The organism is Mesorhizobium sp. M0019, assembly GCF_040323975.1.
Taxonomy (GTDB): Bacteria; Pseudomonadota; Alphaproteobacteria; order Rhizobiales; family Rhizobiaceae; genus Mesorhizobium.
In genome coordinates this window covers 1-57,671 of the sequence record NZ_JAMYVK010000027.1, presented here as the reverse complement: position 1 = coordinate 57,671, position 57,671 = coordinate 1, and the positions used below count along the sequence as shown (strand labels likewise).

The following is a 57,671-nucleotide window of genomic DNA, read 5'->3' as shown; positions in this document are numbered from 1 at the left end:
GGCGCTGACACATGGTACAGCGTCCTCGCGGGCATCCTGCCCGAGGTCTGCACAAAGATCGTCACAGCGGCGCAGCAGGGCGATGCGGCCGAAGCGCGACGGATCGATGCCGCGCTAGCCCCGCTCTGGAGCCTCTTCAAGGAGTTCTCGAGCCTTCGCGTCGTCTATGCACTTGCCGAATTGCTCGACATTTGCCGTGCCGACCCCCCGCGTCCCATCCTGCCTCTGCCCTCAGCAGCGAAGGGCCAGATCGCCGCCGCGTTGGAACGCTTGCCATCAGATGCCGGCCGGTAAACACCAACCCAGCGGCCCGTGAAAGGAATTGTCATATATGTACCCGCGCATTTCGATAAACCGAGCCGAGAAGTCCTTTACGAACTGATCGAGAACAGCGCACTTGGCATGTTGATAACCCATGGCCGGAGCGGTCTCGACGCCAATCACATCCCCTTCGAACTCGGCACGTCACAGGGAGAAAACGGTACCCTTTACTCCTGCGCGATTAGTACACGTGCCGAAGGAAGTGCACATTCTCGCTCGAGTGACGTTTTCAAAGGATGTGATCGCGTTTTGGCACATTCACAGGCCGACATGCGGCAGCCGGTAACTCACCACATGGTGAGCAACCAGGAAACCCTCAGGCCTACACTTTCTTCCGGAGCGCACGTGCTGCAGCGACCATGTTCATGAGGGCAGGGCGGACCTCCTCCCATTTGCGTGTTTTGAGGCCACAGTCCGGGTTTACCCACAGTTGGGCATCCGACAGTCGGTCGCGGGCAAGCATGACGAGGTCCGAAATCTCGCCGACTTCCGGGACGCGTGGTGAGTGAATGTCGTAGACTCCGGGACCGATTTCGTTCGGATATTTGGAGCTCGTGAAGGCGTCCAGCAGTTCCATCTTCGAGCGCGACGTCTCAATCGAAATGACATCCGCATCCATTTCAGCGATCGCGTCGATGATCTCGTTGAACTCCGAGTAGCACATGTGGGTATGGATTTGAGTCGCGTCCTTTACACCCGTTGAAGCGATCCGGAAGCATTCGACAGCCCAGTCGAGATAGTCTTTCCAGTCAGACTGGCGCAGTGGCAATCCTTCGCGAAACGCGGCCTCATCGATCTGGATCATCCTTGCGCCGGACCATTCGAGATCCGTCACCTCGTCGCGGATGGCGAGCGCGATCTGGCGGCATGCTTCGGAGCGGGGTACGTCGTCGCGAACAAAAGACCAGTTGAGAATGGTCACCGGGCCTGTGAGCATTCCCTTCACAGGGTTTTCCGTAAGCGACTGGGCGAATTGCCACCAGCGCAGCGTCATCGGCTTGGGCCTCGATACGTCGCCGAAGATGATGGGGGGGCGCACGTAACGCGACCCATAGCTCTGCACCCAGGCATGCTGGGTGAAGGCGAAGCCGGACAGCTGCTCGCCGAAATGCTGTACCATGTCGTTTCGTTCGAACTCACCGTGCACCAGCACGTCCAGCCCGATCTCTTCCTGCCAGCGAATTGCAGCCTCGATCTCCTTCTTCAGGAAGGTCTCGTAGTCGACATAGCTCAGCTGGCCCTTCGCATGAGCGGCCCGCGCCCTGCGTACCTGCGGCGTCTGCGGGAAGGACCCGATGGTCGTCGTCGGGAACGGCGGCAGTCCGAGCGTGCCGGCCTGGACTCTGGAGCGCTCGGCAAAAGCGCTCTCTCGTCGCTTCATGCTGTCGTCAATGCTGGCGATCCGCCCCTCAACCAGCGGGTCATGGATCTTCGTGGATGTCACGCGAGTGGCGGCAGCCTCGGCAGACGCTTTCAACGCGCCTGCCACCGCATCCCTGCCTTGGGACAGGGCCCGGGCAAGCAACACCAACTCGTCGGTCTTCTGGGCCGCGAAGGCGAGCCACGACCTGATGTCCGCGTCGAGTTCCGTCTCCATGCGCAGGTCGATCGGCACATGCAGCATCGAGCAAGAAGGCGCGATCTCGACGCGGTCCAAGGGCCAGCCGGCGACGATCGGTTTGATGCGGTCGAGAATGGCGGGCAGGTTCGCACGCCAGACGTTGCGGCCATCGATCAAGCCAAGCGAGAGCACCAGATCCTTCGGTGCGAGCCGACCCACCGTTTCCAGCTGCTCGGGAGCGCGCACGAGATCAATATGCAGCCCGGCCAGGGGCAGAGAAACCGCGGTTTCGAGATTGTCTCCCAGCGGCCCGAAATACGTAGCCAGCATGATTTTCAACTCGGGCGCGGCTTTTGACAGCTGGCCATAGGCGAATTCGAACGCAGCTCGTTCGTTCGGGTTCAGATCGAGGACAAGCGCTGGCTCATCGATCTGCACCCAGTCGGCTCCCGACAGCTTCAGCCTCTGCAGGAGTTGCTCGTAGACGGGCAGCAGCCTCGGCAGGAGCGCGATGGGATCGAAGCCTTCGGCAGGCGATTTCGCCAGCTTGAGGAAGGTGATCGGTCCAAGGATGACTGGGCGTGTGTGAATGCCGAGAGCTTTAGCCTCGAGGAAGTAGTCGACCGGTTTCGTCGACGAGAGGGCGAACGTCTGATTATCGTCGAGTTCCGGCACAATGTAGTGATAGTTGGTGTCAAACCACTTGGTCATTTCCATCGCGGTTACATCAGACCGATGAGCCGCCTGCTGGTGACCAGCGTGTCGACAATCCTCCGTCTGACCCTGGTTGCCCCGCGCCATTGCGAAGTAGATGTCAAGTGGAACCTCGCCGCTATTCCAGCCGTAACGGGATGGAACGGCGCCGACCATGGCTGCGGTGTCGAGCACATGGTCGTAGATCGAGAAGTCGTTCGACGGGATTTTCGACACGCCGCGGTCGTGCTGCTCCTCCCAGCTAGCGGCACGGAGCGCCTTCGCGGTCGTGAGAAGGTCGGCAGCGGACGATTTTCCGGACCAGTAGCTTTCAAGCGCGAATTTCAGTTCTCGCCGACGACCGAAGCGGGGCACGCCGAGCGTTGCTACAGGAATTTGCTGAGAGACAGTCATGCCAGACCCCGATGGTTGGGCGTCGGTGACAAGGAAGGCGCTAGCAGGCCGGCACGAACGCCAGGCTGCAGCGGCCACCGAGACACCCCGCCCGTGGACGTAATTCGCCGTGGCAGGTCTCCTGGCTCGCGGGGTCATAGCCTCTACCCGTCTTCCCAAGGCTATTCGCCTCAGTGACATGAGTGGGGTTGGCTCGCCGCTAACAGTTGCGGGGGCAGCGCCGGCATCGCACCGGCTTCCCTCTTAGCTCCGCTGCGGCAGCGCCGTACGGAGAACCACGACGCGGGAGACAATTACAGCAGTTCGCTTCTTTGTCAACGCCGCATAAAGAAATGTTTATGTCGTTATGTTAAATTTCCGTTGGCATGTTCCAAAGGTCGCCTCGAAAGCGAAAACTGTGGAAGCCTTGAGCGGCCGGTAAATCAAAGCAATGACGCACGGCGCCCTTGTCCAGAGGATAGGAGTTCGTCGGCTGCCGGCAGCAAACATACCGGCAAGCGCCGTGGTGCTGCTTAGCGCATCATGCGAACCACCTCGGCGTCGAACTTCGGCTCCGAGGTTCCGCCCGCTTCGTTGGTGATCTGCTCGCGACCATATTCGGCTCAATGGCGAGGCTGTTGCCCATGTGGAAGCTGTTGGCCGTGATGCCCTCGGTGATATGACACAACGATTTCGGGGGGAGCACACCGAGGCCAGGCGCGCGGCGTGTTGCGAAGTGATCGAGGCCAATGTCTCGAACTGCTTGTTCGCAGCCCACCGGCTCAAGGTAACCCGGCTCAAACCACCGGGCCAGCTCAAGTCCTGTCCAAATGAGGCCTGAGCGGCAAATCGTCGTGCACGCGCACGGTTTGGCGTTCGATCTTGTGATGCGTCTTGGGCGGACAATCGCCACGGTGCAGCGCGCAGAAGCGGTCCCCAATTGGGAAACCGAGGGCGGTGAGGGCAAGCCAGCGCCACAGGCGGAAGGGGACTTGGACCTGTTTGCCCTGCTGGACCACAAGTTCGCGACACAGGGCCTCAAGGAGAAGACCAAGAGTGATTATGCGCGGGACCTCGCCAAATTCATCAAAAGCAGCGGGCAGTCAAAGTTCGGCGCCGACTGACATGGAGATAGCCATCGCGGCGGACCGCCCAGGCGGACCGCAAGCCGGAATACAACCGGGTGCAGGCGGCCAACCTCGTCCACAAGATGGCGTCGGGCACACACCGGCGATGGGAGAGCGGACCGTGGAGTGCAGGAACTTCACGCCTATCCACGCTCCCGTGGACGTGTCCTGCGGCACATCGGCAGCGATATTGAGGAGGCAGTTGAGCTTCTGGTCGAGCACTCTTACCTGCCACTACCTACGCTTAACGTCATCTCGTACTGAAAACGCACCACGCAAGGTCGAGATGTAACATGCGCCCTTCGTGGATGGTTCTAAGCTTCCTCGGGCGCGGTCAATCTGTGATAACGGTCGCTTGGAACCTCCATCACCGCGACGCGATCAAGGTTGGCGTATCGCGCTCGGTAGTAACCTTCTTCCTCCACTTCGGCGAAACTACACTGGGGAACGTCAAAGGTCGCAGCTTCCAATCCGAAGAAAGTCGTAGCGGTTTCTTCATCCAAGAAGTTCCACTCATCTTCTCCGTCGTCATATGTGACGCGAACATAGGAGGCCATGCGCACGGCTTCCTGATCACCCATCTCTGCGATGATGGCATCGCATTCTTTCTTCAGCTTTCCTGAAACCTCACCCTTATCCCAGTCATCCAAAGCCCGATAGATTTCTGGATGATAATACTCTGGCATCTCCTCTACATCGTCACCGATAAGCTCAATGGTGCGGACATATTGCGGATTTATCAAGAGTATTTTGTTGTCAAGGCTCCAACAATACAGCCATGGCCTGCTTGTGTTATTTCTACGCAGATTATGAAGTTCCTTCAACTGACGTAAAATCGATTCACGCGCCTTTTCATCGATAGGATATTGGCGGCTGCCAAGAGTCGTCTTGATTCTGAGCGTGCCGTATCGCGTTTCGGCATCGGCAATTGCAAACGGGCTCGTGCGCCACTCCTCGACATCAATCTTCCAGCCTAGCAGCTCCTCGACCGTGCATTTCAACGTGAGACAAAGGTCCTTGATCTGCTCGACGTTCAACTGCGTTTTGCCTGTTTCCCAACGGGCCACAGTCTGTTGCGTCGTTGCCATCTGCTCTGCCAAATCTTTTTGAGTCATGCCCAGTCGAACCCTAAGCTCTTTCATGTTCATAACTCACCTCGCGTGTTCAACACACGCATTGTGGATGAATTAATCTAACACGTCAAGCGTGTTCAAAAATCGCAGCATGTGTTTTTAGGGCGTCTTCGAGGCTCCGGCAGCCGTTCGTGACCACTTGCGCAAGACACAGGGCTGGTACACAGCACGAATGGGCGATCAAAAATTACTGCTGCGATGCTCGTCATCAGCCAAGCTGCCGCCGCACCTTCCACTAGGGTGCCAAGGTTCGAAATGAGTGCAGCCGACCATAGCGAACGGAAGGTCTTGTGCTCAAAAGGAACGAGTGAAGATGTTCTCTTCGCCATTGTGGGAAGCCTCGGGATTGACCGCGGGGCTGGATTTGTTTCGCCTCACTCAACCATGGCCTCGCCGTACAAGCCAAGCTGCCACAGTGCGCGCCTGCTAACCCAGAAAACTTGGCGGCCTTACAGGCATGCGCAGGACGCGCGAAGCCGCTCAAATCTCCCCAGATGGGTCAGCCATCGAAGACCGGCATCACTTGCCCGTTGAGCGGCTATACGATAATGCTCCGCGCTAAGCAGGAAGCGCCAAAAATTCGAGCGGCGACTTCATTCTCCTATTCAGGAAGGAACTATGAGGCGGCAGACGCGACCATTCACCGTGGAAGTCAAACAAAAGCGCAATTATGAAAAATCCGCACGTTCCATCTGGGGCAATTTCGACATCGCCGCGGCGATGGCCGAAACAACAAACGAAGTCGAGCCGTTAAATCGTCAGCTTGTTGACTCTACTGTAGTGGCCCTTGATGCTGAACCTTTGCACAAACCTCGAGTGGAGCATTTCATGGCCAATCCCCTGGAAACCGAGTCAGCAGTAGTTCATAGCGAACCGGCAGACAAAGCGGAAACGCCAAAACCGAAGACGAGAGCGCGGCGGTCGAGGAAGCCAGAAGCTGAGGCGAGCGCGCCTGCCCGCAAGGAGGGCGCCAACCCGATATCCGCGACCACTGAAGCACCGCCGTCAGCGCGAACAGGCCGAAAGAGCTACTCCGCGAAGGATCGTGCCCAGAAGCTGGCGCAGATCGAGACCTCGATCGGCGGCGGCGCTACTCTCAAGAGCGCGGTGAAGCAAGCCGGCATCTCGGAACAGACATATTATCTTTGGAAGAAGGCGGCGGCGCCGGCGGCGGACAGTGACGGGCTGAAGGATCTCGTCGCGCTCGAGGAAGAAAACAAGCGGCTAAAGAGCCTGCTTGCCGATCGTCTCCGCAAGGAGAATGCGGAACTGAAGAAAAGGCTCGGGCTGGATTAAGGAGGGTGGGCAGCTGGTTCTTGGCTCGCCACCTACAGCAATCCCGCCTGCTCCGCCTCTCTGCGCAAATTCTGGCGTGGCCTTGGGCCGATCTGCTGGATGACCAGCCCGGCTGCCAGCGAGCCGAGATCGCCGCAATCCTTGAGGCTGCGGCCTTGCGTGTAGCCGTAGAGGAAGCCGGCGGCGTAGAGGTCGCCGGCGCCGGTGGTGTCGACCAGCTCGCGGATCCTGGTCGCATTGATGGTCACGGTCTCGTCGCCGCGCACGATGACCGAGCCCTTTTCCGAGCGGGTGACGGCGGCGATCTTGCAATCCTTGCGGATCCGGGCCAGCGCCTCGTCGAAGGACGCGGTCTGGTAGAGCGACTTGATCTCGTGGCTGTTGGCAAAGACGATGTCGACGGTGCCGGAGCGCATCAGGTCGAGGAACTCGTCGCGGTAGCGGTCGACGCAGAACGAATCCGACAATGTCATCGACACTTCGCGCCCCGCCGCATGGGCGAGCTTCGCCGTCTGCCGGATCGCTTCCTTGGCGCGCGGCGGGTCCCACAGATAGCCCTCGAAATAGGTGACGGCCGCGCCCGACGCCTTGTCGGCCTCGACGTCCTCCGGGCCGAGCTCGACGCAGGCGCCGAGATAGGTGTTCATCGAGCGCTCGCCGTCCGGCGTGACGAAGATCATCGAGCGCGCCGTCGGTGGTTCGCCGTCGAGCGGTTTTGTGTCGAAGGCGACGCCCTGCGCGTGGATGTCGTGCGCGTAAATCTCGCCGAGCGCGTCGTTGGAGACCTTGCCGAAGAAGGCGGCGCGACCGCCGAAGGAGGCGACGCCCGCCGCCGTGTTGCCGGCGCTGCCGCCCGAGGCTTCGATCGCCGGGCCCATGCGGCTGTAGAGCAGTTCGGCGCGCCTTGTGTCGATCAAATTCATCGCGCCCTTGATGATGCCGTTGGTCTCCAGGAACGCCTCGTCGCACTGGGCGATGATGTCGACGATGGCATTTCCGATACAAAGCACGTCATAGTCCGGCATCAATTCATGTCTCCGCCAAAAACCCACCGGCTTTCTGGCATGCCGGCCGCGGGCGGGTCTGGCCAGTGGGAATGGGCTTTCCGATTGCCAATCCGTTCGGCGCCGGCCTTCACGGGGCGGCAAGTCCTGCCTCGCGACGCAGTTCGTCGGCCCTGTCTGTCTTCTCCCAGGTGAAATCAGGCTCTTCACGGCCGAAATGGCCATAGGTCGCGGTCTTGCGGTATATAGGGCGTAAGAGATCAAGCATCTTGATAATGCCCTTCGGTCTGAGATCGAACAACTCAAGAATGAGGCGCTCGATCCTTCTTTCCTCAACCCTCGCTGTTCCGAACGTGTTGACCATGACAGAAACCGGACTTGCCACGCCGATTGCGTAAGCAAGCTGCACCTCGCAGACGTCCGCAAGTCCGCTAGCGACGATATTCTTGGCGACATACCGGGCCGAATAGGCAGCTGAGCGGTCAACCTTGGACGGGTCCTTGCCCGAAAAGGCGCCGCCGCCGTGACGACCCATCCCACCATAGGAATCGACGATGATCTTGCGTCCAGTGAGACCGCAGTCGCCGCGCGGCCCGCCGACTACGAACCTCCCCGTCGGGTTGACCAGAATTCTGATGCCTTCCGTCTCCAGATGGGTCGGCAGGACAGGCTTTATGATTTCCTCAATGACGCCCTCGCGGACCGTCTCTTGCGAGACCTGCTCGTCATGTTGGGTCGATACGACAATGGTATCCAGGGCGACCGGGCGCAACCCCTCATAGCGCACTGAGACTTGGGATTTCATGTCAGGACGCAACCAGCCAAGCTGTCCTGCTTTCCGGACATCTGCCTGTCGTTTCGTCAAGCGATGAGCGAGCTGGATCGGCAAAGGCATCAGAGTATCGGTTTCGCGGCATGCGTAGCCGAACATGAGGCCCTGATCTCCCGCTCCCTGTTGGAGGTCCTGCCCTCGTCCCTCGTCAACGCCCTGGCTAATGTCGGGCGATTGCTCGGTGAGTGCATGAATGACGGAGCAACGCCGGCCGTCAAAGCCGACGGCCTCATCGTCGTATCCAATATCGAGAATCGTATCGCGCGCAACTTGGCTATAATCCACCTGCGCATCGCTGGTAATCTCGCCAGCCAGAACGACCATCCCTGATTTTACCAACGCTTCACAGGCGACGCGCGCCTTGGGATCGGTGCAGAGGATGGCATCGAGGATGGCATCCGAGATGTTGTCGGCCAACTTATCCGGGTGTCCCGCGCCAACCGATTCGGAAGAGAACACGAACTGCCTAGCCATGAAATGTCTCGCTTCGGGTGTTGGAGTTGTATGGGGCATTTTGCTTAGCCCACCTTATCTGTCGGCGATGCCCGGGACCTCGAACGCAGCACAAGTCGGCAACGTCTCTTCGCACGCAGGCATGGAGATCTTCGTCGTCTGGCTCGCCGGAGGACGGAGTCAATGAAGCCAGCAATTTGCACCGTTTCCACATCGCGCATGCCCATTGATGTCACTGCTGGCGCCCCCAGGCGAATTCCGCTTGTGACCGCAGGATGGCGCGGCTCGCCCGGCACCATATTAAAGTTCGTAACGATGCCTGCCTTCACTAACCGCTCGGCATAGGCCTTGCCTGATAGTGGTGGATCGCGAAGATCAAGGATCAGCATGTGATTGTCAGTGCCCCGGGTGACCAGGTCATAACCTCGGTCCAGAAGCGCCTGGGCCAGAGCCTTGGCATTTTTGACAATCTGTCGGCCGTAACTGCGGAAGGACGGGTCCGCGGCTTCCCGCAAAGCGACAGCTAACGCCGCGATAACATTCATATGGGGGCCGCCTTGCAGTTGAGGGAAGACAGCGCGATCTATTCGTCTGGCGAGATTGTATTTGCCCTTCGAATGATACAGCGCTTGATAACGATCTTCATTCCTTAACAAAATGAAGCCACCACAAGGACCGCGGATCGACTTGTGAGACGTGCTGCTGACGACGTCGCAATGGGGTACGGGATTCGGATGCGCTCCAGCGACAATCAGGCCACTGATGTGCGCTATGTCGGCCACGAGATAGGAGTTCGCCTCCAGAGCGATTTCTGCAATTGCCGCGTAGTCAAAGACACGCGGATAAGCAGTCCCGCGGACCCAAATGAGCCGCGGCCGTTCCCGCTTGGCTGTCTCGCCCACGCGGTCATAGTCAATTTGCTGCGTCTTTTCGTGCAGCCCATAAGGGAAGCGTTGATAGTCAGTCCCGGAAAAATTGATGGCCCAACCATGAGTGAGGTGGCCCCCTTCCGGAATTGGCAAACCCATCACCTTGTCACCGGGGCTTAAAAGCGCTCGATAGACAGCCTGATTGGCCGGCGAGCCGGAATAAGGCTGGACGTTGGCGTGTTCGCTGCCGAATAACGTGTTCAAGCGCTCAATGGCGAGGTTCTCAAGCTCATCGACGATCTCGTTTCCCGCGTAGTAGCGCGCAGCGGGGTACCTCTCGGCGTACTTGTTCATGAAAATCGAACCGGTTGCTTCCAGCACGGCCGAGGAGGCAAAGTTCTCAGATGCGATCAGTTTGAGCGTCGTCCGCTCCTGCCGCTCCTGTCTTAGAAGCAGTTCGTGAACGCGGCAATCAACCGTCGCCAAGCGAGACCGTCCGTAAGTGTCGGGCTGCGCGATGGCGCTGTCGGCGGAGTTGTCCATGGTAGCTTCGCGCTCCAATTGGATTGATCTATTTCACGGTCAAGCATGCGGTCCCCTTCGGCCGCGTGTCTCGTACCGCTTCGAGCCGTTGAAGGTCTCGTTTGTGATAGCCATCGCCGTGGGGCAGGAGATCAACCAACAATTGAACCAGCCCGCCGTCCTTACCTCCTGTTTTGAGATTGTACGAGCACCACGGACGTTGTTCGTTGCAGTAAAGAAAGTCGGCTCTGGCCAGCAGCCGGACGTGTCGTACAACGTGCTCACGACGCAGACCCAGAATCTCCGCTAGCTGGCAGACAGTTAGGTCCGCGTGCGCGCAAAGGCCTAGAATTCGAAGGCGATCTAAATGCGCTGCCGTCCGTAGGCGACTGACCAGTGTCAGCATTGGTCAGGACCAAGCCACTTGGAAAGCCTGGGCACTCGTCCTACTGAATTTGTCATTTCGCGTTCTCCACAGATTGTTGCAGCTTTCGAACCAAGTAATATGGTTGCTTGTCCACCGACCGGACAATCTCGGTGGCCGTGAAGATACTGTTTTGAGCCGATATGGCTGTGTCGAACAAACAAGATGGGCGCTCTTCTTGCCATTGCCTTTAGCCGAAATTGCACGCAGTTCGGCGGGTCGGAGAATAAGCCACGGTTCGGACCCCACTGACTCAAACGTTGCAATAAGCCTACCATTCACAGCGAACCGGAGTTGCTAAGAGTCTATGAATTTCCTTGAAGGATCTGTTGCAACGTTTGCGCAGCCCGGTCTTGCTCCCGGCTTGCAGCGGTCAATCTCGTGCAGACTGACCGTGATGCAAAGATGACAAGGAAGGTTCGCTTTCAATCCGATCTTCTTCCTGGCCAAGTAGTTCGTAGTCTCATAACTGTGGCCTAGACAAAAGCTGGGCTAATCAGCGAGGTATGATGTCGTTAGCGTGGTTGGGCCACCAGCAGGTCGACGCCAAGATCGACACGCGCAATTTCCCGCGCTCCGAGAATGTCAGTGACTGCGCGCTCTTCCTCGGGCGGTCTGGCTGCGCCGTCTAGAATCTGAATGCGTCTCGCGCCGACCCGTTCAGCAATGAGCTGTTCGGCTTGCCGCATTGACGGCGAAGCAAGCTCAAGTACGTTTTCGCGCATCTCACGCGCCGCCTCCCCAACTTCCGCAAAACGCTTCTCGGCGAACTGCTCCTTAAAGAGCGCAGCGAGATCATCAAATGTTTGAACTTTGGTGGGCTTGGGTTTCGAGCAAAAATATCCAGTTGCCAGTCCAGGTTTATAGGCAAGGCTGTACGCTTTGTCGTCTGGCAAGGGCCCAATATCCCCTGGTGAGACGAAAATGGACTGCCGTGCTACGGTTGCTCCATTATAAGAGCGGTCGAAATCGCTGATGTTTGCAATACAAGGAGCCGCATAGAAGACGTTTGACGGATAGCGCGCCTCAAGCCGAAGAAGCAGTTCATGCTGACGCGACACATCCCTGCGCATCATCGCAATCCGAAAAAATGGTATCGACAAACCGGGACAATGTCCGCTCGCAATCTCAAACGCAGTTCCTCGCTTCATCAGCTCCGGAAGCTTGTACTGGAAAAACAGCGGAACCCCTGGGAAATTGATGCGGATGTCAAAGCCAGAATGCCCCTCCTGTATGAGGTTTGGAAAGACCGGCGCGCCTACAGGTGCGGCTGACGATGACCGGATAAGGTTTTCGGTGAAGGCATACCCAAATGAGAACTCCGTGTAGCCACCTTCATTCAATTCTGCTTTCGTGCTGAAGTTTATCCGGGGCTCTTTGCCTGCAGCCGAGCAGACCATATAACAGAAAAAACTATGTATCCTTGCGATAGTCTGAGCTTATCGATTCCTCGGATAGATATTTAAAGAGCTCACCCACTCTTCTGGCTGCTAGAATGGGAATGGGAAGCTTCTGATTGATCTGGGTCGAGTTCCAGTTGATTTTGGTAAGCGACAAAACCTCCTGCGCTATCTCAGCGATTCCCGGCGCAGATCGCCGACAAGTTTCGGGCTTCGCGAACAGCGCCAGAGTGCGTAGCCGATATCTTCAACCGGGGCGGCGGCTTCTCCCTCGCCAGTGCCGAGCGCGATCATATGCGTTGCGCATTCGGCCAGCGCGCCGTCAAGGCGCCCCGCTTCCGTCGCGCTGCCGTAAAGGTCCAGGAACCACGCCAGCGAATAAGACCAGTCGGCAGGCAAGTCCTGCCCATTGTGATCCCTTGCGACGACGGCCACGACGGCGTTGCGGCCTTCGGGCGTGCGGGGCTCTATCCCAAGGATCGGGTATAATTCGGGTGTCGGCTGCTGAAGGATACGCGCCGGCACAAGCGACAGTGCTTTCTCCAGCGAGGGAGGAAAATCCTCCAGTTCTTCGGCCAGTTCGGCAGCTTCTCTCCTTCGTCCCTCGCGGCGCGCTTCTACATATTCTGCCGCAATCACGGCAACGGTGCGCTGCGCCCGTTCAGCGGTGCTGGTGGCAATCAGCTCGGCCGGAATGTCACCATCCTTGATTGCCCAGTGCGTACGGTGCTGTTCGAACTGTTGAATGCCCAGCCGGTCCGCAATTCTCAACACCGCTGACCGGTCGAGAAAGGCATGTTTCGGATCGGGCTCGAAGGTGAAGGCCAGTTCGTGTCCGCGCCGAACGATATTGCGTATGCGGCTGTGCCGGACCACGCGCGCGTGCGGGCCTCCCGCCCCGACTTCGTACATCAAAAGCGCCGGGATTTCCTCCAGCCGGCGCAATGTTTCAGGGCGTGAGGTCGATAGCCTCGGCCTCGGCGCCGCTAGATTCCTTGAACCGGTCAATGGTTGACGTGAACGGCGGCGTTTCCCACCACTCGCCGTGGCCCGAGACAAGCAAGTTAAACATGGCACACCACCGACCTCACGCCGCCTTCTCCATAGACCACTTCACCCGTTCGGCGAGAAAGGCGGCGAACGTTTTCACATTCATATTGCCGCTCGCCTCCTCCAGCCCTGCGAGGTAGGCCTTCCGGTCATCGACTCTGACGACTGTCCAGGGGTAACCGCCTGAAGCCAGCATCGCGTTCATGAGGAACCGCGCCATTCGTCCGTTGCCGTCCGGATAGGGGTGCACATAGCCCACAAGCCAATGCCCCAGCACGGCACGCACGGAGGCCTCCTTCTCCGCCTCCAGCAGGTCGAACAGCTCATTCATACCATCGGCCACCGCTTCGGTACGCGGCGGCACGTGCTGCGAGCCGCGCAGGTACACAGGGTGATTGCGATATCCCGCAAGCGCGCTGGCTTTGAGGATGCCGGCGGTCACTGACGGCGCGAACAGCTCCCGGTACCACTCCCGGTGAGTGTCCCGCGTCAACGCGCCGGCTGGCTTGCCGTTGATGATCGCGGCAACAGAGTCTTTGACCTTCTGGAATGCGAGGTAGTAGCCACGCGCGGCAAGCGCATCTCGGTTCTTGCGGTCCTCTTCATCAATCTCCGGATTCCAGCTCCCCTCGCGCACCCGGTCGATGAGTTCCGGGGTGACGCTGTACCCTTCTATCGACAGCGAATGGTAGGCGTCGCTTTCGTAGATATCCTCGACGAACTTCATATAGGCGTCTTTGTCGGACGGCAGTCCGGGTGCCTTCGGGAATATCTCGATGATGGCTTCGCGCTGCGATTGCCAGATCGCGCGCAGGCGGGCGACCAACGGCGGTACGCCCGCCGCAATAGTTGTCACTCCAATTTGTCCCGCGAACGGATCGGATTCGCGCACGTCATAGCCGGCGGCTTTGAAGGTGGCCACGATGTCATCGGCAAAGGAGTCGCGTCCTACGCGACGGAAGGCCCCCGCAAGCCGTCCCGCCACGGCGGAATGGCCGCCATCAAGCAGCAGGGCCAGAACGGTTGATACGTCGCGCACCGACGCCATGGCGATCTGCATCTCGATAGGGGCGCGCTGGAAGAACGCTTCCGGCACCCGGGTAAGGGCGGCCTCGACAGTGAACACGCGCTGGCCGTTTTTCTCTGTCAGTTCGGCCGGCATCTCCTTGACCTTGAGGTCATAGAGCGAAGTGCCGAACAGCAGGTCGATTTTGTTATTCGTGCCTTTGGGGGTGTTCACCACCACCTGAGGCGGAATAGTGGGCGCTTCCGCGTGCAGAAGCAGCGACTGCTCCGGTGAGAGGAACCAGTCCTTGCCGAACCGGTCATTGCAGTAAAGGGAGCAGAACTCCCAGAAGCTCGCGTACCAAGGGGTGGTGTCTTGCTGCCGTGCCTGCGGGCCGGTCGACATGAGCCAGCCTTTGATAACATCGCGCAGGAACCCGTTCTGCAGCAGCCGCTCCCGGTGGACGCGGGTCAGCTCATCTGATTTGAATATGCGCCGCCCACCCTCCTGCAGCTCTTTGAGGACGGCCAGTGATACAGCGAGTTTTTCATGGGGCTTGGCCATGGCCGTGCCTTTGCAACTTTTTTAGAGCTGTGCGATCACAAGTATATAGTGCTGATAGGCGACAAGTCAATGATGCTGTGGAGTTGCAAGTTTTTTAAGTCGTGCGATAACAAGTTTTTTATGCGATAATCGGCAAATGCGATCATTTCCATACCCGCGCGAAGGATCGTTACCCGGATGGGCCGAGACCCATCTCCCCCGCAGGCTACGCAGGGGCTCGGGGCGAGCCTAGAGCCTGGCCCTCCGAAGCGCTTCGAAGGAGGACGCGCCTCTTTGAAAAACTCGCCCGTTGTGCATGGTGGGTACCCGTAAAAGCGAATTCTCAAAGGAAAGACGCTCCTTACCTCTCCCTCCCGCCACGATCATCACGGCCGCGCCCGCGCTCACTACGCCGCGACGCCCGCGAGATCGCTGCACGCATCTGATCGGCCACCAGACCGGGTTGCAGATGAAGGATGTCCGTGACGCTGTCGTGTGTTTGCACCGTCACCGCAGTGACGGCAAGGCAGCTGCGCACGCCCATGGAGGAGAGCGTCTCGATATCGCGCGCGATTCCGGCACCCCCACTGGAGTCCGATCCGCCGACGACAAGTACATGCGATGCCTGCCTCAGCGCCCTTTCATCCGTTAGAATGAGCGTTCGAAACGCAGGATTCCGCCGACACTGCTCTTCTTGTTGGCGTTGGTCCAATTCATGTTGGAAGCGCCGTCCACCTTGCCGACGGCGAAGTTACCGTATCGGCCATAGTCGAGTTCCGCCGTAACTGTGAAATCTGGAAGAAACGCATAGGCGACGTTTGCAGCGACACCATGGTTCTTGAGCTGATCACCGGAGAGCTGAAGGTTGAACGAAGTTGTCTCGTTGAGCTTGTAAGTGGCGCCAGCCCAGAAAGCCCAGTTCCCGCCCCAACTCTTATAGAAGCCGCGACCATGAGCGTCGATGGCGTTCGTGGAGTCGTCGTTGAGCTTGCCGTTGGAACCGTAGCCGAGCATTCCGAACAGCAACAGTTCGTTGGTGACATTGATGTCGACACGGACCTTAGCGGCCACCGATTCGTAGTTGCTATCATAAGCGGCAACGCCGGTGATCGCGCCCCAGCCATGTGTGTATTTCAAGCCGCCGACTACGTGCGGTGCGTAGCTGTCGATTGTGCCGACCACGCCCGAGCCTTCTTCGAGCGAAACCACGGCCGAAAAGCCGTTCCCGGCGTCGAAGTAGTACTGAACCACATTGGTATCGAAAGCGCCGTACGGAACCGGCGTCTGGTTGAGTACGTCACCCGCGCCGCCAATAAACATGTCGAAGGCCGACCAGTCCTTACCAACTCGGAGGCCACCAAGCTGAATCCAGGCGAAAGTCAAGGTGCTGTCTCCGTTGAAGGCATGGGACCGAGAACTGTCCGAAACCGAAGTGTGGCGGTTGCCGAAGTTCATGCGGGTTTCGGTGTAGGTCTTCAACCTGCCGAGTTCGGTCTCCTGGCCGGTCCAAGTTTTCAATGTGAAGCGCGTGTTGTTTTGCCATGTGCCCTGATGCTCACCAGTCCTCACATCCGAGGTTCTTGCGTGATCAACCAATCCGACATGGCCCAAGCCGACGTCGTGACGGACATAGCCGCCGATGCGCACGCAGGTCTCAGTGCCTGAAATGTAGACGTAGCCCGAGCCGTAGACGTCGCAGACTTTAACGTACTCAGTCGGGTCAGGCTCGGCAACGGCGGTCACGGCGCGAGCGTCGGAAATGGCAATCAGTGCCGCAGTTGAGCCGAGGAGGAGGCTCCTAATGTTCATTGTTGATCTCCGTTCAAAGAGTAAAAGGAATGGACGTCAGTGATGAACTCTTGCTAAGGAAACAGTCGATAACGATGCGCATTGAGTTGAATTTGAGCAGTTTTGATGCGCTCGTCACGCCAGATATTCATCAGAAATTAAGAATATGATTGGGTGTTATTGTTACAAATATGCGATTGTTATTACAAATATAATAATCGCCGAAACGACGCCATCCAACATTTCTGTACAAATCATCCCCGTCATCTCCGCTAGTTGTGGGCGGGCCGTCACAAAGGCTTCTACTGCAAATGACATGCCATCCTGACGACGCAGCTGCGGCTTGAAGCTCAAGTGTGCCGGCGGACCTTGGTTCGCTCTTCCTTCCTTTTTGCCTTGCGGATCAACCCAAGCACGAACGGCAAACGTTTCGGCTACGGTTCGTCTGTTCGCTTCGCGACAGTTTCGTTCAATGGCGACAGCTTTGTTTGCTGTGAGCCCCGACGTTGAGACATCATGCGGCGGCACCGCTCGGTACGACGCCGTCATTTTGGCGAGCGCGATGATCGGTAATCACGCGCTGACGCGCAGCCTTGCCTCCACCACGGAGTCAGTAGGCGCGCCGGCCTGGCATTGCGGCCGACCTGACGGTGGCGTCGAGCAGCCTCTCGTCCTGATAGACGGCGCGCCACAGCTAATGCTTCTTGCCAGCAATTCACACAACGAGCTCATCGAGATGCCAGAGATCACTATGGGGCTGCGCTAGCTGGCGAGCAAAGTCTGATCCCAACGCCGTGTTATCTCGTTGGATGCGGCAGCCGCGCTCAGCAGAATCTACTCGACCAGACGCAGGCTGAAGGGAAGGGATGGTGGAACCAAACGGTGCGCGTGAGGGTCGCGGCGGGAACAGCCATGGCCAGTCGCTGACCGTCCAGCCAAGACTGAACGGCCGCTATTGCTGAGAAATACAACTTTCGAGCCCAAAGCGGAACGGACTGACATAGCGCAAAGACACAGGCGAGCGCAGCGGTAAGGTTGGTGGTTATCAGCATGGGACGGTAACTGTTGCAGACCACAAAATATCGCGAGGCCGGCCTGCCTTGGTACACTATCTATCCGACTGTGTCGGAGTTCTCTGGGGCGGTCGGCGCCGAGGCTTATGAGGAATGGCTCAAGAACCTGCCGGCGGACGATCCGGTGTCGCTCTATTTCCACGTTCCGTTCTGCCGATCAGCTTGCTGGTATTGTGGCTTCCCCACCACCATCACCCGCCATGATGCGCCGATCCTCAACTATCTGGCGGCCCTGCGTGACGAGATCCGTTTGGTCTCGGAGCGAGCGCCGCAGACGCTGCCCGTGAGCGACATGCATTTCGGCGGCGGAACGCCGTCTCTCATAGGACCAGCCGAGTTCCTGGCTCTGATGGAGTTCCTGCGACGCCGCTTCGCTCTCACGAAAACAGCTACGGTTGCCGTCGAGATTGATCCGCGCACGTTCACGGCCGAGATGGCCGAGGCCTTAGGAGCAGCCGGCGTGAACCGTGTGAGTCTCGGCGTGCAGAGCTTCGATCCCATTGTTCAAAAAGCAATCAACCGGGTTCAGAGTGAGGCGCAGACGTCGGCTGCCGTGGAAATGCTGCGCCGGCATGGAGTAAGCCGCATCAACTTCGACCTCATCTTCGGTCTCCCGCATCAAACGGTGCAGTCCTGCGTCGAGACCGCGAGGGCGGCGGTCGCAATGCGCCCCGACCGGCTTGCGGTGTTCGGCTATGCGCACATCCCGTCGCTTATAAAGAATCAGCGCCTCATCGAGGAGGCAGTTCTTCCGGGCAGCGCTGCCCGCGCCGAACAGTATGCGGCCGTGGCCGCGACGCTGATTGCCGCCGGCTACCGCGAGATCGGGCTCGACCATTTCGCCTTGCCGGACGACGAGCTCGCGCTGGCACAGAAAACGGGTCGCCTGCGGCGTAACTCGCTGGGCTACTCGGCCACCACCTGCAGAACCCTGATCGGTTTCGGCGCGTCGGCTATCGGCCGCGTCGGCGAGGGGTACGTCCAAAACGAAGTTACACGGGATTCCTACATCCAGCACATCGCAGCTGGCCGTCTGGCGACGTCAAAGGGCTATCGCCTCACCGACGACGACCGCGTGCGAGCCGCAATTATCGAGCGACTAATGTGCGATCTCGAGGCCGATGTGCAGGCAATCTGTGCCGCCCACGGATCTGATCCGATCCGTCTTCTCGATTCAGCTGAACGCTTGGCGATGCTGGCCGAGGACGGGATAGTGGACTTCGAAAACGGTTTTGTCCGCGTACGGCGGGAGCATCGCTTTGTAATTCGCGCTGTCGCTGCCGCGTTCGATGCTTTTCTCGATCGGGATGGCCGTAAGCATAGCCACAGGTGAGCGCAAGCATCCAACCGGAAGCTAAACTCGACGCCCTTGGCCGAGGCCTGTCATGAAGCGCGCGTCAAGGATGCGAAAAGCAGAGCTGATCCGCCTATTTCATCTCATCTTCAATGACATCGACCTCGTGGCTGCCACCGAGGCGTTTCCATATTGATCGTGGTAGGTGCGGGGCATCTGGGTGTTTCGCCGTCAGCGCATGAATATCCCCGCCATGTGATGGGTCAGGAAATCGCGGTGGCTGCAATCAGCCCGTCCATCGATGACAGACCGCGGCCACGCCGCTTCGCGAGGCCCGTCAGGTCGCCCCAGGCCAGGGCAACCAGTTCGTCCACGGGCAGGACTCTCGGCTCGAAGCGCTGCGGCAGGTCCCGGGCGAGCCATCGGCCAGTGCGTCACGTTTCCGACCTTTGTCCATGAGGGCAGCGCCGCGCCGGATCTCGGCGATCGACACACCGCTGATAAATGAGCGGTCTTCATCGAGCCCGTCATCCATTCCAGCACGCGCGCGTCAGGGCTCGGCCTCGTCACCTCGGAGAGGCCATTAGTGTCGAGCAAGAGCCTCACAATGGCAGACCATGCGGTTCATCGCGTAGCCGCTCGATGTCCAGTTCGGCGTTGCGCAGCGGCGATGCGCAGCGAGTGCCCAGAAAACAGCAACCAGCTCCCCTTCCGGAAGATCGGAGCGGACGCCACGCAAAAAGCGCCAAATCCTTGGCGCCGGCGGTCTGTGTGTTTGCGCGCTGGCGGCTTTGGTGTACTCCTGTGCCGTTTCGACGAGGCTTCCAGCCGGACCGGCAGGGGAGGAGGCTTTGGCGGCGCGGCCGGCACACGGCCCACCTCGAGGACGAGATCGACGATGTCGGGCAGATCCTCGGTCGCCTCACAAATCGGTGAGGTCGTCGGGACACCGTCTTCCACTTTTGTTGATCAGCCGCCTTCCTGGCCATGTTCCGAGACAATAAGGCGCCCGTGCGCCGCCGCCTCGATTAACCCAAGACGGGCAAGGATCTTTTGCCGGACACAACGAGGTCACCATCCTGCGGTGCCGCGTTGCGTCACAGTCGGCATGAGATGTGCAAAGTGGACCGTCGTCAAACGTCAAACAGAGGCGTTGGTGACTGGACTGAACGACCAGAACGGGCTGCTTGCGCCCTTTCGGACTTCACAAAGTTCGAAAATGGCGTCGTTTCAGGGCATAATCGCCGCTTGTCAAAATGTTTGCGACAAGTCCTGTGAAAGCCTACCGAGTATCTTGTGCTTGGGGGGCGGTTAGTTCCGATAAACTAAGCGGCAAACACATGCTAATCTATTTGATTTACGGGCCGACCTGCAGCGGCAAAACAGACGCGGCAATCCAAATTGCACGAGAGACCGGATGGCCGGTCATTGCGCTGGATCGTGTACAATGCTGTCCTCAAATCGCCACCGGCAGCGGGCGTCCCTCGGATTCCGAACTGCACTCTACCCAGCGGATCTACTTGGATTCGCGCCCGCTAACCGCGGGCATCATCGACGCCGAGACCGCCCATCGTAAGCTGATAATGCAAGTGGATGAGCGTAGTTCCCAGCCGGGGCTCATCCTCGAAGGCGGTTCGATCTCCCTTCTCAATTTAATGGCGCGAAGTCAGCATTGGGATGGCGCTTTTCGGTGGCATGTAAGGCGGTTGCGGCTCGGCAACTCGGACGCCTTTCTGGAGAGAGCCAAGCGTCGGGTCACAGACATGTTTGTCACAAGAGAAGGACAACCTTCATTGCTGCAGGAACTTGCGGATCAGTGGAAGGAAGATGCAGTCCGTCCCACTTTGGAAGACGTTGACGGATATCGTTGCGCCATTCATTTTGCGAGAGAGCACAGCTTGGCAATCAGCGAAATGCCGTGCCTTCGCAAAGAGCTCCAACAAGATCTTGTAGAGGCGATTGCGAGAGAATATCTCGAATATGCGCGTTGGCAAGAACGCGACTTTCCACAATGGCAAACTGAGTGAGCAAGCCTCCCCGGACCTCGCCTGCGATGCGGGCACGGTAGCTCCTGAGAATTGCGCTAAGTGGTTTGCTGAAGCAAGCTAGTGCCAGGCGACATTAGGTCCGTGTGGCAGCCGAAGGATTGCTTTCGCCACGGTGACTGCGGAGGAGGCGACATGGCTGCACTGCTCATTTCAGGCATGGGACGGAATGTACCGATGACAAAGTGCTGCGCGCTTCGTAGCGACCGCTACCGTGGCTGACTCGCGAACTACTATCCGCCAGCCCAGTCTGTGGCGTCGTCTCGGCTTTCATCGCCACCGCCTTCGCCCAGGAAACGCCCGAGGCCGCAAGCGTCGCCGTGGCAGTGCGGCACCCGGCAAGATGGGTGGTCATCGGCCCTATCTGATCGACGGGGAGCACCGTGCTTTCGTCCTGGGCGAGGTTGAGCGAGATGCCAACATGACGCTTCATCAATTGACGGCGGCACTGGCTGAACGTGGTCTCCTGCGAGCGTCGGTCGCTTCCTGCACCGCGAGGGCAAGAGCTTCAAAAAAACAGTTCTGCCGGCCGAGCAGCTCAAGCCAAAGCTGATGCGCGGGCGTGCGCAATGGATGCGCTATCAGACCCGCATTGACCCTACGCGCCTGGTCTCACTGGATGAAACATGGGTCAAGACCAACATGGCGCCGTTGCGCGGCTGGGGTGTGCGCGGCAAGCGGCTGATGGCCCACGCACCATATGGCCATTGGAAGACGATGACCTTCATCACCGCGCTGCGGCATGATCGGGTGGAGGCGCCTTGGGTCATTGACGGACCCATCAATACGCAGGCCTTTCGCGTCTATGTCGAAACCGAACTCAACAAAACACTGAAGCCGGGCGACATCGTCATTCTCGACAATCCCGGTTCTCACAAGGGCCAAGCCGTCCGCGACATCGTCAGGGCTGCTGGCGCAAGGCGGGTCAAGCCCGCGAGAGCGGCAATTTTGTTCCGGCTATCACCCTCTCGTCGAGAACGGCGTGACGGAAGCGATAAAGTTGCGCCGGCCGGCCGCCGGTTTCCGCGGTTGCCTCACCGGTCTCCTCGACCAGCTCCTGCTGCTCGATCAGCCGGCGAAAGTTCGGCTTACGCACGAGCCTGCCGGCAAGCGCCTCTACGGTGCGCTGCAGCTGCAAAAGCGTGAAGACCGGCGGCATCAGTTCGAATACGACCGGCCGGTATTTGATCTTGGAGCGCAGCCGCGCAATGCCGGTCGCCAGGATGCGACGATGATCGGCGATCATCGATCTGCCCGACACCGAGGTGGGCGCAGCGGAATGTCCGGCGCGTATTGCTTCCTCCACCAGGGCGGCTTCGTAGAGCAGCTCATAACGTTGAAGCGCGAGTTCCTCGTTCCAATGGCGGTCGTCAAAGCCGAAGGCGATCGCCGCCCGCCGTCGTCGGTCGAGGCGTGTCGTACCGTCGTCAGTGCCATCCGCCCATTCCATCAGGCGCGGCCGCAATTCGTCCAACACGACCGCCGGTGTGCCGGAGCGGTGATCCTCCCACGGGAAATAGTCGTACCAGCTTCCCCAGTGTCGCCCGGCCGGGTCGCCAGCTTCGTCTTGGTGGGTGAGCGCCAGATAGCTGATAGAGACCACGCGGTCGTCAGCGCCAACCCTGTCGCGATCGGCGAAGGTGTAGAGCTGTTCGATATAGCCGAGCGGCTGGCCGGTCTGTTGTTCCACCCATCCCCTGAGGCCCGACTGCAGCGAACGGTGAGCAAGCTCGAACGGGCCGGAGGGCAGGGCGTTTGCCTGCGGGATGGTCAGAACGCAGGGGGCGCTGCTGTCCATGGCGACCACAACGGCGATCAAGTCCGCATTGACGTCGTTGGCCTTGCCTCCAGCTCCGCCTTTCCTAATCCCTTTTGCGCGATCGTCCATGGTCCCCGACGTCGTTGAGCAGAGCCCTGCCGCGTAGGCGGCTGAACCGATTGAATTCCGTTTTTGTCTGATAATTGTCGGCGCGTCAACACCACCCGTCGTGGCGATTTTAGCTCTTCGCAGCTGCACAAAAAGTGCCAACGCGACATCCGTGCTTGGGGAAGGAGGCCCATTGAGTGCGCCGATTCAAAGCTCGTCGATCGACATTGCGACGTTGTTCTCGTCGGCGACCAGCGCGGCATCGTTCTGCACGGCTTGGCGTCGACGCTGGGCGTGACGCTGGAGATGATGATCATGCACGGTCAGGCCTGCCCCGTGGCCTGGAGCCGGCGCAAATGGTCGTCGACCCGCCGTTCGGTTCCTTTTGAAGAAACCCGGAGCAGGCTTTCCGCAATGCCTGATAAAGCCCTTCCAGTGCGCCCGCGCCAGCATCATCGCACTCTCGCTCCAACACAACCTATGCGAGTCAGTAAATCGACTCGCCGGCACTATTGTTTCAGGGGAAATGAATCTAGTTTCAAAGGGTTCGGCCGATAGGCCGGGCACAGCTGCGGTCTTCACGGCCTTTTTGACATAAACGCGTCGCCCGATTGAGATTATCTTGACGGTAGCGCAGTGCGCCATCCATGCCAGTCGAGATGATCATGGGCAAATATCGAGACCATCGCGAGCCACGCCGGCATCGCTATGACGATGACCCCGTTTCCTTTTCGGAACGGACTTCCGAGCCAAGCTATTTTCAGCGCCCGCCGACCGGGTTACCAAGGGGCCGAACCACTCATGGCGAAGTCGGCACCCGAACCGTGACGGCAGATCCTGTCGATGCGGAGGTATTGTGGTTCACAGTCAGCAAAGGTTTTGGCTTCGTCAAACTGTCGGACGGCACGGAGGCCTATCTGCACGTGCGAGTGTTAGAGGCGGCCGGAAGCCGGGATGTTGCCGCGGGAACGCCTCTCAAGATCACGGTCGAAAAAAGTCCAAAAGGTCATCAAGTCGCGCAGGTGCTGGAGATCGGCGATCACCGCGCGAAAACTCCGTCACATACGCGCGTCGCTGGAGGGACCTTCGATGAAACCGGTGCGCAGTTGGAGAGCGGGGGCACGGTCAAGTGGTACAAACCCGAAAAGGGCTTCGGCTTCATTGCTCCTGACAACGGTGAGAAGGACGTCTTCGTTCATGCCAGCGCCCTGACGCGCTCAGGGCTCAGCGTGCTGGTGGCGGGACAGAAGGTGTTTGTCGAATGCGGGCAAGGCAAGAAAGGCTGGGAAGTCCGGAGCATTCGCCTTGCCTAGACGGCGATGCATTGCTCGCCTCGAAGGAGATGCCGGAGAGCGTCGGGCGGCAGCCCGAGCCCGCGTAGCAGAAACCGACATTGTCGAAGCGCAGCACGCCGTCGGTGACGACGAGATCCCTGGCGCCCGGCGCGTCCTCGATGTCAAGTTCGGCGTCGAGCAACTCGAACAGCCGCGTGCCGCAGGTCGAGGCGCGCGCGAACGAGTTGACCATCAATCCGAGCTGGCGCACCGGCATCTGCAGAATGGTCATGAAGGTGAGCAACAGGGCCAGCGTGCCGACGCTGATTTGACCTGCGATCACTTTCTGGCCACCGAACCAGAGCACCAGCCCCATGGCGGTCAGGAACGAGAAATTCATGGCGCTGGTGTTGCCGACACGGATGTCGACGCGCTCATTGGCGAGATCAAGGCGCGTCCTGCTTGGCGCGGTCGAACTTTTCCAGCTCGTGCGGCTGCGCGGCGAAGGCACGCACGACACGGATGCCGCCGAGATTCTCATCCATCACCCGGATCTTTAACGATCGCTGATGCCCCAGATATGTGCCGGTCGGGCTTCAATGACGGGGATGGCGAAAAACTGAGTGCTCGGGCTTGCGGGCCGAGCTTGTCGGCCGCTCGATGGAAAGTGTCATCTGAGGCGGGGACTCTGCCGCGTGCAACTGGAAGACACGCTCGTCCAGTTCCTTGTCTACTTCCGTGAGACGATGATTGAGGCGAAGGTAGTCCGTCCAGGTCGGCGTGCGGAACGTTTCTGTCCAATGCATAGGCTTCTGGAGGTTGCGCTGGAGCGTCCAGTTACGAGCACCGACGCGGCTGTGCACATGACGCCGCTGCCGCATGAGGTCGAGGAAGGCCTCGAGATCTGTCTCGGCTATCAGATATTCGACCTTGACCACGATCGGGCCGCTTCTCGGCTTCAAATTGACGGCGACAGCTGGGGCGTCGAATTCCTCCAAGGGATCGGGCTCGGAGTCGCGGCGCTCACGAAGAGGAAACAGAACGCCGGCTGCAGCGACGATCAGCAGGGCTGCAGCGGAGCCCGCGAGGGCCCAGGTCAGCGAATGGTTCTGGGAAACCGTGCCCCATACCCAGCTGCCGGCCGCGATGCCGCCGTCTATCAATGCATAGTAGATCGAGATTGTGCGCCCTACGACCCAGCGCGGGCTCGCCAGCTGCACGCTCACGCCAACCCCCGACCAGGCGGTGACCCAGCCTGCGCCGCCCAAGGCGAGTGCAATTGCCGCCACCGCGATCGAAGTTGTCAGTGCCAGGGAGAGAGAACACGCCGCGCAGGCGACGCAAGAGAGCCTCATCAGCCGCTCCTGCGACAAGCTCCGTCTGAACAGGCTGTTGGAGAGGCCGGCAAAGACGGCACCGGTCCCGAAGCCGGCCATGAGCGCGCCATAGGCGAGCGGGCCTCCTCCCAGCTGGTCGCGGACAACCACCGGCAGCAGCGCGAGTATGGCGATGCTCGCCAGGCCAAAGAGGGTTCCGCGGGCGATCGCCGTCTTGATTTCCGATGACATCGCCGTGAAGCGCAGCCCGTCATAGATCGCCGTCCTCATCGGCTCACGCGGCAGAGGCGAAGAACGAACCTTCCACTTGCAGCGCCAAATAGTGGCCAAGGGTACGAAATAGGTGAGCGTGGTCACCGCGAATGCCGCCATAAGGCCGAATGAGGCAACCACAATGCCGCCGAGCGCCGGGCCCACAGTCCGAACGGTGTTGAAGCCAACAGAAAGCAAGGTGACGGCCGCGGGAACATCGCGTCGGTCCACGATATCGCCGACAGACGCTTGCCAGGCGGGATCGTTGAGAGCGCCACCAGATGCGATCAAGAAGCTGAAGCCGAGGATCATCCACGGACTAACAAAGCCCAGCGCCACGGACGCGGTCAGCATCGCGGAGGCAATCACCATAAGGCAGCGACCGGCGAACATGACCCGGCGCCGGCTGAAGTTGTCGGCGAGAGCCCCGGCGAAGACGGATAAGACAAAAGCGGGCAGGTTCGATGAAGCCTGCACCAACGCAACCATAAGATCGGAGGTCGAAATCGTCGCCATAAGCCAGCTGATGGCAACGGTCTGCATCAACCAGCCGAGGCTCGAAACCTGGGTGGCGAGCCAGATCGAACGAAAGGTCGGCTGCATGAGGGGCGCAAATGTCGTCGGCGCAGCCAAATCTTCAACTGACCCAGCCACCCTAGTCATTTTTTGCGAGCCTTTGCTTTCCGTTATTGCCGTTTCCCATGTAATCTAGGCTGAACCGTGGCGGCTAGAAGAATAGAGAGAAACTGTTTGCCTTGCGGCACAGTTCCTCGTGATTAAGGGTTACGGCCGAGACGCATGCCCGAGCCGGCTCACCCCGCCTTCGAAGACATCACTGGGTGGAGCCCGGATTCTTGCTTGTCGTTTGACGCAGCATGCTTCATCAACGGGCACTTTGCCGAGCGATGCCTTTTCGCGAAACGCGACGATGTTCTTTCGTCGGAAACTCTCTCCAACGGCGTTCGATGCGCTGAGTCTGGCTTGGGGCGAGGTGAGGGCTTGCAGATCTTAGACAGGATTCATTCCTGATAAACGCAGACGGTTGCCGGGCCGCGATCGAAGAGGCGCGCGCCTTGCTGCTTCAGCTTGAACAAAAGTCTGACGCGCTCACACATGCCATCGACGACTTTCTGCTCGATCTGATGAGGCTGGCTTTCATTGTTGAATGTTATGGACGCGGCTTTGAACTTTTGGCGCGAACGCTTGCCCATAGAAGACTGGCAAAGGTCAGGCTTTTGTCGGGGGCGGTGGACTCCGCCAGGGGAGAAATGACACCCAAAGCCGGATGGCTGACGCGACGGTCGCCCCGCGTTCCGCACAGTGACGAAGGTAGCGGTACGGCTCTTCGGCAGATTGCGCATCCTCATGGTAGCGTCTGGCCGTTCCCTCTGATGCCTCGGCCTCCCACACCTATCCGAACAGGCCCGATCCTGGAGGGTCCTCGAAGTGGGCATGAGGGCGATAGGCCGCGTGGTTGGGGTACCAAGCGTAGGCGCGGTATTGGGCTGGAAATTGGCGACGCGCGACGAAGAAGTCCGAGATCAACTCATGCAATGGCAATTCCTAACACCGTGCACGTGTTGGAGCAGCCTCATCCTCTTTCAGGAACGTCATCAAGGTTATAGGATTGATGCGCGGCGAACCCTCGGAACTCAGGATCATGTTGACATCGCTGTTCGACAGAGCCGACTTGGCGCAAGGAAGCCACATCGTTTCGGAATTGGTTATCGCATGGTCTATCGTCGGCCTAGTCAAACCCTTGGCGCGGCGAGGAAGCGGCGGTCGTCGGCGTGATGCATGACGGGAGTCGGCGGCGCCCCACCATAGACGAAATGCAGGAACCAAAGGAAAGGACCACCTGCAATGGAATTGCGAACCGCGTCCTCGGCGTCTGAGCCGCGACCCTTGCCAACGATCACTCAACCCGGGACGTAGAGCTTCAACCCAGCCTTGGACACGCGAACCGCGCTACCATCGTTGCAGAGGAGCCGTCCACCAGATGGTTGCACTTGTAGTCCGCACGCCTTTAGTCGACATAGCGGACTGGCTCTGGCCACCGGCAAGGGTTGAAGAGTGTCCGTTGTTGCAGTCGTACTTGGCCTACGTGAACCAGATGCCTGAGCACGCGGTCGCGTTTCAGGGTTGATCTACTCGTAAAAAGGAATTGTCTTAGGCGGAAGGCCGCACTTAATACCGCTATCCTATTGGCGCCCCATCGGGGTCCCGGATTGAGCAAGTCCGGATCACTATTTTATGCCGCTGCCAGCGTTGTGTCGGCCATGTGCACGCGCGCTGCCGCTGCCAGCAGGTCGGTCTGGGTGATCAGCCCAATAATGCGTCGCTCGGTATCGACGATGACCACGGCATGGCTGCGGCCGTCGGTGAGCACCGGCAGCAGGCTCATCGCCGGCCTATCGGGAGAGGCGGTGCTAGCCTTCGACATCACAGCCCTCACCGTGTCGGTCGCCTTCGTCAGCTCGCGTAGGCCAACTACACCGACCAGCCCGCGCTCGGCGTCGGTCACCGGCAGCGTCCGGATGTTGTGATCGAGCAGCAAATGACGCGCGTGGTCGGCCGGCGCATGTTCATCGACCGAAATCACATCGCGCGACATGATGTCCTCGCACAGCAGGGTCCGGTGGGAGCGCACCATCGCCTGCAACTCGACCTGCCGTAGGAGCCGCTCAAGATCGTTGCGGTCGATATCGAAGGTTTCCTCCAGCGCGCCGAGCGCGGCATCGATATCCTCGGGCTGGAAGCCGACCCGCTCCCGCGCGGGCGGATCGATGGTTCCATGCGCGCTTTTAAGGGCGGGGGCCGCCACATGCGGATAGTTGCGCCGCGACAGCTTATGGATGCCGTAGCCGAGTGCGACCAGCACGATCGAGTTCAGCGCTACCGGAACGAAGGGATACAGCAAGCCCGAGCTGAAGACGGCCGGTCCGCCAAACACCGCAGTTAAGGCGGCGGCGCCACCCGGCGGATGCAGGCAGCGCGTGAACGACATGGCGGCGATGGCCAGCGCCACCGCAATGCCGGTAGCAAGAACGGGTTCATGCACGAAATGCGCCACGGTCACCCCGACCAGCGCCGAAATCGTATTGCCACCGATAATCGACCAAGGTTGCGCCAGCGGGCTTGAAGGCACGGCAAAGAGCAGCACGGCCGATGCTCCCATTGGAGCAACCAGCAGTGCGACATGTGGACCAGACCCGTTCGCCAGCGCACTGATCACGCCAGTCAATGCGATGCCGATCATAGCCCCGATGCAGGCGAGCAGCCGCTCGCGCAGCGTTGCACCGGCAAGGATCGGAACAAAGAGACGAAACGCCATGGCATACCCTTGGGCGAGTGGTCGGAACTCCGCGCTCCGCAATGCAGGCAAAGCCACAGATTTGGAAGTTAAGCCAATTCGGAAAGCCGGCTCACGGGGGAATACTTTTGCGCGAAGCGGCCATTGCCAAATGGGTGCAGACATTTTGATCAGCCAGAGGAGGCGGACGGCACGCTGATCCGCTCGAGCGCAGCTAGAGGCCAAGGGCTGCCGTGCCGCGGGCAGCCGGAAATGGGATGGTCGGAGGTCGAGCTGGGATGCACACTAAGGAATTCAGAGGCTTCGAAAAGCGTGCTGACAATGTCGGCATGGCAAGACAAATCAGGCCGTTGTCGCTCCACTTCCAAGGCGAACTCCAGCGGAGTACGGCTTCTACGCGGTGCTTGGTCTGCCTGTCCTTGCCACCATCGTATTCGTTGGCTGCTGAAACGTCCACCTGTAGCCGCTGAGAAGACGACTGCCGCCAGTGCCGTCGTGGAACCGCCATATGACGGCGGCTTGGTTACAGAGCCGGCTCGTGTCGATCGGGCGGGGGAGCCTGATGTGACGTACATGGTCCAAAAAGTGGCCAATGAAGGTGCTGGCATCGTCAACGTGATCAGGTCACGTAATAGCGGTAATACAACCGCGACCACGAGCCTCTCAGGCGTTCGATGAGGCGAGAAAATCCGATCACCAGACCAAGCGCGATTCCGCCACACTGCCACACACGAAACCGATCGGTCACGTTCCAGGCTCACCAGAAGATTGGAGCCGAGGCCATCTCGGCTGAACTCTGCCATGCCGCGGGCCGCGACCTCTTCCAGCCGCGGTAGAAAACGTGGGCCAGCAGCGCCGGCATGGGCGAGCAACTCCCAAATCGCGAGCAGCGCCATCAGCACCGCAAGCGGCCGCAGATGTCGGCCGATGAAGCGGAAGGCCGGCGGTGCGATGGAAGCGCCGTGCGACAGCCTATCCCGACCTGCAATCGTGATCAGGCTGATCGTGGGGTCTCCGGACGCCAGCGTTGCAGATAGTTTTCGGCAAGCGTGAGCAGGCCGTGGATCACCAATTCGGTTAGGCCGACCACGATCATGGCCGAAAGAACGAGTTCCAATTGAAAGAGCTGACGACCATAGGCCATCAGGTAATCGGAGCCCTTCGAACGATGCGATGAGTTCTACCGCAACCAGGGTCTGCCAGCCGTTGGCAAGGCCTTCTCGCAGCCCTGTAAAGATCCACGGCACGGCGGAAGGCAGCACGATCATCGGGAGTTTCGACCAGCGGCTGAACGAAAGGACACGGCCAGACCCGTCTCACGACGACGCCGTTGCGCTTCGCCGCCATCAGCTGGGTAGAGGACTTGCACGTCTAAAGCTGTCGATCATGCTCGGCACACAAAAAAGGGCGGCATTGCTGCCGCCCTTTCCGCTGTAGGTTGATAGGGGGCTGGATTAGAAATCCATACCGCCCATGCCGCCCATGCCACCGCCGGGCATACCAGCCGGCATGCCGCCGCCAGCCGACTCCTTCTTCGGAGCCTCCGCGATCATGGCTTCGGTGGTGACCAGCAGGCCGGCGACCGAGGCCGCGTCCTGCAGGGCCGTGCGCACAACCTTGACCGGATCGACGATACCCATGGCGATCATGTCGCCATATTCGCCGGTCTGGGCGTTGTAACCGAAGGTCGCGCCCTTGTTCTCAAGGATCTTGCCGGCAACGATCGATGCTTCCGCACCGGCGTTGGCCGCGATCTGGCGGGCCGGAGCCTGCAGCGCGCGGCGCACGATGTTGATGCCAGCGGCCTGGTCGGAGTTGGCGCCGGTTGCCTTGATGCTCAGCGAAGCGCGCAGAAGTGCAACGCCGCCGCCGGGAACGATGCCTTCTTCGACGGCCGCGCGGGTCGCGTTGAGGGCGTCATCGACGCGGTCCTTCTTTTCCTTGACTTCGATCTCGGTCGCACCGCCGACGCGGATGACGGCAACGCCGCCTGCCAGCTTGGCGAGACGTTCCTGCAGCTTCTCCTTGTCGTAGTCCGAGGTGGTCTCTTCGATCTGCTGCTTGATCTGGGCGACGCGGCCCTGGATCTCTTCCTTCTTGCCGGCGCCGTCAACGATGGTGGTGTTCTCCTTGGAGATCGACACCTTCTTGGCGCGGCCGAGCATGTTGAGGCCGACATTCTCGAGCTTGATGCCGAGGTCTTCGGAAATGACCTGGCCACCGGTGAGGATGGCGATGTCTTCCAGCATGGCCTTGCGGCGATCACCGAAGCCCGGCGCCTTGACGGCAGCGATCTTCAGGCCGCCACGCAGCTTGTTGACGACCAGCGTGGCCAGGGCCTCGCCTTCGACGTCTTCCGAGATGATGACCAGCGGCTTCGAGGTCTGCACGACAGCCTCGAGGATCGGCAGCATGGCTTGCAGGTTGGAGAGCTTCTTCTCGTGGAGAAGAATGTAGGCGTCTTCCAGATCCGCAACCATCTTCTCGGCGTTGGTGACGAAGTAGGGCGAGAGATAGCCGCGGTCGAACTGCATGCCTTCAACGACTTCGAGCTCGGTCTCGGCGGTCTTGGCTTCCTCGACCGTGATGACGCCCTCATTGCCGACCTTCTGCATCGCTTCCGCGATCATCGAGCCGACCGAAACGTCGCCATTGCCGGCGATGGTGCCGACCTGGGCAACCTCTTCCGAGGTCTTGATCTTCTTGGCGTTCTTGATCAGCGTCGCGACGACGTCGGCGACGGCGAGGTCGATGCCGCGCTTGAGGTCCATCGGGTTCATGCCGGCGGCAACCGCCTTGTGGCCTTCCTGGACGATCGACTGTGCCAGAACGGTCGCGGTGGTGGTGCCGTCGCCGGCGATGTCGTTGGTCTTCGAAGCAACTTCGCGAACCATCTGCGCGCCCATGTTCTCGAACTTGTCCTCAAGCTCGATTTCCTTGGCGACGGTGACGCCGTCCTTGGTGATGCGCGGTGCGCCGAACGACTTGTCGATGACGACGTTGCGGCCCTTGGGGCCGAGCGTGACCTTCACCGCGTCGGCGAGGATGTTGACGCCGCGCAGCATGCGCTCACGGGCGTCGCGGGAGAATTTTACGTCTTTGGCAGCCATTTTTTACTCCTGGGCATTTCGCCCGAAATTCAGATTGGATGGTGCGGATGAAAGGCGGCGTGTCAGCCGATGACGCCCATGATGTCGGATTCCTTCATGATCAGAAGGTCTTCGCCACTGAGCTTGACTTCGGTGCCCGACCACTTGCCGAACAGGATGCGGTCGCCGGCCTTGACGTCCAGCGGGACGAGCTTGCCGACCTCGTCGCGGGCGCCGGAACCGACGGCGATGATCTCGCCTTCCTGCGGCTTTTCCTTCGCCGTATCGGGGATGATGATCCCGCCCGCGGTCTTCGCTTCGGACTCGACGCGGCGAACGACCACGCGGTCATGCAGCGGCCGGAAATTCGACTTTGCCATTTTTGGATTTCCCTGGTGCGGATGTTGAACGGTTCTCCGTTGCCGGAGCGCGTTTAGCACTCACCAGAAGCGAGTGCTAACGCGGCAGTGAGATAGGCCGTAGGCTCCTGCTAGTCAAGACGGAAGAGGGACGGGCGAAGAGCAAACGAGCGTGGAAGCACCGAGCCCTTTACGTGAACGACGTCGGAGATAGGACATGGATGGGGAGGCTCACCATTTGTAATTGAAGACTTATTCATTTGGCACGATCAGTGCAGCGGGTGATCCGCAAACGTTGGCGCGCGACAAATATGAGAGGTGAGCGCCATCAGGACTCTTGCGGTTAACGGGTCCACTCGGTCTTACGGTGTTGGCCGCCGCGCGGGCGCCAGGACTCCGGCCATCCCGATAGTCACCAATCCAATCTGCGGAGAACAGGAGGCAAGATGACAGCGACAGTCAGCATGAACTCGAATTTGAAATGTTTGGCCAAAGCAACTGCCATCGCCTTGCTCTGGACGGTCACGGCTACGTCGGGCGACGAAGGTATGTGGATGCCGGGCCAGACTGCGGAAGTGGGCGCGGCCATGCGCGCGGATGGGCTCCAGATCGATCCCGCCCAGCTGGACGTGCGGGATGTGACCGCCGAAATGCTCAAGGGCGTCTCGGACAAGCTGAATGGGTTTGCCCGCTATGAGCGGCTCGCCACGAACCGCAAGGCCCTGATCGCCGCATGTGAAGGACAGCCCAATCGCCGCTGCGACGTAGGGGCCTATTATGGCGGCGCCTCCTACTATCTCCAGCAGAAGCTCGAAATCGAGGACGTGCGCCTTGTCTATGCGCCCGCGCTCGGCATCGGTAACTTCGGCGGCGAAACGGACAATTGGATGTGGCCGCGCCACACAGGCGACTTCGGCTTTTATCGCGCCTATGTCGCTCCTGATGATTGCTCCCGGCCATATGCGCGCGACAATGTGCCTTACCGGCCGAAGAGTTGGCTACCCATAGCCTGTGAAGGCGTCAAGGAAGGCGACCTTGTGATGGTCGCCGGCTTTCCCGGCGCAACCCACCAGTTCCTGACGGCGGATGAAGTCCGGTTCAACTTCGCGCAATTCGAACCGCGGTTGCAGCGTTCGCTCTCGGATTATGCCGCCCAGATCAACCAGGCAACGGCAGGCAATCGCGAGGCGCAGATCCATTGACCGCCCGCTTCACAAATGGCTCGGCCTAAAACGCATGGGAAAAGCAGAAAAGGCAACAGATTGGCACCAGAATGAATATGGCCGCGCGAACTGACAGACGCGCCAACAATCGGCATCTCGCATGGTCGGTGGCACTGGACGTGGCGCCCACCCTGCTGGCGCGACTCCCCATCAGGTCGTCGGGGTTTCGCTGGCGAAAAAAACTTCCGCGTGTCTCTGCGCGATCCATCCCGCTTGCGCGTGCCTAGTCAACCAAAAAACTGACCATCTGCACGATCAGGATCAGCAGAAAAAAGCCAAAGGCAGACGCCAAAACAGCTGCAACAGCTGCCTGCAGGACGATGCGTTGTTTCTTACCCACAATTCCCCCGGGAGAGAGTCTGATGATAACCCTTAAAAAAGGGCGCCCGGGAACAGGGCGCCCTTCTCATCGACGAAATGCTCGGATTGGAGGTCCGTGATCAAGCAATTCGCCGAAAACCTCTACAAGCCTCACCACAATGGTTCGGCCGCAAATTAGGCTCGCAGTTAGCGCTCCGAACGCGGGGCAACGGGCTCTTCAATCCTCAGAACGAGCGCTGGAAGCGGAGCAGACCGCCGACGCTGTTCTTCTTGTCGGCATTGGTCCAGTTAGAGAAGTCCACATCCCCGAACTTGCCAGCGTGGAGATAGTCGACTTCGGCCGTGATCGTCAGACCAGGAACGATATCGTAGGCGACATTGGCGGCAATGCCGAGGTTCTTCCACTCGTCATACGCCGCCTGAAGGTTGAAAGAGGTCTTCTCGTTGAACTTGTAGGTGCCGCCGCCCCAGACGGCCCAGTTGCCACCCCACTGCTTGTAGAAGCCGCGACCGCCGGCAGGAATAGCGTAGGTCCCATCGGTTAGGTTGTCGTCGGTCCCATAGCCAGCCATAATGAACAGCGACAGTTCGTTGGTGGCGTTCACATCCAAGCGGACCTTGCCGGCTACCTCTTCGTAGTTGCTGTCGTAGGCGATCACGCCGGTGATGGCGCCCCAGCCCTGCGTGTACTTCACGCCGCCGACAAGATGCGGAACGTAGCTGTCGATCGTGCCGACGACGCCAGAACCCTCTTCGAGCGATACCACGGCGGAGAAGCCATTGCCGGCGTCGAAGTAGTACTGCACGACGTTGGTGTCGAAATCGCCGTAGGGAACGAGCGTATCGTTGATGACGTTGCCGGCATAGCCGATAAACGTATCGAAGGCCGATTCGTCCTTACCGACGCGCAGGCCACCAAGCTGGATCCAGGCGAAGTTCAGTGTGATGCCCTTGTTGAAGGCATAGTTCTGGGGACTGTCGGGACCCGAATAGGCGTTGCGGTTACCGAAATTGAATTTGGTCTCGGTGTATGTCTTCAAAGTACCGAGTTCGGTTTCCTGGCCGGTCCAAGTCCTTAGGTCAAAGCGGGCGTTCTTGCGCCAGGTGCCATGGTCGCTGCCGTCTTGGACGTCGTGGGTCCGCGCCCCGTCGTAGGATCCAACGTCGCCGACGCCGATGTCGTAGCGGACATAGCCGCCGATGCGCAGGCAGGTCTCGGTGCCGGGGATGTAGAAGTAGCCCGAGCCGTAGACGTCGCAGATCTTGACGTATTCAGCCGGTTCCGGCTCGGCGACGGTCACCGCGTCGGCGGCGCGGGCGCCGGAAACTGCGATCAGAGCCGCAGCTGAGCCGAGAAGAAGGCTCTTGATGTTCATAATTGATCTCCATTCAATGATTTGAAAAGGGCGAGGACGTCGATGGACGAACCGCTCCCTGTCCCCACGATCGAAAAAGATGCGCATCGCGATGCATCCTTCCCGGCTCGAACGCTATTCGCTGGGCGAATTAGTGCAAGTTCAAATTCCGTCTGCCAACCATATATAGAAGTATCCGTTGCATTATTGCCACTATATCTATTGTATTACTTGCACAAATTGAACAACTATACATTTGCACAAATCGCACAATTGGTACATCTGCTTGTGCGCACTTACATAATGCGCGGACAGCCATCGGCATCCGGCCAATTGTCAGATAGATTCAATCAGAGAAACAGCCTGGGCGGCGGATGAAACAACTTCTGTGTTCATACCTTCTCTGAGCAATTCGATAGGGACGCGACCCTTGAGAAGAGGCGAGGGGCTGATCAGCCACAGCCAAGCCAGTCTGGGATCGGAGATCGAGGAAAGGACCTGCCTGATTCCGGGCATAGGCCTGCCGTCGATGAACTGAGCCAGGGGAAATACATGCTTACGGGAGCCTCTCCGAAAGGCAACCACATCATTGTGTTGCTGCCACCAATACAAAGTGGACCGCGGTATTCCAAAACGTCTCTCGAGATGCGTCGACCCCGCAACTGGACCGGCCCATTCTGCAATGCGCGCGCCTTCTCTCGGGCAATCTTTCAGAACCGGATGCCCGAGCGGATGATCGGCTGCCCGCGGTCGCGAAGCGATCTCACCCGCCTGGGCGTTTAGCCGTCGCGCTGCTTCGGCCTCGAGCCTACCAAGAAATTCGGCGGCCACGACGGTCAATTCGTTGGAAGGAGAACCAGAAGGCGCAACAGCAGCCTTGTCACCCTGCTTCGCCTCATCGCATTGGGCAAGAATGCGCTGCACCTCCCTCATGACAAAGCTTGAAAGCTCGGTCTGGCGCTTTTCATCCCCAAGATCACTCGACGCGGACATATCTGGCTTTCCCAATAGCATTCCCTCAGCAAGCCTCCGAAAGAGCGTTGAAGACATGAAGTTGGGGGGACGGCGATGTGTTGCGTTTTCGTATGCGCGCAACCTAGCAGCCGTCTTGCGGCTTCAACTTTTGCCTCTCAATAAAAAGGGAAGAACATCAATTGACGACCGTCTTGCCCCCCACGATCGAAACAGACGCACATCGCAGTGCACGCTTCACAGTGGGACGCTATCCGCGATGCTCATTTGTGCAAGTTTAAAGTTTAGCTTGCCAGCTTTATATAATTAGACGTTTCTTTTATGCAACACTTTTCCATTGTTACTTGCACAAATCGAACGTATCGCACATTTGGACGAACTGTACATTCGACAGCGACTTTGACGCACGTGTTTACTGGCGGTATACATCCTTCACCGTTGCCGCAAGGCATTGGCCCACTCGCGCGGCACCTCCTTCACGACAAAGGTTGAAAGCCCGTCCTCGGGCGTTTCATTTCCAAGATCACTTCGATCCACTCATACGGGCTTCCCGAGCGAGACCGTGGGTTTGGACTTGCGAATGAATTTCTCGTTATAATCGAATTGATTATAAGGGTATATTTCTACGTTGAGTATAAAGGATGTCAAGCCCGCGCCAGCGGCAATTTTGTCCGGGCGACCGCCGTTTCGTCGAGGACATGGTGGCGGAAGCGATAAAGCTTCGCCGGCCGACCGCCGGTATCAAAAGCACTTTCGCCGGTCTCCTCCACCAGTTCCTGCTGCTCCATCAACCGGCGAAATTTCTGCTGAAGCGCCCCTGCCGATGTAATCGTCAACGCCGTCCGCGTCAGCGCATTGCCATCGGCGAGAAGCCGACGACATTGTTGATGACGAACGTAACGATCCGCGGCTTCAGACAGGAATGTGCGCTTCGTCCAGATGGATGGAGTGGGCTGGCAGGTTCCGGGCGGCCGCGCCGTTGAGGATGCAGCATCGAGAGCCGCGCTCGCCGAGGATGACATAGGTCGAGATTCGCGCGCCGGAAGTCTTGCTCCATGTCTCCACGAATCCATTGGCAGGATCCCGGGTTCTTCGCGTGGTCAGGGTCGAGCAGTATCGAACCGTGGTAGTTGAGCTTTGCTCGGTGACGTGGATGCCGTGCAGCTTGCCGGCGACTATTTTCGCATTGGTCCCGTTGTCCTATTCATCTCACAAAGTCAGTCCTGATGTTGAGCAGCTTCGCTGGGCTAAATCCCGACGACGAGCGCCCCGCCGCTGAGTCCCGCACCTGCCGCCGCCAGGAGTATTTTCTCGCCCGGCCGAAACGGCTCCGCTTGATTGGCGAGCGACAGTGAGAGCGGGATCGTCGCGGCGGAAGAGTTGCCATATTCGGCGATCGTCTTGACGATCAGGTGATCGGCAAAGCCGAGGTTTCGCCCGACCGCATCGAAAATGCGAGCATTGGCCTGATGCGGCACGAACCGGTCGACATCCTGTGGTCGCACTCCGGCAGCGGCTAGCGCGCTTATCGAGCAATCGGTCATCATCTCGACGGCCTTTGCGAACACTTCGCGGCCGTCGGTCATCGTCATTCGGGTTTGCGCGAGGTCGAGGTCACCGTGGAACGGCTTGTTGCTTCCTCCTGCGGGAATCTGGATCAGCCCGTATCGCGAGCCGTCCGAATCCACGGAGGCACCGAGAATCCCCCGATCAGTATCCTCGCAGGGACCGATCACGAGGGCGCCGGCGGCATCGGCAAACAGCACGGCGCTGGCGCGCTCAGAGGGATTGATGCGGCGGCTGAGGATATTGGCGGCGATAACAAGGCTCGCTTTGCCGTGCAGGCGGGTAAATCCGTCCGCAAACATCAGCGCATAGATGAACCCGGCGCAGGCGCCGGTCAGATCGACAGCGCCGGCGCGGCCGAGCCCCAGCCGATGTGCGACCAGGGGCGCGCTGGGCGGCAGGAGGTGATCGGGCGTCGAGGTGGCAAGCAGCAGCAGACCGATGTCGTGGCGCGCAATGCCGGCGCTGGCCAGCGCCATGGCCCCGGCCTGCGCAGCAAGACCAGACAGCGTGTCTTCGTTTGTTGCCCAGAAGCGCGACCGGATTCCAGTACGCCGCTCGATCCAGCCCGGTTCGAGGCCGAGATCGCTCTCGATCTCGGCATTCGCCACCTTTCGGCCAGGCGCATGATGGCCAAACCCGAGAAGGCGCGACAACCTGCTCATGGCCTCGAACCGAAGCGTTCGCCGGCCTCCTCGATCGCGTCATGGAGCCGATCGAGCTGGTCGCCGGTGACGCAATAGGGCGGCAGGAGATAAAGGACATTGCCGAGCGGGCGCACAAGCAGGCCGCGCTCGAGGAAAAAGGCCCGCAGCTTAGGTCCGATCTCGGCCAGATAGCCGGCTGAGGCTGTGCGCAGATCGAGGGCCGCGATCGTGCCGGTCACCCGGCTGTCGGTGAAGTAGCGATTGTGGCGAAAGCGTTGAAGTCCGGCGGCCTGCCTCGCGCTCAAGGCCGCAATACGCTCGGCCACCGGCTCGTCGCGCCAGATCTCGACATTGGCGAGTGCGGCCGCGCAGGCAATCGGATTGGCGGTGTAGGAGCTCGAGTGGAAAAACGTCTTCTTGCGATCCGCCGAATAGTGAGCCTGGAAGATGGCATCGGTGGCGAGCGTAGCGGCCAGCGGGACGGCACCGCCGGTCAGGCCCTTCGAGGTGCACAGGATGTCTGGAGAGATGGACGCTTGCTCGCAGGCGAACATGGTTCCGGTGCGCCCCCAGCCGGTCATCACCTCATCGGCGATCAGCAGTGTGCCGGAGGCCTCAGTGATGTTTTTCAACTCGGACAGAACCCAGGCCGGATACATCAGCATGCCGCCGGCGCCAAGCACGAGCGGTTCGACGATCAGCCCGGCGGCGCGCCGGTCGCGGCTGACGGCCTCGAATCTATCCAGCGTTTCCTGCTCGCGGCCGGCGGCCGGGAAGGGAATGGTGTCGACCTCGAACAGCAAGGGTTCGTAGGCGGCGTTGAACACGCCACGGGCACCGACGCTCATCGTGCCGATCGTGTCGCCATGATAGCTGTGCTCCATGACGACGATGCGCGAGCGCGGCGCGCCGATGTTGCGGAAATAGCCGAGCGCCATCTTCAGCGCGACTTCGACGCTGGTCGAGCCGCTGTCGGAATAGAACACCCAGTCGAGTCCGGCGGGAGCGAGTCCGACAAGCGCCTTGGCCAAGCATTCGGCTGGCTCGTGCGTGAAGCCTGCGAAGATGATCTGGTCGAGGCTCGAGGCGGTCGTCTCGATTGCCTTTATAATGCGGGGATGGCGGTGGCCATGGGTGACGACCCACCAGGAGGAAATGGCGTCCAGAATGCGCGCGCCATTGGCTTTGTGGAGATACGCGCCTTCAGTCAGGACGATTTCAGGGATCGCCGGCTCGAGCGCGTGCTGGGTGAAGGGATGCCACACACGGGATTGCCGCATCATCCGCCTCCGGCAATCAAAGCGAGGTCGAAGCCGGCAATCATCGCTTGTCTCAGCGTTTTGTCCGTCAGCGGATCGAGGTGCGGCAGCCTGCCGAGTTGCGGCACGTCGCCGAATTCCACGATCGTCCGTTGCGTATCGGTCATCTCATCGCCGATGAAGGCGATGCCAGCCAGCGGGATAGCGCGCGCCCGCAGGGCCTCGATCGACAGCAGGGTGTGATTGATTGTTCCGAGCGCGGTGCGGGCGCACAGAATGACCGGCAACTGCCATTGCTCGAATATGTCGATGAACCTTGTCCGGCGGTTCAGCGGCACCATCAGCCCGCCGGCGCCTTCGATGACGAGCGGTGTCGGCAGGACCGGAAACGAAAGATCGGCAGCCTCGATCGAAACGTCGTCGATTTCGGCCGAACGATGCGGCGAAAGCGGGCTCTTCAAGCGGTAGGCTTCCGGCAGCACGCGCCCCGACGGAAGCCCGGCAAGCCGTGCAACCGCCTCGCTGTCGGTCTCGCCGTCGAGGCCCGATTGCACCGGCTTCCAGTAGAAACCGTCAAGCAGGCCGGCAAGCCCGGCCGAAAACACCGTCTTGCCAATTCCGGTGTCTGTTCCGGTGATGACGATGCGCTTGGTCATGTCGCCTCCGGTCATGTCTGAGCCAACACCTCGACGAGCGCCCCGACCATGCCGGAAATGTCGGCTTCGCCGATATTGAGCGTCAGTGAGATGCGCAGCCGCGACGTGCCCTCGGGCACGGTCGGCGGACGAATGCCGCGTATGTCGAAGCCGCGGGCCCGCAGGCGCGCCGCCACTGCCATGGTGCGCCTGACATCGCCGATCACCAAGGGCTGGATCTGAGAGCCACTTGGTATCACGCCGCAGCGATCGACCAATTGGCGGCCTGCGAGGGCGACGCGTTCATGCAGCTGAAAACGCCGCATAGGCTCGTCGGCGAGCATTGCGAGCGCTTCGCGCGCCGCGACCGCCATCAGCGGCGATGGCGCCGTGGCGTAGATGAATGGCCGGCAACGGTTGATCAGATACTGGCACAGTGTCCTCGGCCCGGTCACGAGCCCACCAGATGCGCCGAGCGCCTTGCCGCAGGTGTGGAGCGCGACGATGTTGTCGCGGCCCTCGAAAGCGGCGGCCAGCCCCCGGCCGTCCGGTCCCCAGACGCCGGTCGCGTGCGCCTCGTCAATGACGATGAATGCGTTGTGCCGATCGGCAAGCGCGGCCAGGCTCTCCAAAGGCGCGCAGTCGCCATCCATGCTGTATAGGCTTTCCACCGCAATCCAGACGCATCCCATGCCGCCTTCGGCGCGCCAACGCTTGATCGCGTCCTCGACAGCATCGACGTCGTTGTGCGCGGCCAGCTTGAACTCGGCACGTCCGGCCTGTGCCCCCTCATGCATGCTGGCATGGGCGAGCTCATCGAGGACCAAAAGGTCGCCCTTCTGCGGCAGCGCAGTCAGCAGAGCGAAGTTGGCGATGTAGCCGCTGCCGAAGAACAGCGCGCGGTCGGCTCCAAAGAATGCCGCCGCGTCTGCCTCGAGCTGCTCGTGTTCCGGTGCATTGCCGCGCAACAGCCGCGACCCAGTGGCGCCAACCGACGTGCCCCGCGCAATCGCCGCCGCAACCGCTTCGCCAAGTCTTTTGGAGGCGGCAAGCCCGAGATAGTCGTTCGACGAGAAGTCGCGCCCGGCGCGCGGCTCCAGCGTCCGCAGCCGGTCCTTGCGCGCCAGTCCCTGCAAGGTCGCCTCATAGCGGGCAAGCGGTGCCCCGTTCATTGCGCCTCGAGTTCCATCGGCTCGATGCCAAGGCGCCGGAACAGCAGGGTATCCTTGTCCTCACCGGGATTGTCCGCCGTCAGCAGCGTGTCGCCGACGAAGATCGAGTTGGCGCCGGCAAAAAAGCACAGCGCCTGCATCTCGTCGGTCATGGCCGTACGGCCGGCGGAAAGACGGATATGCGATTTCGGCATCATGATGCGCGCCAGCGCGATCACGCGCACGAATTCGATCGGCTCGATGGGCTTGGCGTCGGCAAGCGGGGTGCCGGGGATCGGGATCAGCATGTTGATCGGAACGCTTTGCGGATGTTCCGGCAGGTTGGCCAGCGTCACCAGCATGCCGATCCGGTCCACCGGCTCCTCGCCCATGCCGACAATGCCGCCGCAGCAGACCTTGATGCCGGATTGGCGAACGTGCTCGAGCGTCTCGAGCCGCTCGGCAAAGCTCCGCGTGCTGATGATCTCGCTATAGTAGCGTTCCGACGTATCGATGTTGTGGTTGTAAAAGTCGAGACCAGCCTGCTTCAGTCGAGCGGCTTGCTCAAGATCGAGCATGCCGAGCGTCATGCAGGTCTCCATGCCCAGCGCCTTGACGCCTTCGACCATCGCCACCACCGCATCCATGTCGCGCGCCTTGGGGTTTCGCCAGGCCGCGCCCATGCAATAGCGGGTTGCGCCGGCGTCACGCGCCTTGGTCGCCTCGGCGACGACGCGCCGGACCTCCATCAGCTTCGACGCCTTCAGGCCGGTCTCGTGATGCGCCGACTGGCTACAATAGCCGCAATCCTCCGGGCATCCGCCCGTCTTGATGCTGAGCAGCCGGCTGAGCTGGACCTTGTTGGGATCGAAATTCTGGCGGTGCACGGTTTGCGCGAGGAAGAGGAGATTGTTGAAGGGGGCATCGTGAAGTGCCTGAGCCTTCTCCAGGGTCCACGCTCCAGGGTCAGGGGATTGAGCCTGTGGCGATGTCTGCGTTGGACTGGCTGTTTGCATGTCCATGCTGTTCCTCCGGTTCTGCCTTGCTTTGCTGTCTGATTGACGACGATCGGAAAGGACAGTTGATTCGATCCTGTTCGTTCCTCAGACAATCATGAGCCCCAATAGTCGAGGCCGATATCCAGGATCGGCGCGCTGTGGGTCAGTCGGCCGACCGAAATCAGATCGACGCCGGTCGCGGCAATCGCTCGCGCTGTATCGGATGCGATCCCGCCAGAAGCCTCGGTGATAGCACGGCCGCCAACGATTGCGACGGCCCGGCGAAGATCGGCGAGGGACATGTTGTCGAGCAGAACCGCATCGGGAGCGAAGCCAAGTACCTCCTCCAACTGGGCCAGCGTATCGACCTCGACTTCGATCTTGACGAGATGACCGGCCCGTCTTCGTGCTCGCTCGAGCGCCGGGCGAACGCCGCCTGCGATGGCGATGTGGTTGTCCTTGATCAGAATTGCGTCGTCGAGGCCGAAACGGTGATTGGATCCGCCACCCGCGCGCACCGCATACTTTTCGACTGCCCTCAATCCGGGCGTCGTCTTGCGCGTGCAGACGATCTTCGCGCCATATCCACGAACCGCAGCGACGATCGATGCCGTTGCTGTAGCGATGCCGCTCAGATGGCACAAAAAATTGAGTGCCGTCCGTTCGGCTGTGAGAATGCCCCGGGCAGGGCCAACCACTGATGCAATGACCTCTCCATCCATGACATTGGAGCCGTCTGCCCGCTCCACCGAGATTTCGACATCAGGATCAATCAAGCGGAAAGCGAGCATCGCCAGATCGAGGCCGGCGACAACTCCGGACTGGCGCGCCGCCAGCACGGTTCCCGCTTGGTGTTCCTTCGGGACGATGGCCTCCGTGGTCAAGTCGCCGGCTCTGCCAAGGTCTTCAAGAAGAGCTGCCCTTACAAGCGGCTCAAGCATGATCGTGGGAAGCGGTGAGAACGTCATCACTTTGCCCCTTCGAGGCTTGGCGAGTGTCCGAGTTCCCGCGCAGCGGCCAAGGCGGCTTCGAGGGTGATTTCGGACCGTCGGGCGACAGTCGCATGATGAGGAAAGTCTGTCCGGTAATGAGCGCCGCGGCTTTCTTCGCGCAACAGGGCGGCAACCGCGATCATTAGCCCGACAGCCGCCGGATCCGAGGCCGCGTCCTTGCTTTCGGCGAGCGGCAATAAGGCACGTGCGGCTGCTTTCAAACCTTCACCATCCCGGACGATGCCGAGTGCGCGCGACAGGAAAACACGCACGGGTGTCGGAGCGGGCGATGGGTAAACGTCCGCAAACGCAGGCTTTGTTCTGCGAGCAGGCGTTCCAGCGACACTTTCAGCGACCCAGCGCGCGCATACGACGGCCTCGGTCAAGGAATTGCTGGCGAGCCTGTTGGCGCCATGCAGTCCTGTCGAAGCGACTTCGCCGCAGGCCCACAGCCCCTTGACGGACGTCCTACCGGAGCCGTCCACGGCAACGCCACCCATGTGGTAGTGTTGGGCCGGACGAATGGGGATGAGATCGCGCGCGGGATTGATGCCCGCTCCACGACAGGCTGATGCGATTGTCGGGAAGTGTCGAGCGAATTCCGGGCCAGGCCGTTGCCGCGCGTCGAGAAAAACACGGTGGCCGTTGGCAAGATGGTTCCAGACGGCGCGCGCCAAGACATCACGAGGCGCAAGTTCCGCCCCTGGCACGCTCTGGAGAAAAGCCTGGCCGGTTTCGTCGATCAGGGCAGCACCTTCGCCGCGGACGGCCTCGCTGACCAGCACCATAGGGCGTTCCGGGCCGTCAAGCGCGGTCGGGTGGAACTGGATGAACTCGAGGTCGGCAAGGACAGCTCCAGCGCGGGCCGCAAGCGCCAGGCCCTGTCCGCAACTGCCCGAAGGATTCGTGGTGTCGAGAAACAGTCCCCCGATCCCACCGGTGGCGAGGACGACCCGCCGTGAGCCGAAGAAGACAGGTCCGATCGAACAGCTCGCCCAGACGCCTCGGATCGCATTCTCTCGCACCGCCAGTCGGCGCGCTTCCACGCCCTCCACGACAACAATCGACGGAGTGGAACGCACGGCCGCGATCAGGGCACGCATGATCTCACGCCCGGTGCCGTCACCATGCGCATGAACGATGCGACGTCGGCTGTGTGCGGCCTCCAATCCGAGGCACAGTGATCCTTTCGACGTACGGTCGAAGGGAACCCCAAAGCCCGCAAGCCCCTCTATCGCCTTGGGCGCGGCTTGGAGGATGCGGCTCGCCACGTCTGTGTCGCAGAGACCATCCCCGGCGGCAAGCGTATCGGCCAGGTGCAGTTCCGGATCGTCGTCTTCGCCGAAACTTGCAGCCAGACCACCCTGTGCCCAGGTGCTCGAATTGTCAGCTCCCAGCAGCGTCCTGGACAGAAGCAGCACCGGCTCCGGCGCCAGTTGAAGCGCGGTCATCAGTCCGGCGATGCCGCCGCCGATGATGATGGGCCGCCCGAAGAAGCTGCGGAAATCGGCGCTCAAATTGCCAGCATCCGTTCGACCGCAAGCCGCGCGCGCCCGGCGATCCCGGGTTCGATGGTTACGATATGGTGGTTCTGCTCGAGCGCCATGCGGATGTTGGCAAGCGTGATCCGCTTCATGTGCGGGCACAAATTGCAGGGCCGGATGAACTCGACCTCTGGGTGCGCTAACGCGACGTTGTCGCTCATCGAACATTCCGTCATCAGCACGACACGTGCCGGCCTTTGCCTTTCGACATAGTCGGACATGGCAGCGGTCGAGCCGGAAAAATCTGCTTCAGCCACGACGTCGGGCGGGCATTCGGGATGCGCGAGCACGATCACGCCGGGATGGCTTTCGCGCAACTCGCGGATGTCGGCCGGTGTAAAGCGCTCGTGCACCTCGCAATGCCCTTTCCAGGCGATGATCTGCACATCGGTCTGGGCGGCGATATTCTGGGCCAGATATTCGTCCGGCAACATGATCACCTGGGGAACGCCAAGGGATTGGACGACCGCCTTGGCGTTGCCGGATGTACAGCAGATATCCGACTCGGCTTTCACTTCGGCCGACGTGTTGACATAAGTGATGATCGGCACGCCGGGATAACGCTGGCGCATCAAGCGCACGTCTTCTGCCGTGATCGATTCCGCCAACGAACAGCCTGCCCGCAGGTCGGGAATGAGCACCGTCTTTTGCGGATTGAGCAGCTTGGCCGTTTCGGCCATGAAATGTACGCCGGCCAGCACGATGACTTGCGCCTCGATCGTCGCAGCCGTGCGGGCCAGTGCCAAGCTGTCGCCGACGATGTCGGCCACGCAATGGAAGATCTCGGGGGTCTGATAGTTGTGCGCCAGGATGATGGCGTTGCGCTCGCGCTTCAGTGCAAGGATCGCCTCGATATCCTCGACGAAAGCCGGCCATTCGATCGGCGGGATCACTCGTCGGACGCGCTCGTAGAGAAACGCGGTCGCAGGCAGCATGGCGCTCATCGACCCCTCCAGCTTATACTCTAGTTGAAAATAACCAGCATATACTTGCTGTGAGTATAAGCGATGTCAACCCCGCGCCAGCGGCAATTTTGTCCCGGCGATGACCCTCTCGTCGAGAACGGCGTGGCGGAACCGGTAAAGCTTCGCTGGCCGGCCGCCGGTCTCCGCGGTTGCCTCTCCGGTCTCTTCGACCAGCTCCTGCTGCTCGATCAGCCGGCGAAAGTTCGGCTTACGCACGAGCCTGCCGGCAAGCGCCTCCACGGTTCGCTGCAGCTGCAAAAGCGTGAAGACCGGCGGCATCAGCTCAAAGACGACCGGCCGGTATTTGATCTTGGAGCGCAGCCGCGCAATGCCGGTCGCCACGATGCGGCGATGATCGGCGACCATAGACTTGCTGGGCACCAGCGGAGGCAGCGTCGCGTCCCGTCCGCTTCCGGCCTCTTGGACCAGGCCTGCTTCGTAGACTAACTCATAGCGTTGAAGCGTGAGTTCCTCGTTCCAAAGGCGGTCGTCGAAGCCGAAGGCTATCGTCGCCCGCTGCCAGCGTTCACGTCGCGTGGCCGCGTCCCTGACGCCGTCTGCCCATTCAATCAGGCGCGGTCGCAGAACGTCCAGCACGACCGGAGGCGTGCCGGAGCGGTGGTCCTCCCATGGAAAATATTCATACCAGCTCTGCCAGCCGCACTTGGGCGAGCCAGCTGCCTGTTCCTTGCGGGTCAATGCGAGATAGCTGATGGAGATGACGCGCTGCTGGCGCTCGGCGCCGATGCGATCCCGATCCGCGAAGGTGTAGAGTTGCTCAATATACCCCAGCGGATGGCCGGTCTGCTGCTCGACCCACCCCCTCAAACCGGATTGCAGCGATCGGTGCTCAAGCGCAAATGGCCCGGAGGGCAGGGTGTCCGCCTGGCCGATGGTGAGGACACAGGGTTCACTGTCGTTTACGGCGACGACAAAGGCGATCAGGTCCACTTTGACTTCGTCGGCCTTGACGGCGGCTCTGTCTTTCCTGGGTCCTTTTGCCTGATCGTCCATGTTCGCGAAAGTGGTTGGCCAGCTCGGGGGACGCCTGAATCGATTTAAGTGTAAGCGCGCCTGTCCGCACGTCAACACCGCACAGCTGCACGGCCATTTTTAGCTCTTCGCACTTGCACAAAAATGTGGCAAACGCGACACCCGCGGTTGGTAACGTTGGGGAAGGAGGGTCCATTGAGTGCGTTTGGTGACACCAAGGCGATCACACCGCCGGATATTCGTTCGCGCAAAGGTGGGACGCCGCTCGTCTGCCTTACCGCCTACACGACGCCAGTCGCCCGGCTTGTCGATCCCCATTGCGATGTGGTGCTGGTCGGCGACAGCGTCGGCATGGTTCTCCACGGCCTGCCCTCCACGCTCGGTGTGACGCTGGAGATGATGATCACGCACGGCCAGGCCGTGCGCCGTGGCCTCGAGCAGGCGCTGATGGTCGTCGACCTGCCGTTCGGTTCCTTCGAGGAAAGCCCCGAGCAGGCTTTCCGCAATGCCGCGCGCGTCATGGCCGAGACCGGCTGCGGGGCCGTCAAGCTCGAAGGCGGCGAAACGATGGCAGAGACGATCCGCTTCCTCGCCGCGCGCGGCGTGCCGGTCATGGCCCATGTCGGCTTGACGCCGCAGGCGATCAACACCATCGGTGGCTACCGCGTGCAGGGCAGAGGCGGGGATGCCGAGCGCATCAGGCGCGACGCGCTTGCGGTGAGCGAAGCGGGCGCCTTTGCGGTCGTGCTGGAGAAGGTTCCCGAGGCGCTCGCCCGCCGGATCACCGGGGAGGTGGCGACCCCGACCATTGGCATCGGTGCCTCGGCAGCCTGTGACGGCCAGATTCTCGTCGTCGACGACATGCTGGGCCTCTTCGGCGACTTCCGGCCCAAATTCGTCAAGCGCTATGCTGAACTGGGGGAGGCCGCTGCGGCTGCGATCGCGGCCTATGCGCGGGAAGTGAAGGAGCGCCAGTTTCCGGCCGCCGAGCACGTGTTTGCCGATGCGCCCAAGCCCGCCGACGCGGACGCGGCCAAGAGCGGAGAAGCAGCGTGAGCGTGCCGATTGTCAGGAGCGTTGCCCGGCTTCGCCAAATCGTCGCCGCATGGCGCCGCGAGGGCGAGGGGATTGCCGTGGTGCCAACGATGGGCGTCCTGCATGAGGGCCATCTCAGCCTCGTGCGCGCGGCACTCGAGAAGGCCGACCGGGTGATCGTGACGCTCTTCGTCAACCCGAAGCAATTCAACAGCCAGGCCGATCTCGCCGCGTATCCGAGCACCGAGGACGAGGATGCCGCCAAGCTGGCACCGCTTGGCGCGCACCTGCTTTATGCGCCGGATGCAGAGGAAATGTATCCGGCGGCCTTCGCCACGACCGTTTCGGTGTCCGGTGTCAGCGAGGGCCTGTGCGGTGCCTTCCGGCCGGGACATTTCGATGGCGTGGCGACCGTCGTCGCCAAGCTCTTCCTGCAGACCAGCGCTGACTTCGGCTTCTTTGGCGAAAAGGACTTTCAGCAGCTTCAGCTAGTCAGGCGTATGGCCCGGGACCTGGATATTCCAATCACCATTGTTCCTTGTCCGACAGTCCGCGAAGCCGACGGTCTTGCACTATCATCGCGCAATGTCCGGCTCTCGCCAGCAGAGCGTGCTGTTGCCCACAAGCTACCATCGGTCTTGCTCGAGACGGCTGAGCGGCTTGCCCGCGGCTCGCCCGTCCTGCCAACGCTTGCCGAAGCGCGCGCAGCAATTCTGGCTGCAGGCTATCGCGACATCGAATACCTGGAACTTCGCGACGAGGCAGATCTGCGACCGATGACAAGCCTTGACCGACCTGCACGCTTGCTTGTCGCGGCCTGGCTCGGCGGCACACGTCTCATAGACAACGTCAGAATATCACGGGTTTCAACAGATTAACGGGGTTCTCGGCACGCGCTGTATCCGTCCGGGGATCGTTTAAAACAAGGTCTCTGCCTGGCATCGAGCGATCACGGAGGTTACGCAAAGCGCAAATGCATCGCGTGTTTGAGAACTTCGTTGAGCAACTGTCTGCAAGTGTTGATGCTGCCGATCTCCGTGAGGCAATGGCATCCGCTGCAGCCGGCTTCGATTTTCCGCTATTCGCCTATTTCACTTACCCGTCGGCCCCCGGCGACGCCCCGCAATTGATCTCAAACTATCCTTCATCCTGGACATCACGTTATCTGCAACAGCGCTACCACAGTCTTGATCCGGTCATCCTGCGCGGGCTGCAAGGCTGGGATACCTTTGATTGGGGTGTGGATCGCGCTCGGCACTGTCTGCCGAATTCGCAGCAACAAATTCTGGAGAGTGCGGCTGAGTTTGGCATCCGCGGCGGCCTGACGATATCCATGCATGATCATTGCGGCCGGTTTGCTGCCCTGACCTTTGCTTCCGACGAGTCCCGCCCGCCTCTGTTGCGGTCACTGACACGTTACGAAAAAGCATTGCAGCTGGTGGCCATCAACTTTCATATCCATGTCCGGCGCAGGCTCGCCGACGATCGCGTGGTGGATGGTGTAACGCTCACCCCGCGGGAGTTCGAGTGCCTGAAATGGGCGGCGCGCGGCAAGTCGGCTTGGGTTATCAGCCAGCTTCTCGGCGTCTCAAAGCGCACCGTGACCTTTCATCTGGAAAACGCCAAGGCAAAGCTTGGCGTTCGAACGATCAACCAGGCCGTTGCACGACTGGCTGCCTCCGGCCAGGCGAGATCCTGATTCGTCGGCCACGATAGCTGTAAACCTCTACAGGCTGCATCGCTGCCGGCTTTGCCCTTCGATGGCGGGAACACATCCCGCACGGAGGCGACCATGATGCAGCTGATAACACCAGATCTTTACAACGAGTTCGCAAGCGAGCTCAAAGAGATGCACGGGCTCAGGTTTCGGGTGTTCAAGGAAAGGCTCGATTGGGAAGTTGATACCGAAGACCAGATGGAAACAGACCCGTTTGATGGTCTGAAGCCTGTCTATCTGCTCCTCAAGGGATCCGACTGGCGAATTCGCGGTTGCGTGCGTCTTTTGCCCAGCACCGGACCCACAATGTTGCGCGACACGTTCCCGGTGCTGCTGGGTGCTGACGTCGTGCCCTCGACTGCCGACATATGGGAGAGCAGTCGTTTCGCGCTCGATCTCCCTCCGTCGGCGCCCAAGGCAGCGGGCGGACTGGCCCAGGCAACCTACGAGCTCTTCGCGGGCATGATCGAGTTCGGCTTGGCCAAGGATCTGACCCGGATAGTAACGGTGACGGATACGCGCATGGAACGGATCCTTCGGCTCGCGACGTGGCCATTGTCGCGCATCGGACAACCCAAGTCCGTCGGCAAAACGGAGGCTGTGGCCGGGTTTCTCGAGATTTCCCGCGCGAGCCTTTTGCGCATCCGCAGCAGGGGACGTCTGAGCGGACCGGTACTGTGGCAACCGGTTCTAGGCCCGTCGGCATAGCGCCATTGTGGACACCTGAGCCGTGAAGGATGCTGGTCTGCCCAAGGAAGCGACGGTCGGTCTTGTATGCTGGCCGGACTGGCGTCGTCACGAAGCTTACCACTACGCCAGACGATTGCCACGCACTGCCTGGGCCTGGGAGTTTCTTCGGCGCAATCCACAATTCCAGCGCGACCACGCCAAAATGGCACCGTCCGCCTGCATTGTCGGAGCTCAGGCCGACATGAAGATAATCGAGTTGACGACAGGATCATCTTTCCTAAGACAATGGAGCCTCCTTTTTCGCGGACGCGCCACAGTCGGACGCTACGTCGGCAAGGGTCTTTTGGGATCCGCGCGACTGCGCCCGTATTCTACGAGCGGCCGCGGAGCCGGTTGGGCTCGACCACGATTTTGAACCGCTTGATCTCCCTTCGCTCTCATGCTGCAAGGACATCCTGCTGACACCTGCCGGCGTGCAGCACGTGCTGCTGAGGGAGGACTGCCGGAGTCTGCAGATCGCCCTTTCCGGTGCATCCGTTCTCCGCCCGTTGCGGCTATATGTCGACGCGATCGTGCAGCCGCAGCACCTGAAGTTCCATGTCGCTGCCCTTCAGTTCCTGAACGACATCAATGGTTGCGGCCGCCTGGCAGCTGCTTGCTTTCCGCCGGAACCCCGCGGAGCGCGTCTGCGTATCGTGCTCCAGGCTTTGGATGGCTCGCTTGCGGGAGCATCTCATCAGGAGATCGCCATTGCCCTGTTCGGGAGACGCCGTGTCGAAGAAGATTGGTCTCATCCAGGTAGCCATCTTCGCGATCAGGTGCGTCGCGCCATCCAACGTGGCCGCTACCTGATGGGCGGCGGCTATAGACAGTTCCTGATGTAATTCGGGTGACAGCTTGGTGATTGTCTTATTCGAAAACGCGCAGGCATCAATCTCCATTTCTCACTGCTATTGTGCCTTGTACAAGACGTGACACGCGCCTAGTTCTTCCGCAGCGGGAATCGGGTTTGAGTAATACGGACGAAGCACTGAGAACCAACGTTTTCGTGATAGTGCATTCATGCCCCGAGAATCCTGATGACGTTACGAACCCCGACAAAGCCGGCGCTGACTGAAACGGTCGCTGAACGTGCTCTGTGGCCAGTGCCGCCTGACTCTCGGTTTCGGCCATGCCGACCAACAGCGTATTGACAGGCCATCGCGGGCTAAACTCTACCGGCGAAAGCCGCGTCAACAGCGGCAGGCATTAAACTTGATCGGCGGCGACGATGATTATGATCAACGTGACGAACACGTGAATCATGCCGACGGCGCCGACGCTGCCGATGATGATGATGCCGATCATGTGTCGCTGATGCTGCCTAACTACAGTGCTTGTGATCATGCCGATCACCGCGTGATCACGAGCGGCGGCGCTTCGTGTCAGGTGCGTAGCCGGGATGGTCGCGCATGGCCGATTGTTCCTTCGTGCCGCGGGGTGTGGGCTTGCGTTCGGTCATGAGGGCGTCAGGCGCAACGAGAAGTTTAGATCAGGGGCTCATCCATGGGGTGGATGATAGTTATCCCTACAATCAATTGTACCAATATTACCGAATACTACTACAAGATCCCCAATGAAAGCGGCCGGATGGGTATCCGTCTCGCGTGGGCTGAAGCTGCCGGCAAGAATGGGAAGACGAACATGTGCGGGATTGTTGGCATCGTTGGGCAACAGCCGGTGTCGGATCGGTTGGTCGACGCATTGAAGCGTTTGGAATATCGCGGCTATGATTCCGCCGGCGTTGCGACGATCACCGAAGGTGCCTTGCACCGCCGGCGCGCCGAGGGCAAGCTCGTCAATCTCGAGAGGAGACTGAAGGAAGAGCCGCTGAGCGGCAACATCGGCATCGGCCACACGCGTTGGGCAACCCATGGGGCCTCGACGGAACGCAATGCGCACCCGCACTTTACCGACGGTGTCGCCGTCGTCCATAACGGGATCATCGAGAATTTCACCGAGCTGAAGGACGAATTGGCGGCGGCTGGCGCCGAGTTCCAGACCGATACCGACACCGAGGTCGTCGCGCATCTCTTGGCAAGACACCGCCGGGAGGGCATGAGGCGGCAAGAGGCGATGCGTGCCATGCTGAAACGCGTCAGGGGCGCCTATGCGCTTGCCGTCCTCTTCGAAGATGATCCGTCGACCATCATGGCGGCGCGCAACGGACCACCGCTGGCGATCGGTCACGGCGACGGCGAGATGTTCCTGGGCTCCGACGCGATCGCGCTCGCTCCCTTCACCAATGAAATTACCTATCTCATCGAGGGCGACTGGGCCGTTGTCGGCAATTCGGGCGCCCATATCTTCGATTTCGACGGCCATCCCGTCGAGCGTCCGCGCCATACCTCCACGGCCGCGGCCGATCTGGCCAACAAGGGCAACCATCGCCACTTCATGGAGAAGGAAATCTACGAGCAGCCCGAAGTCATCGCCCATGCTCTCCGTCACTATAGCAACATCATAGAGAATCGCGCCGACATGGTTTCTGGCATCGATTTCGCCAGGATCCCGAGCTTGGCGATCTCGGCCTGCGGGACCGCCTATCTCGCCGGACTGATCGGAAAATACTGGTTCGAGCGCTATGCGCGCCTGACGGTTGAAATCGACGTTGCGTCCGAATTCCGTTACCGCGAGATCCCGTTGTCGCCGCAGTCGGCGGCTCTTTTCATTTCGCAGTCCGGCGAAACCGCCGATACGCTCGCATCGTTGAGGTACTGCAAGGAGCGTGGGCTGAAAATTGGCGCTATCGTCAATGCCTGCGAATCGACCATCGCTCGGGAGGCCGATGCGGTCTTCCCGATCCTTGCCGGACCGGAGATTGGCGTCGCCTCCACCAAGGCGTTTACCTGCCAGCTTGCGGTTCTAGCCGCACTCGCCATCGGCGCCGCCAGAGCCCGCGGGACCGTAACCGAAGACGAGCTGCAGGCGCTCGTCAGGAGCCTCGCCGAAGTGCCGCGCGTCATGGGCCAGGTACTCAACAGCATCCAGCCGGAGATCGAGTTCCTGTCGCGCGAACTGTCAAAGTGTCGTGACGTCCTGTATCTCGGCCGTGGCACCAGTTTCCCGCTAGCGATGGAAGGTGCGCTGAAGCTCAAGGAGATTTCCTACATCCATGCCGAGGGCTATGCGGCGGGTGAATTGAAGCACGGTCCGATCGCATTGATCGACGACAACATGCCAGTGATCGTCATCGCGCCCCATGATCGCTTTTTCGACAAGACCGTCTCCAACATGCAGGAAGTGGCTGCCCGTGGAGGGCGGATTATCCTCATCACCGATGAAAAAGGGGCAGCCGCATCGAAACTCAACACCATGCACACGCTCGTGTTGCCGGCTGTCGACGAGATTATCGCGCCGATGATCTTCTCGCTGCCGATACAGCTTCTTGCCTACCACACGGCGCTCTTCATGGGCACAGACGTAGACCAGCCGCGCAATCTCGCAAAATCGGTCACGGTCGAGTGATTGTGAACCTTTATAGGTGGCGATGCTTGTCCATCTTCGCTGCATCGGCGGTGGAAATTGGTCGAAGGTATCAGCGTCCGCGAGGCTGGGTGGACGGTGCCGCGAATAGCCACTGGAGGCGTCAGTGAGAGTTCGAGTTGCTGTTCAAGAAAGCCATGGGGGAGAATGAGTCGTGTAGGATCGCAGGTCGAATGCGCTACAGCCGATCAGGCCATCTCATGGCGGGCAGGTTCTTAGAACTTGATCAGAAGCAGGTGAGCCGCCATATTCCGACCCGGCTGCCAATTTCAAGTGGCCCATTCCATGGATGAGGCCGGTCCGGCCGAATGGACGTCCATTTTTTTGATTTGCTGGGTGTGCGCCAGGGTCGGGGAGGAAATCTCCCGATTTGTCAGGCGCTCCCATCTTCTTGGAGATGTTTATGAAGGATTCGCGCATTCCCGAGCCAGTCTTGACGGCTATGTCGCAGGGGACCCACATCATCCGCGCTTATCGTGAGCACCTTGGGTATTCAATCGAGGACCTCGCGGTCGCGTGCGGGCTTGCCGCTCAGGAAATCCAAAACATCGAGCGGGGTCTAAAGTACAATAAGGGCTATCGGAATCGGATAGCGAGATCGCTGTCCATACCTGTGGGAATTCTTGAGGCAGAGTCGGACATATCGGACGCCGCCTGATCAGTCGGATAATCTGCAATGGGTGGATTGTGTTGAAAAAGTCCGGGTTGCAGCAGTCCTGAAGCACTGATTCAATCTTCGTCGTAAGAGGAGATTGAGTCGATGATGGGCGAGCAAAGTGTGATGCAGGAGGAGCTGTTCTACGGCTTCAGCCTGGAGCGGCATGTGCCGGCGGATCACCTGCTCAGAGCGATCGACCACTTCGTCGACCTGTCCGCCATCCGCCAGCATCTGGCGCCCTTCTACAGCTCGATCGGCCGTCCCTCGATCGACCCTGAGCTGCTGATCCGCATGCTGATCGTCGGCTATTGCTTCGGCATCCGCTCATCTGAACCTGGCCTATCGGTGGTTCTGCCGGCTTGGTCTCGAGGGTGATGTGCCTGACCACTCAACCTTCTCCAAGACCCGCCACGGCCGCTTCCGCAATGCCGACCTGCTGCGCGAACTGTTCGAGACCGTCGTCCGGCGCTGCATAGCTGAAGGGCTCGTCGGCGGCGAAGGCTTTGCGGTCGATGCCAGCATGATCGTCGCCGACGCCCATCGTCAGCGCGGGATCGAAACGGCCGAGGACCTCAATCCCAAAGCCAAGCGGGCCGTGGCTGAGTATCTCGCCACTCTGGATGACGCCGCCTTCGGGGCCGCCACGCCGGTAGAGCCAAAGTTCGTATCGCCTGTCGATCCTGCAGCACGCTGGACCGCCTCTTGGGGCGGCCCGGCCGTCTACGCCTATTGCACCAACTATCTGATCGACGTGGAGCACGCCGTCATCGTCGATGTGGAGCCCTCGACCGCGGTGCGCCAAGCCGAGGTGACGGCCGCCAAGACCATGATCGAGCGGGCGCACGACGAGCTCGGCCTGTGGCCGGAGCGGCTGATTGCCGACACCGGCTACGGCTCGGCCGAAATGCTGAACTGGTTGGTGCATGAGCGTGGGATCGAGCCGCATATCCCGGTGTTCGACAAGTCTAGGCGCAAGGATGGCACCTTCTCGCGCGACGACTTCACCTACGACCATAAGGCCGATACATACATCTGTCCTGGCGGGAAGACGCTCAGGCAGCGCCAGAAGACCTATCGGGTGCCACACCCTCTCGTCGACGAGAATGGCATGATGCGCTATCGCGCCAGCAAGCTGGATTGCGACGCCTGTGCCCTGAAGCCCCGCTGTTGCCCGAAGGAGCCGGCGCGCAAAGTGCTGCGCTCGATCTATGAGGGCGCGCGCGACATGGCCCGCGACATCGCCAAGACCGAGGCCTACCAAACCTCACGCTATCAACGGAAGAAGGTGGAGATGCTGTTCGCGCACCTCAAGCGCATCCTGAAGCTCGACAGACTGCGATTGCGCGGCCCCTGTGGTGCCCGCGATGAGTTCCACCTCGCAGCCATCGCCCAGAACCTCAGGAAATTGGCCAAGATCTGCACTATCCGGACACCAATCCCAGCCACTTAGGGCAAGGAGGCCGCCTCGACCCAATCGCAACTCGTCGCGGCGAAAAGAACGCCTGGCTTAATCACCGACTTCTTCAACACAATCGGTGGAAGACCGCTCTTGTGATGTGACGTTTGCGGCTGATAGTCGTCGCTTGATTCCGTTGTACGCGAATGCCTTCTGGCGCAGTACCGCCAAGAGAATTCTCGTCCACTGTCCGAGTCAGGAACTGCACGCGGGCTCGCCGAACAGGAAGTTGGAACGCTTCGTCATGCTGTCTTAGGCGATATAGCCGCCCGGAGTGCTGCGACACGTGCACGATAGCATTGGCTCGCGAGGATGGATTGCTAACGGCGAACCCATGCTGGTCGGCAAGGTGATACTGGCTGGAGCATCAACTCGGCCGACGAGAGTGGCCCCCCATCCTAGGCAGGATCGGCCGACATGGCCGGCATCGCGAGCCGCTCTGAAAAGAGCACAGCGGGCATCCAGACGCTGCCGGGTTGACTATGCGTGTCGGAACCGCAAAAAGGGGCCGCTCTTCATGAGTGGCGTGCGCCGGCAGTCTAACCCCAAGCCCCCCGCCAGGCTGCCGGCGCGCTTCTAGCCGCCTTGATGCACACGATAAGCTTTTGACGGCCTGAAGCGACGTTGTGGTCGCCGTTGCGGTGCTTTTCCACGCGCCTCGTCAGGCGCCGGGATTGCTCCGTCGTGATGGCAGGCGGGGGTTTGCAGGTTGCGGTCGACGGGTTCGTTTCGGGGCGTCTGCCCCCATCGTTATGTCGCGAGTTGGGGGATGCGATCGAGGACGATGCGCAGGATGCGCTGGTCGGGGCACGATGTCGGCAGGTGCAGGCGGATTTGCGATTTCATCTCGACCACCCGCGCAGCGATTTTGATGAGGCGCAATCGCAGCGTGTCGAATTGGGCGACGGCAAAGCTCGAGCGCCTCGGCATCGCGGCCCCCAAGCCCCACATCAACCAGTAAGCACCGGCATGCAGGAATAGCCGGAACTGGTTGGCCGTCGCTCTGGTGCAGGATGTGCGGTCGGCGGCAAGATGCGTCTTCCACGACTTGATGTGGTTCTCGGCCGCGCCGCGCCGGCAGTAGACATCCTCGTAGAGCGCCTTGGCCTTCCACCGGCAAGGTTGGTGACGACGAAGCGGATATCGCCACCTTGGGCGCCGACCTCGACCCGCGCGATGATGCGCCCGACGCGGCTCCAACTAGCGGCGCCGTCAACGAACTCCTTGAACCTGCGGACCTTGCCTGTCTTACGCTTCGAAGCGCGCCGTCGTGCTGGCCTCCAGATCCGCGACATGCTTGCGCAGGGTCGTGGTGGGCGCGAGGCCAAAGATGAAGTCGACGTCGTTGGCGCGGCACCAGTCGATGACCTGCGGGTTGCAATAATGGCTATCGCCGCGGAGCAGGATTCGAATGTTCGGCCAGTTGATCCGGATCGCCCGCACCAGACGGCGCAGGTGGGGGCGGATCTCAGCCCCACTCGGCTGCTTGGCCCGTCGCAGGATCGCGCTGACGAACCGTCCCGCACCATCGAACACGACGATCGGCTGGAAGCCGTACTCGTCATTGTGGGCATTGAACAGGCGAAGCTGTTGGCCTCCGTGCACAGCGTCGAAGGTGTCGTCAATGTCGAGTACGATCCGCTTCGGCACC

The 57,671-nt window shown here is 60.4% G+C and carries 47 protein-coding genes, 9 pseudogenes and 1 riboswitch (1 of these 57 running past the window's edge); of the genes and pseudogenes, 19 read left to right on the top strand and 37 right to left on the bottom strand.

What is annotated here, in order from left to right:
• A protein-coding gene (locus NKK47_RS19845; protein WP_352577985.1) for a dihydrodipicolinate synthase family protein crosses the window boundary here: on the top strand, positions 1–294 show its 3' end. Its footprint begins 609 nt before the window's first position; only the last 294 of its 903 coding nucleotides appear in the window; its start codon lies beyond the left edge, outside the window; it ends in the stop codon at positions 292–294.
• Between the two features lie 18 nt (positions 295–312).
• Positions 313–690: an FMN-binding negative transcriptional regulator gene (locus tag NKK47_RS19840; protein ID WP_352577984.1), complete on the top strand. Its 378-nt coding sequence runs from the start codon at positions 313–315 to the stop codon at positions 688–690.
• Here the strand turns inward: NKK47_RS19840 and metE are convergent.
• Entirely contained in the window at positions 644–2,989 is a 2,346-nt protein-coding gene (gene metE / locus NKK47_RS19835) for a 5-methyltetrahydropteroyltriglutamate--homocysteine S-methyltransferase (protein ID WP_352577983.1), read from the bottom strand. The two genes, NKK47_RS19840 and metE, sit on opposite strands and share 47 nt — an antisense overlap.
• A 94-nt stretch (positions 2,990–3,083) precedes the next feature.
• A riboswitch (cobalamin riboswitch) is annotated at positions 3,084–3,284 on the bottom strand.
• Positions 3,285–3,837: 553 nt separating this feature from the next.
• Between metE and NKK47_RS19830 the strand changes: the two genes are divergently transcribed.
• A complete protein-coding gene (locus NKK47_RS19830) occupies positions 3,838–4,092 on the top strand; it encodes a hypothetical protein (RefSeq protein ID WP_352577982.1) in 255 nt (84 codons plus the stop codon).
• Between the two features lie 317 nt (positions 4,093–4,409).
• Here NKK47_RS19830 and NKK47_RS19825 read toward each other — a convergent pair whose 3' ends face one another.
• Both NKK47_RS19825 and NKK47_RS19820 read right to left on the bottom strand, forming a co-directional pair.
• Positions 4,410–5,243, bottom strand: a complete 834-nt coding sequence (locus NKK47_RS19825; RefSeq protein ID WP_352458260.1) for a helix-turn-helix transcriptional regulator — start codon at positions 5,241–5,243, stop codon at positions 4,410–4,412.
• Positions 5,244–5,305: 62 nt separating this feature from the next.
• On the bottom strand, positions 5,306–5,557 hold the full coding sequence (locus tag NKK47_RS19820; RefSeq protein WP_352458261.1) for an MFS transporter: 252 nt from the start codon (positions 5,555–5,557) through the stop codon (positions 5,306–5,308).
• A 289-nt stretch (positions 5,558–5,846) separates the two neighbouring features.
• On the opposite strand from NKK47_RS19820, the gene NKK47_RS19815 reads away from it, so the two are divergent.
• Positions 5,847–6,524, top strand: a complete 678-nt coding sequence (locus NKK47_RS19815) for a transposase (protein ID WP_352577981.1) — start codon at positions 5,847–5,849, stop codon at positions 6,522–6,524.
• Between the two features lie 32 nt (positions 6,525–6,556).
• Here the strand turns inward: NKK47_RS19815 and NKK47_RS19810 are convergent, their stop codons facing one another.
• The 10 genes and pseudogenes from NKK47_RS19810 to NKK47_RS19765 form a co-directional block, all read right to left on the bottom strand.
• Positions 6,557–7,549: an adenosine kinase gene (locus tag NKK47_RS19810; RefSeq protein ID WP_352577980.1), complete on the bottom strand. Its 993-nt coding sequence runs from the start codon at positions 7,547–7,549 to the stop codon at positions 6,557–6,559.
• 109 nt (positions 7,550–7,658) lie between these two features.
• Positions 7,659–8,834, bottom strand: coding sequence for a methionine adenosyltransferase (gene metK / locus NKK47_RS19805; protein WP_352577979.1), 1,176 nt, complete (start codon positions 8,832–8,834; stop codon positions 7,659–7,661).
• 54 nt (positions 8,835–8,888) lie between these two features.
• Positions 8,889–10,225: pseudogene (gene glyA, locus NKK47_RS19800) on the bottom strand (serine hydroxymethyltransferase).
• Between the two features lie 918 nt (positions 10,226–11,143).
• On the bottom strand, positions 11,144–11,971 hold the full coding sequence (locus tag NKK47_RS19795) for a hypothetical protein (RefSeq protein WP_352577978.1): 828 nt from the start codon (positions 11,969–11,971) through the stop codon (positions 11,144–11,146).
• Positions 11,972–12,196: 225 nt separating this feature from the next.
• Complete coding sequence (locus NKK47_RS19790; protein WP_352577977.1) at positions 12,197–12,940, bottom strand: hypothetical protein; 744 nt, start codon at positions 12,938–12,940, stop codon at positions 12,197–12,199.
• A gap of 37 nt (positions 12,941–12,977) precedes the next feature.
• Positions 12,978–13,100, bottom strand: coding sequence for a hypothetical protein (locus tag NKK47_RS19785; RefSeq protein ID WP_352577976.1), 123 nt, complete (start codon positions 13,098–13,100; stop codon positions 12,978–12,980).
• A 15-nt stretch (positions 13,101–13,115) separates the two neighbouring features.
• Entirely contained in the window at positions 13,116–14,648 is a 1,533-nt protein-coding gene (locus NKK47_RS19780) for a Fic family protein (RefSeq protein ID WP_352577975.1), read from the bottom strand.
• Positions 14,649–15,051: 403 nt separating this feature from the next.
• A pseudogene (locus tag NKK47_RS19775) lies at positions 15,052–15,261 on the bottom strand (bifunctional hydroxymethylpyrimidine kinase/phosphomethylpyrimidine kinase); the annotation flags it as partial.
• Between the two features lie 14 nt (positions 15,262–15,275).
• Complete coding sequence (locus NKK47_RS19770; RefSeq protein ID WP_352577974.1) at positions 15,276–16,436, bottom strand: porin; 1,161 nt, start codon at positions 16,434–16,436, stop codon at positions 15,276–15,278.
• 162 nt (positions 16,437–16,598) lie between these two features.
• Complete coding sequence (locus NKK47_RS19765) at positions 16,599–16,964, bottom strand: hypothetical protein (protein ID WP_352577973.1); 366 nt, start codon at positions 16,962–16,964, stop codon at positions 16,599–16,601.
• Between the two features lie 516 nt (positions 16,965–17,480).
• Between NKK47_RS19765 and hemN the strand changes: the two genes are divergently transcribed.
• On the top strand, positions 17,481–18,821 hold the full coding sequence (hemN, locus tag NKK47_RS19760) for an oxygen-independent coproporphyrinogen III oxidase (protein ID WP_352577972.1): 1,341 nt from the start codon (positions 17,481–17,483) through the stop codon (positions 18,819–18,821).
• 227 nt (positions 18,822–19,048) lie between these two features.
• On the opposite strand, the pseudogene NKK47_RS19755 reads toward hemN, so the two are convergent.
• Positions 19,049–19,388 (bottom strand): annotated as a pseudogene (locus tag NKK47_RS19755) (PIN domain-containing protein); the annotation flags it as partial.
• A gap of 734 nt (positions 19,389–20,122) precedes the next feature.
• Here NKK47_RS19755 and NKK47_RS19750 point away from each other — a divergent pair.
• Complete coding sequence (locus NKK47_RS19750) at positions 20,123–20,809, top strand: isopentenyl transferase family protein (protein ID WP_352577971.1); 687 nt, start codon at positions 20,123–20,125, stop codon at positions 20,807–20,809.
• Between the two features lie 166 nt (positions 20,810–20,975).
• Here NKK47_RS19750 and NKK47_RS19745 read toward each other — a convergent pair whose 3' ends face one another.
• On the bottom strand, positions 20,976–21,260 hold the full coding sequence (locus NKK47_RS19745) for a hypothetical protein (protein WP_352452632.1): 285 nt from the start codon (positions 21,258–21,260) through the stop codon (positions 20,976–20,978).
• Positions 21,261–21,379: 119 nt separating this feature from the next.
• Here NKK47_RS19745 and NKK47_RS19740 point away from each other — a divergent pair.
• A pseudogene (locus NKK47_RS19740) lies at positions 21,380–21,748 on the top strand (transposase); the annotation flags it as partial.
• Between the two features lie 4 nt (positions 21,749–21,752).
• On the opposite strand, the gene NKK47_RS19735 reads toward NKK47_RS19740, so the two are convergent.
• A complete protein-coding gene (locus tag NKK47_RS19735) occupies positions 21,753–22,715 on the bottom strand; it encodes an NUDIX hydrolase (protein WP_352577970.1) in 963 nt (320 codons plus the stop codon).
• 147 nt (positions 22,716–22,862) lie between these two features.
• Between NKK47_RS19735 and NKK47_RS19730 the strand changes: the two are divergent.
• Both NKK47_RS19730 and NKK47_RS19725 read left to right on the top strand, forming a co-directional pair.
• Positions 22,863–23,080, top strand: a pseudogene (locus NKK47_RS19730) (3-methyl-2-oxobutanoate hydroxymethyltransferase); the annotation flags it as partial.
• Between the two features lie 279 nt (positions 23,081–23,359).
• Positions 23,360–24,007 carry a cold-shock protein gene (locus NKK47_RS19725; protein WP_352577969.1) on the top strand — a complete coding sequence of 216 codons (648 nt, stop codon included), beginning with the start codon at positions 23,360–23,362 and terminating at the stop codon, positions 24,005–24,007.
• Here NKK47_RS19725 and NKK47_RS19720 read toward each other — a convergent pair.
• The 7 genes and pseudogenes from NKK47_RS19720 to groES all read right to left on the bottom strand — a co-directional run.
• Positions 23,982–24,552 (bottom strand): annotated as a pseudogene (locus tag NKK47_RS19720) (ABC transporter transmembrane domain-containing protein); the annotation flags it as partial. The gene NKK47_RS19725 and the pseudogene NKK47_RS19720 sit on opposite strands and share 26 nt — an antisense overlap.
• Before the next feature lie 12 nt (positions 24,553–24,564).
• Positions 24,565–26,220 (bottom strand): MFS transporter, encoded by a 1,656-nt coding sequence (locus NKK47_RS19715; protein ID WP_502905017.1) that lies wholly within the window; start codon positions 26,218–26,220, stop codon positions 24,565–24,567.
• A 356-nt stretch (positions 26,221–26,576) separates the two neighbouring features.
• Positions 26,577–26,768 carry a hypothetical protein gene (locus NKK47_RS19710; RefSeq protein ID WP_352577967.1) on the bottom strand — a complete coding sequence of 64 codons (192 nt, stop codon included), beginning with the start codon at positions 26,766–26,768 and terminating at the stop codon, positions 26,577–26,579.
• Positions 26,769–27,808: 1,040 nt separating this feature from the next.
• Entirely contained in the window at positions 27,809–28,891 is a 1,083-nt protein-coding gene (locus NKK47_RS19705) for an HPP family protein (RefSeq protein WP_352577966.1), read from the bottom strand.
• A gap of 149 nt (positions 28,892–29,040) precedes the next feature.
• Complete coding sequence (locus tag NKK47_RS19700) at positions 29,041–30,138, bottom strand: ABC transporter permease family protein (RefSeq protein ID WP_352577965.1); 1,098 nt, start codon at positions 30,136–30,138, stop codon at positions 29,041–29,043.
• A 186-nt stretch (positions 30,139–30,324) separates the two neighbouring features.
• On the bottom strand, positions 30,325–31,980 hold the full coding sequence (groL, locus tag NKK47_RS19695) for a chaperonin GroEL (protein ID WP_352577964.1): 1,656 nt from the start codon (positions 31,978–31,980) through the stop codon (positions 30,325–30,327).
• Between the two features lie 62 nt (positions 31,981–32,042).
• Positions 32,043–32,339 (bottom strand): co-chaperone GroES, encoded by a 297-nt coding sequence (gene groES, locus NKK47_RS19690; protein ID WP_352577963.1) that lies wholly within the window; start codon positions 32,337–32,339, stop codon positions 32,043–32,045.
• A 425-nt stretch (positions 32,340–32,764) separates the two neighbouring features.
• Here groES and NKK47_RS19685 point away from each other — a divergent pair, with 425 nt between their 5' ends.
• A complete protein-coding gene (locus tag NKK47_RS19685) occupies positions 32,765–33,520 on the top strand; it encodes a S46 family peptidase (RefSeq protein WP_352577962.1) in 756 nt (251 codons plus the stop codon).
• A 566-nt stretch (positions 33,521–34,086) separates the two neighbouring features.
• Here NKK47_RS19685 and NKK47_RS19680 read toward each other — a convergent pair.
• The 13 genes and pseudogenes from NKK47_RS19680 to NKK47_RS19620 all read right to left on the bottom strand — a co-directional run bounded on the left by NKK47_RS19680 (position 34,087) and on the right by NKK47_RS19620 (position 46,960).
• The gene (locus NKK47_RS19680) at positions 34,087–35,238 is read right to left on the bottom strand and encodes a porin (RefSeq protein ID WP_352577961.1); all 1,152 of its coding nucleotides are present in this window, start codon (positions 35,236–35,238) and stop codon (positions 34,087–34,089) included.
• Between the two features lie 315 nt (positions 35,239–35,553).
• A complete protein-coding gene (locus NKK47_RS19675) occupies positions 35,554–36,210 on the bottom strand; it encodes an antitoxin Xre/MbcA/ParS-like domain-containing protein (protein ID WP_352577960.1) in 657 nt (218 codons plus the stop codon).
• A 623-nt stretch (positions 36,211–36,833) separates the two neighbouring features.
• Positions 36,834–36,995, bottom strand: a pseudogene (locus NKK47_RS35215) (NrtR DNA-binding winged helix domain-containing protein); the annotation flags it as partial.
• A 106-nt stretch (positions 36,996–37,101) separates the two neighbouring features.
• Positions 37,102–37,344, bottom strand: coding sequence for an aspartate 1-decarboxylase (locus NKK47_RS19665; RefSeq protein WP_352496597.1), 243 nt, complete (start codon positions 37,342–37,344; stop codon positions 37,102–37,104).
• 92 nt (positions 37,345–37,436) lie between these two features.
• Positions 37,437–38,420: a 3-oxopimeloyl-[acyl-carrier-protein] synthase BioZ gene (bioZ, locus tag NKK47_RS19660; RefSeq protein WP_352577959.1), complete on the bottom strand. Its 984-nt coding sequence runs from the start codon at positions 38,418–38,420 to the stop codon at positions 37,437–37,439.
• A complete protein-coding gene (locus tag NKK47_RS19655) occupies positions 38,417–39,682 on the bottom strand; it encodes an adenosylmethionine--8-amino-7-oxononanoate transaminase (protein WP_352578004.1) in 1,266 nt (421 codons plus the stop codon). Before NKK47_RS19655 ends, bioZ begins: the two co-directional genes overlap by 4 nt.
• Entirely contained in the window at positions 39,682–40,317 is a 636-nt protein-coding gene (gene bioD, locus NKK47_RS19650; RefSeq protein WP_031194973.1) for a dethiobiotin synthase, read from the bottom strand. Before bioD ends, NKK47_RS19655 begins: the two co-directional genes overlap by 1 nt.
• Before the next feature lie 11 nt (positions 40,318–40,328).
• The gene (locus NKK47_RS19645; RefSeq protein WP_352577958.1) at positions 40,329–41,468 is read right to left on the bottom strand and encodes an 8-amino-7-oxononanoate synthase; all 1,140 of its coding nucleotides are present in this window, start codon (positions 41,466–41,468) and stop codon (positions 40,329–40,331) included.
• Complete coding sequence (bioB, locus tag NKK47_RS19640; protein ID WP_352496596.1) at positions 41,465–42,463, bottom strand: biotin synthase BioB; 999 nt, start codon at positions 42,461–42,463, stop codon at positions 41,465–41,467. Before bioB ends, NKK47_RS19645 begins: the two co-directional genes overlap by 4 nt.
• A 95-nt stretch (positions 42,464–42,558) precedes the next feature.
• Positions 42,559–43,413 carry a carboxylating nicotinate-nucleotide diphosphorylase gene (gene nadC, locus NKK47_RS19635; protein WP_352518027.1) on the bottom strand — a complete coding sequence of 285 codons (855 nt, stop codon included), beginning with the start codon at positions 43,411–43,413 and terminating at the stop codon, positions 42,559–42,561.
• Positions 43,413–44,954, bottom strand: coding sequence for an L-aspartate oxidase (locus NKK47_RS19630; protein WP_352577957.1), 1,542 nt, complete (start codon positions 44,952–44,954; stop codon positions 43,413–43,415). The genes nadC and NKK47_RS19630 overlap by 1 nt, the downstream gene beginning before the upstream one ends.
• Positions 44,951–45,925, bottom strand: a complete 975-nt coding sequence (gene nadA, locus NKK47_RS19625) for a quinolinate synthase NadA (RefSeq protein ID WP_352508058.1) — start codon at positions 45,923–45,925, stop codon at positions 44,951–44,953. The genes NKK47_RS19630 and nadA overlap by 4 nt, the downstream gene beginning before the upstream one ends.
• A gap of 66 nt (positions 45,926–45,991) precedes the next feature.
• Complete coding sequence (locus tag NKK47_RS19620) at positions 45,992–46,960, bottom strand: NUDIX hydrolase (protein WP_352474699.1); 969 nt, start codon at positions 46,958–46,960, stop codon at positions 45,992–45,994.
• Positions 46,961–47,134: 174 nt separating this feature from the next.
• Here NKK47_RS19620 and panB point away from each other — a divergent pair, with 174 nt between their 5' ends.
• The 9 genes and pseudogenes from panB (at position 47,135) to NKK47_RS19575 (ending at position 56,014) form a co-directional block, all read left to right on the top strand.
• A complete protein-coding gene (gene panB / locus NKK47_RS19615; RefSeq protein WP_352577956.1) occupies positions 47,135–47,995 on the top strand; it encodes a 3-methyl-2-oxobutanoate hydroxymethyltransferase in 861 nt (286 codons plus the stop codon).
• Entirely contained in the window at positions 47,992–48,852 is an 861-nt protein-coding gene (gene panC, locus NKK47_RS19610) for a pantoate--beta-alanine ligase (RefSeq protein ID WP_352577955.1), read from the top strand. Before panB ends, panC begins: the two co-directional genes overlap by 4 nt.
• 95 nt (positions 48,853–48,947) lie before the next feature.
• A complete protein-coding gene (locus NKK47_RS19605) occupies positions 48,948–49,673 on the top strand; it encodes a LuxR family transcriptional regulator (protein ID WP_352518022.1) in 726 nt (241 codons plus the stop codon).
• A gap of 93 nt (positions 49,674–49,766) precedes the next feature.
• Positions 49,767–50,399 (top strand): acyl-homoserine-lactone synthase, encoded by a 633-nt coding sequence (locus NKK47_RS19600; protein WP_352577954.1) that lies wholly within the window; start codon positions 49,767–49,769, stop codon positions 50,397–50,399.
• A gap of 22 nt (positions 50,400–50,421) precedes the next feature.
• Complete coding sequence (locus tag NKK47_RS19595) at positions 50,422–50,796, top strand: transcriptional regulator domain-containing protein (RefSeq protein ID WP_352484151.1); 375 nt, start codon at positions 50,422–50,424, stop codon at positions 50,794–50,796.
• A 58-nt stretch (positions 50,797–50,854) separates the two neighbouring features.
• Entirely contained in the window at positions 50,855–51,265 is a 411-nt protein-coding gene (locus tag NKK47_RS19590) for a DNA -binding domain-containing protein (protein ID WP_084643024.1), read from the top strand.
• 799 nt (positions 51,266–52,064) lie between these two features.
• On the top strand, positions 52,065–53,888 hold the full coding sequence (gene glmS / locus NKK47_RS19585; protein WP_352577953.1) for a glutamine--fructose-6-phosphate transaminase (isomerizing): 1,824 nt from the start codon (positions 52,065–52,067) through the stop codon (positions 53,886–53,888).
• 415 nt (positions 53,889–54,303) lie between these two features.
• Positions 54,304–54,564 carry a helix-turn-helix domain-containing protein gene (locus tag NKK47_RS19580; RefSeq protein ID WP_352496595.1) on the top strand — a complete coding sequence of 87 codons (261 nt, stop codon included), beginning with the start codon at positions 54,304–54,306 and terminating at the stop codon, positions 54,562–54,564.
• A 102-nt stretch (positions 54,565–54,666) separates the two neighbouring features.
• Positions 54,667–56,014: pseudogene (locus tag NKK47_RS19575) on the top strand (transposase).
• A 756-nt stretch (positions 56,015–56,770) separates the two neighbouring features.
• On the opposite strand, the pseudogene NKK47_RS19570 reads toward NKK47_RS19575, so the two are convergent.
• A pseudogene (locus tag NKK47_RS19570) lies at positions 56,771–57,671 on the bottom strand (IS1380 family transposase); the annotation flags it as partial.

What these genes read in the sequence shown, in the direction of transcription:
- nadC (WP_352518027.1), bottom strand. Translation starts at nt 43,413, where the DNA reads ATGACGTTCTCACCGCTTCCCACGATCATGCTTGAGCCGCTTGTAAGG.
- NKK47_RS19715 (WP_502905017.1), bottom strand. Translation starts at nt 26,220, where the DNA reads ATGACTAGGGTGGCTGGGTCAGTTGAAGATTTGGCTGCGCCGACGACA.
- NKK47_RS19735 (WP_352577970.1), bottom strand. Translation starts at nt 22,715, where the DNA reads ATGGACGATCGCGCAAAAGGGATTAGGAAAGGCGGAGCTGGAGGCAAG.
- glmS (WP_352577953.1), top strand. Translation starts at nt 52,065, where the DNA reads ATGTGCGGGATTGTTGGCATCGTTGGGCAACAGCCGGTGTCGGATCGG.
- NKK47_RS19750 (WP_352577971.1), top strand. Translation starts at nt 20,123, where the DNA reads ATGCTAATCTATTTGATTTACGGGCCGACCTGCAGCGGCAAAACAGAC.
- bioZ (WP_352577959.1), bottom strand. Translation starts at nt 38,420, where the DNA reads ATGAGCAGGTTGTCGCGCCTTCTCGGGTTTGGCCATCATGCGCCTGGC.
- NKK47_RS19700 (WP_352577965.1), bottom strand. Translation starts at nt 30,138, where the DNA reads ATGATCGTGCTGCCTTCCGCCGTGCCGTGGATCTTTACAGGGCTGCGA.
- NKK47_RS19780 (WP_352577975.1), bottom strand. Translation starts at nt 14,648, where the DNA reads ATGGCCAAGCCCCATGAAAAACTCGCTGTATCACTGGCCGTCCTCAAA.
- NKK47_RS19745 (WP_352452632.1), bottom strand. Translation starts at nt 21,260, where the DNA reads ATGAAGCGTCATGTTGGCATCTCGCTCAACCTCGCCCAGGACGAAAGC.
- NKK47_RS19605 (WP_352518022.1), top strand. Translation starts at nt 48,948, where the DNA reads ATGCATCGCGTGTTTGAGAACTTCGTTGAGCAACTGTCTGCAAGTGTT.
- NKK47_RS19645 (WP_352577958.1), bottom strand. Translation starts at nt 41,468, where the DNA reads ATGAACGGGGCACCGCTTGCCCGCTATGAGGCGACCTTGCAGGGACTG.
- metE (WP_352577983.1), bottom strand. Translation starts at nt 2,989, where the DNA reads ATGACTGTCTCTCAGCAAATTCCTGTAGCAACGCTCGGCGTGCCCCGC.
- NKK47_RS19810 (WP_352577980.1), bottom strand. Translation starts at nt 7,549, where the DNA reads ATGCCGGACTATGACGTGCTTTGTATCGGAAATGCCATCGTCGACATC.
- NKK47_RS19765 (WP_352577973.1), bottom strand. Translation starts at nt 16,964, where the DNA reads ATGACGGCGTCGTACCGAGCGGTGCCGCCGCATGATGTCTCAACGTCG.
- NKK47_RS19785 (WP_352577976.1), bottom strand. Translation starts at nt 13,100, where the DNA reads ATGTTTAACTTGCTTGTCTCGGGCCACGGCGAGTGGTGGGAAACGCCG.
- NKK47_RS19725 (WP_352577969.1), top strand. Translation starts at nt 23,360, where the DNA reads ATGGGCAAATATCGAGACCATCGCGAGCCACGCCGGCATCGCTATGAC.
- NKK47_RS19770 (WP_352577974.1), bottom strand. Translation starts at nt 16,436, where the DNA reads ATGAACATTAGGAGCCTCCTCCTCGGCTCAACTGCGGCACTGATTGCC.
- NKK47_RS19790 (WP_352577977.1), bottom strand. Translation starts at nt 12,940, where the DNA reads ATGTACGAAGTCGGGGCGGGAGGCCCGCACGCGCGCGTGGTCCGGCAC.
- bioB (WP_352496596.1), bottom strand. Translation starts at nt 42,463, where the DNA reads ATGCAAACAGCCAGTCCAACGCAGACATCGCCACAGGCTCAATCCCCT.
- NKK47_RS19820 (WP_352458261.1), bottom strand. Translation starts at nt 5,557, where the DNA reads ATGGCGAAGAGAACATCTTCACTCGTTCCTTTTGAGCACAAGACCTTC.
- NKK47_RS19675 (WP_352577960.1), bottom strand. Translation starts at nt 36,210, where the DNA reads ATGTCCGCGTCGAGTGATCTTGGGGATGAAAAGCGCCAGACCGAGCTT.
- NKK47_RS19710 (WP_352577967.1), bottom strand. Translation starts at nt 26,768, where the DNA reads ATGGGCAAGCGTTCGCGCCAAAAGTTCAAAGCCGCGTCCATAACATTC.
- NKK47_RS19680 (WP_352577961.1), bottom strand. Translation starts at nt 35,238, where the DNA reads ATGAACATCAAGAGCCTTCTTCTCGGCTCAGCTGCGGCTCTGATCGCA.
- metK (WP_352577979.1), bottom strand. Translation starts at nt 8,834, where the DNA reads ATGGCTAGGCAGTTCGTGTTCTCTTCCGAATCGGTTGGCGCGGGACAC.
- groL (WP_352577964.1), bottom strand. Translation starts at nt 31,980, where the DNA reads ATGGCTGCCAAAGACGTAAAATTCTCCCGCGACGCCCGTGAGCGCATG.
- NKK47_RS19580 (WP_352496595.1), top strand. Translation starts at nt 54,304, where the DNA reads ATGTTTATGAAGGATTCGCGCATTCCCGAGCCAGTCTTGACGGCTATG.
- NKK47_RS19620 (WP_352474699.1), bottom strand. Translation starts at nt 46,960, where the DNA reads ATGGACGATCAGGCAAAAGGACCCAGGAAAGACAGAGCCGCCGTCAAG.
- bioD (WP_031194973.1), bottom strand. Translation starts at nt 40,317, where the DNA reads ATGACCAAGCGCATCGTCATCACCGGAACAGACACCGGAATTGGCAAG.
- NKK47_RS19705 (WP_352577966.1), bottom strand. Translation starts at nt 28,891, where the DNA reads ATGGCGTTTCGTCTCTTTGTTCCGATCCTTGCCGGTGCAACGCTGCGC.
- NKK47_RS19600 (WP_352577954.1), top strand. Translation starts at nt 49,767, where the DNA reads ATGATGCAGCTGATAACACCAGATCTTTACAACGAGTTCGCAAGCGAG.
- nadA (WP_352508058.1), bottom strand. Translation starts at nt 45,925, where the DNA reads ATGAGCGCCATGCTGCCTGCGACCGCGTTTCTCTACGAGCGCGTCCGA.
- NKK47_RS19655 (WP_352578004.1), bottom strand. Translation starts at nt 39,682, where the DNA reads ATGCGGCAATCCCGTGTGTGGCATCCCTTCACCCAGCACGCGCTCGAG.
- NKK47_RS19815 (WP_352577981.1), top strand. Translation starts at nt 5,847, where the DNA reads ATGAGGCGGCAGACGCGACCATTCACCGTGGAAGTCAAACAAAAGCGC.
- NKK47_RS19685 (WP_352577962.1), top strand. Translation starts at nt 32,765, where the DNA reads ATGACAGCGACAGTCAGCATGAACTCGAATTTGAAATGTTTGGCCAAA.
- groES (WP_352577963.1), bottom strand. Translation starts at nt 32,339, where the DNA reads ATGGCAAAGTCGAATTTCCGGCCGCTGCATGACCGCGTGGTCGTTCGC.
- NKK47_RS19825 (WP_352458260.1), bottom strand. Translation starts at nt 5,243, where the DNA reads ATGAACATGAAAGAGCTTAGGGTTCGACTGGGCATGACTCAAAAAGAT.